Below are 54,757 nucleotides of genomic sequence, written 5' to 3' on the forward strand. Positions count from 1 at the left end.
CCCGTTGCTTCCACGAAAAGATTTTACAATTTCCTTCTTTTCCAGCTTTTTTAAGATTTTATAGACAAAGGCAGGTGTTAAATCCTCCTGCTCGCATATCTGATGCACACACATTTTATCTCCATTGGCCAGCGCTCGAATAATACGCACGCCATAGTCACATTCTCTTGTAATTAACATGGAATATTTCCCCTCTTTATCTTTGTATTTCTTTATTATAATTAGATAATTACTCTTATTCAGAGCATTATTATATCAATCTGTACTCCTTTAATCAAGTATTTTTCGTAAGAAACACTTGCAAATTCCCTGTTTTCAGGTACAATAAAAGAGATTACGCAGAAATCATAAAAATTGTTTTATAAAATAAGTGAGGGAAAATTAGAACATGATTGCAGCAAATAATGTTACTTTACGAATTGGAAAGAAAGCACTGTTTGAAGATGTTAATATTAAATTTACAGAAGGCAACTGTTATGGTTTGATAGGTGCTAACGGTGCAGGTAAATCTACCTTTTTGAAAATCCTTTCAGGACAGCTGGAAACCACAAATGGTAACATTACCATTACTCCCGGACAGCGTTTGTCCTTTTTACAGCAGGACCACTTTAAATATGACTCCTATCCTGTTCTGGATACTGTTATTATGGGAAATCAGCGTCTTTATGATATTATGAAGGAAAAAGAAGCGATTTATTCAAAAGAAGATTTCACAGACGAAGACGGTATCCGTGCCAGTGAATTAGAGGGTGAATTTGCAGAAATGAACGGCTGGGAAGCAGAGTCCGATGCGGCTATGCTTTTAAACGGTCTGGGTATTGATACAGATTTACACTATTCCCTGATGTCTGACTTAAAGGGAAGCGAGAAAGTTAAGGTTCTCCTTGCTCAGGCGCTTTTCGGTAATCCTGACATCCTGCTCCTTGACGAGCCTACCAACCACTTGGATTTAGATGCTATTGAATGGCTTGAGGAATTCTTAATTAACTTTGAAAACACCGTTATCGTAGTATCTCATGACCGTTACTTCTTAAACAAGGTTTGTACACATACTGCAGATATCGACTACGGTAAAATCCAGCTCTATGCCGGAAACTATGACTTCTGGTATGAGTCCAGCCAGCTTTTAATCAAACAGATGAAGGAAGCTAACCGTAAGAAGGAAGAAAAGATTAAAGAGCTTCAGGAATTTATTTCCCGATTTTCTGCTAACGCTTCCAAATCAAAACAGGCTACTTCCAGAAAACGTGCTTTGGAAAAAATTCAGTTAGATGATATGCGTCCGTCCAGCCGTAAATATCCTTACATTGACTTCCGTCCAAACCGTGAAATCGGAAATGAAGTCTTGATGGTAGAAGGACTTTCAAAAACCATCGATGGTGTAAAAGTTTTAGATAATATTACTTTCACCTTAGGGCATGATGATAAAGTAGCTTTTGTCGGCGGAAATGAACGTGCCAAAACTGTATTATTCCAAATTTTAATGGGTGAAATGGAGCCGGATGAAGGTACTTACAAATGGGGCGTTACTACTTCTCAGGCATATTTCCCAAAAGACAGTACAAAAGAATTTGATAACGATTTAACTATTGCAGACTGGCTCACCGGTTATTCTGAAATTAAGGATGCTACTTATGTACGTGGTTTCCTTGGACGTATGCTCTTCCCCGGTGAAGACGGGGTGAAAAAAGTCCGTGTACTTTCCGGTGGTGAAAAAGTAAGATGTCTCCTTTCCAAAATGATGATTTCCGGTGCGAATATCTTAATCTTAGATGAGCCTACCAACCATCTGGATATGGAGTCTATTACAGCTTTGAACAACGGTATGATTAAGTTCCCGGGCGTTCTGCTCTTTGCTTCTCATGACCACCAGATTGTTCAGACAACCGCAAACCGTATTATGGAAATTCTTCCAAACGGTGTTTTAATCGACAAGATTACCACTTATGACGAATATCTGGCAAGCGATGAAATGGCAAGAAAACGTCAGGTATACACTATGACAGAGGAAGATAACTAATCATTAAAAGCTAAATACAAAATAAAAGACCGCCACATTAAGAAGCATTACACAGCTTCCTAATGAGGCGGTTTCTTTTATACTTCTATCAGTACGATTTCACTGTTGCTTCCAATTCTCATGGGCATTTGAAAATACCCTGTTCCCGCAGATACAATACTCTGGGTTTCCTCTCTTTTCGCATATCCGTAAAAGTCTTTCTTTCCATAGGCAAGTCTTGTAAAAAAAGTTGCCGGAAAAAACTGGCCTTTATGGGTATGTCCGCACAAAACAAGCGTGACTTTATTTTCTATGGCTTCCTCTATACCACCGGGATTATGTTCTAACAAAATTTCCGGTTTCCTGCCTCTTTTCTTCGGAAGTATTTCTGCAAGACTTTTTCTGTCAGGACAGGAAGTCACATCCTCACGGCCTATAATATAAAAATCCTGTGTTTCTGCACATTTATCTGTCAGCAGACAAATACCTGACTTTTCAAAAAACTCTCTCACATTCTTTTCCGAAGAAAGTGGATCATGATTTCCAAGACTTGCATATACCCCTTCTTTAGAACGAAGCCTTCTGAATATTTCTTCCAGTTTTGGAAGGTTACAGCATTCAAAAGCCTTGACGTCAAAAGTGTCCCCTGCAATGAAAATCAAATCTGCATTTAACTCATTCACTTTTTCTATGATTTTCTCCAGATGCTTTTCATTGACGAAGGAGCCTGTGTGAATATCACTTAATAGAACCAACCTTTTGTTCAGCTTCTTTTCTCCCAACTGAATTTGGTATTTTTTCACGGTTAAATGTCTGGCATGAAAAAATCCGTATGCAGACAACAGCACTCCTGCCGCTGTGGGTATCAAACACCATCCTGCTTTTTCAAAGGGCACAAAAATATTTAAAAAATCAAACACCAGAAAACACATGGTAAGATTTAAAAGCACACATAGCACAACACCGCAGACTTCATACAAATTTTTTGCCCTTTTTTCTGCTTTTTTACTGCTGAAGTAGCAAAGCATATAAAACATCAAAACAGCTAAAACAACAAAAACAGCAGAATAGATATCCACGGAAAAAACATATTCCGCAACACTTCCGATTTTTACTGTCAGATAAAACATCAATAATACGGAAACCAAATAAAACAATATGGAAAATCCTTTTCCTCTGATAAATTTTCCAAATCCATGATACATTTTTCACACCTCTTACCCATAATATTCCTTTTTATATGAATTGATTGTAATACAGAAACAAAGCTTTTTCAACATCCACAATGCTTCCGTAATTTTGTATTTTTTTCAATATTTTTATCATACTAACTGTAAAGTACGCAAAAAGAGAGGAACACAGATTATGGAAATGACAATGCGATGGTATGGCAAAAAACACGATACCGTTACGTTAGAGCAAATTCATCAGATTTGTTATGTAAAAGGCATTATTACCACACTTTATGAAAAACTCCCCGGTGAAGTCTGGACCTTGGATGAAATTCTGACTATGAAAAATGAAATTGAGGATGCCGGTCTGCATCTGGCAGGTATTGAAAGCGTCAACGTCAGCGATGCCATTAAAACCGGCTCGCCTGACAGAGACAGAGATATTGAGAATTATATAAAAACACTGGAAAATCTGGGAAAAGCAGACATTCATACAGTCTGCTATAATTTCATGCCTGTATTTGACTGGACAAGAACAGAGCTTGACAGAAAACGAGAAGACGGTACTACGGTTCTGGCTTACAGCCAAAAACAAATCGATGAATTAGAGCCTGAGAAAATGTTTGAAACTATCAAAAATAATATGAATGGCTCTGTCATGCCCGGCTGGGAACCGGAGCGCATGGAAAAGGTAAAGGAGCTCTTTACCCTGTATAAAGGCTTTGACGAAGACCGTCTGTTCGCCAATTTAAAATATTTTCTGGAAGCCATTATGCCTGCTTGTGACAAATATGACATTAACATGGCAATTCATCCCGATGACCCCTCTTGGAGTGTCTTCGGACTTCCCCGTATTATTTCCACACAGGAAAATTTAAAACGTATGATGGATACGGTTCCTAATAAGCACAACGGAATTACCTTTTGTACCGGCTCTTACGGAACAAACCTGAATAATGATTTGATTGATACTATTCACATGCTGAAGGGCAGAATTCACTTTGCTCATGTGAGAAATCTCCGTTTTAATGACGGTATGCGTGATTTTGAGGAAAGCGCTCATTTAAGCTCTGACGGAGCTTTTGACATATACAAAATTCTGAAAGCCCTTCATGATGCAGGCTTTGACGGCCCAATCCGTCCGGATCACGGCAGAATGATGTGGGGTGAAAAAGCCATGCCCGGATACGGACTATACGACAGAGCGCTGGGTTCTGCCTATCTGTGCGGTCTGTGGGAAGCCATTGAAAAAGAGGAGAAATAAGCTATGCAATTAACATTAAACGGTATTCAGAAAAAAGAGGATTGGAAGGCTGCAAACATTGCGCTTCCTACCTACGATATAGAAAAAATCAGAAAAAACACAAAAGAAAATCCTGTATGGGTACACTTTGGTGCAGGCAATATCTTCCGAATTTTCATGGGCGGTCTGGCTGACACTCTGCTGTCTGCGGGGGAAATGCAGACAGGAATTGCCTGTGTGGAAACCTTTGATTTTGATGTTATTGATAAAATCTATAAGCCCTTTGACAATCTGGTACTGGCTGTCACTTTAAAATCAGATGGTTCTATGGATAAAAAGGTGCTGGGCTCTCTTACGGAGGCTTACAAGGCAAGCCCTGATTTTCCGGAAGATTGTAAGCGTTTAGAAGAAATTTTTATCAATCCTTCCTTGCAGATGGTTTCTTTTACCATTACAGAAAAAGGGTATGCCCTAAAAGATTCAAGCTCTGCCATATCCCTTGTATGCGCCTTGCTTTACAAACGTTACAAAGCCAATCAAGCGCCCCTCGCCCTTGTATCTATGGATAACTGTTCCCATAACGGTGAAAAACTGCAAAAAGCTGTTTTAGATACGGCAAAAGAATGGCAGGAAAAGGGTTCTGTAAAGGAAGGATTTCTGTCCTATCTTTCGGACGAGAAGCGAATTTCCTTCCCTTGGACCATGATTGATAAAATCACACCAAGACCTGCGGACTCCGTCTGCAAGACTTTGGAAAGAAGCGGTGTAGAAAATATGAAGCCTATGATTACTTCTAAAAAGACTTACATTGCTCCCTTTGTAAATGCAGAAGCTCCGCAATATCTGGTAATCGAAGACAATTTTCCAAACGGCCGACCTCCTCTGGAAAAAGCAGGTGTTTATCTCACAGACAGAGACACTGTAAATAAGGTGGAGCGAATGAAGGTAACCACCTGTCTGAACCCGCTCCATACAGCCTTAGCTGTATATGGCTGCCTTCTGGGTTATACCTCTATTGCAGATGAAATGAAGGACTGCGAGCTGAGCAAATTCGTGCATGAAATCGGATTAACCGAAGGCATGCCTGTGGTTACAGACCCCGGTATTTTATCTCCCTCTGCCTTTGCAGACGAAGTTATCAATGTCCGGTTTCCCAATCCTTTTATGCCGGATACCCCGCAGCGAATTGCAACCGATACCTCACAAAAAGTGGGAATTCGCTACGGTGAAACCATCAAGGCCTACATTAAAAAATACGGAACTGCAAGCAAACTAACAGCTATTCCTCTTGCCATCGCAGGATGGTGCAGATACCTTATAGGTGTAGATGATAAAGGAAATCCCTTTGAGCTTTCTCCCGACCCTATGCTTCCCATGCTGACTCAATCACTCAGAGGCATCGAAATAGAAAATCCAAAGTCTTATTGCGGTCAATTAAAAACCATTCTTTCAGATGCTTCCATTTTCGGAGTAGATTTATATAAAGCAGGAATTGGAGAAAAAATCGAAGAAATGTTTATAGAAGAAATCGCTTCCCCGGGAGGCGTCAGAAACACATTAAAGAAGTATCTAAACACTGAAAAATCACTGTAAACAGCTAAAAGACTGCCGCATCGGAAATGATATCCCATACGGCAGTCTCATCTAATTAATATGTATTTAATTCGGCATTTGTTTGTCTATAATTTTAAATTCTTTCCACATAAACCAAGCAGAAAATACTGCTGCAATTCCGTCCGCTACGGGAGCAGAATACATAACACCGTCAATTCCCATGAAAATCGGAAGGATAATCAACAAAGGCAGCAGAAAAATAATCTGTCTTGTAAGAGAAAGAAACACGCCTTTTCCCGATTTTCCGATGGATGTAAAGGTATTTGCAGTAATCGGCTGTATTCCGTTAATAAAGGTGAAAAACAAATAAATACGGAAAAATTTCTCTGCAAAAGTAAAATATTCTTCGCTTCCCGAACCGAAAATAGAGATAATTTCTCTCGGAAAAATTTGAAACAAAAGAAACGCTGCCGTAGAAATAAGAATGGCCGCCGTGAGCGCTTTTTTATAAGTTTCTTTTACTCGTTTTCCGTTTCCCGCACCATAATTAAAGCTGATAATCGGCTGTATTCCCTGAGAAATCCCAATAACAATCGCAAAGAAAATCATACCTACTTTTGATATAATTCCCGCACATGCCATGGGAATTTCGCTTCCATAAGAGGATTGTCCGCCATAATAAGTTAAGGTGTTATTCATGACAATCTGCACAATCATCATTGCCATCTGATTAAAAAACGGAGCAATTCCAAGAGTTAAAATCGGAAGCCATGACGCCTTAGAAGGCAGCAGCGCTTTCAGCGGAATGTGCACTGTTTTAAACTTTGCCAGATAGCCCAAAACCATAATTCCTGAAACTACCTGTCCGATAATGGTTGCCCATGCCGCACCTGCCATTCCCATATCAAAGGTGAAGATAAATAACGGGTCTAAAATTGTATTGATAATCGCTCCTGCCAATGTACAAATCATGGAATATTTTGGACTTCCGTCTGCCCTGATAAGGTTACTTCCACCTGTGGTTACAATAAGAAAAGGAAATCCCAAAGAGGTAATTCCTGTATAAGTCAGTGCATAATCCAACACATTATCGGTTGCTCCAAAAGCAAGCATCATAGGTTTTAAAAACAGCGTTACCACAATCGTAAGAACCACACCTGCCAGAAGCATCATGCCAATGGCTCCTCCTGCAAAAGAAACCGCTTTTTCCTTCTCCTTCCTTCCCATTGCAAGGTTAAAATTAGCTGCGCCTCCAATTCCGCACAGAAGCGCCAATGCAGTACAGGTAATGGTAAGAGGAAAGGCTACGTTTGTAGCTGCGTTTCCCAACATTCCCACGCTTCGTCCAATAAAAAACTGGTCTACAATATTGTAAAGGGAGCTGACCAGCATTGCAATAATACTGGGGATTGCAAACTTCATCAGTAAGCTTCTGATTTTCTCTGTTCCCAGAGGATTTGTATTTTTATTTTCCATACTCACACGCCTTTCTTTTCTTCTATGTCTTTTAAAACATCTTCTGACTGTACTGCCATTTTCTCAAGGCTTGACAGCAAAATGTCCTTTTCTTCTCCTGTTAAACACTGGGTTACCTGACTCCACCACTGAAACAAAAACGTTCTCAGCTTTGGAACGGTGTCTGCCCCCTTTTCTGTCAGATGGATTTCGTAACATCTTCCGTTTTTTTCCGATTTTTTGCGGATAATAAAACCTGTCTCTTCCAGCCGTTTCATTGTTCTGACTGCCAGAGCCTCATCCACTGCCAACGCTTCACACATTTCCTTCTGACTGCTTCCTGAATGAATTTCCAAGTAAAGCAGAAAATTATAACCGGAATAACCTATTCCCAGCTCTTTCATTTTTGAAATCATATATTTCTGTTCTCTGCGATGCAAAATCGCAATGCTCTTACCCAAAGCTCTGTTTTCCATAATCCGCTCCTTTCTTGATAAGTCAACTGATATTTTAATTTCTTATAATTGATTTGTCAAGTATTTAATTTCATAAGAAAAATTTTTCCGTGGAATTAAAAGAAGACTGCCAAATAACAGTCTTTCTTACTCCTTGCTTTATTTTTTTATACTATGTTTTTCTAACAGTTCTACAATTTTCTGCGCTGCATTTTTATCTACATAAATCTTTTGTGCTGCTTTCATCTTCTGAATTTTCTCCGGATTATTTAAAAGTTCTATTCCTTTTTCTACCTGTTTCTCTATTGTTCTCGGTGCAATGGACATTCCATATTTCACAAAAAATTTCTTATTTTCTGTTTCACATCCCGGTATCGGTGAGGTATGTACAATAGGAATACCGGAAACTGCTGCCTCAGTAGAAGTTAATCCTCCCGGCTTTGTATACAGAATATCACAGGCTTTCATATATAAGGACATTTGCTTTGTCTGCCCTACAATATGTATGTTTTCATGGTGTTGATAATCCTTCTTCATCTTCTGAAAAATCTTTTTATTATTTCCACAAATAACAATAATTTCATCGGAAGCTTCCAGTTTTTTTTCCAACTGTATTGTCATTTTTTCTAAATCACCTGCCCCCATACTTCCGCCCATAACAAGAAAAAATCTTTTGTTTTTTGGTAGTTTTAAATACTCTCTCACCTTATCTTTTTCCGCTGTTTTTGTAAATTTATCACTGACCGGAATACCTATGGAAAGCAGCTTTTCTTCCGGTATTCCACGCTTTTCACAAACCTTTGCAACATCCTCATGAGGTACTATATAGTAATCACACCTGGTTTCTTCCCAAAAAGGAATACAGGTATAATCTGTCATAATCGCTGCCATCAACGGCAATTCTATCCCCTGTCTTTTCATATAAGTAAGGGTTTCCGAAGGGTATAAATGAGGCATTAAAAGAGCGTCAAATTTTTCTTCTTCCAAATATTTCTGCAAATATTTTCCCATTTTGGCATTGACATAATAGACAGGAGATTTCTTCGTTATCCTGCTGATTACCATGCCCAGCTTATAAACTGCTCCAAAAACATGGGGCGCTGTTTTTACCGTATTTACATACACATCTCCCACTGTCTGAGACACTTTTTGTCCCGCTAAGGTAAGATAATCCAACAAAATTGCTTCATGTCCTTTTGCTTCCAGCGCCTCCTTCATTGCCAATCCTGCTGCATCATGTCCGCCTCCTGTTTTACAGGATAAAATTAAAACCTTCATCGATTTGCTCTCCTAATTCCAAAACATATTTGTCTTTCTTTTCTGTTCTTTAAATCTGCGCTATGCTTATCTACAATCACAAAGGAAATCAACATATTTCCTATACACAAAGCGGGCGCCACCTTACAAATCAAGGCACTGACTGTCCAACAAATATAGGTAATCAGTGTCCGATAGCTGTGCGGGTTAATCCGAATAACCACAGAAAACAGCAGATACCAGAAAATCAAAAGCCACAAATTTGTCAAGAACGGATATAAACCAATAAGCACTCCAAAGGAAACCGCAATTCCCTTTCCTCCGTTTTTCTTTCCTCCTGCTAAGGGAAAAGCATGGCCAAATACCGGCGCTGCCATAATAAGCGCAAAGCCCATAAACTCTGTTCCCAAATGTTTTCCTGCCATGTATACGGGCAATAATCCCTTCAAAATATCTCCTAGCAAAACTAAAATTCCGCACAAAGCTCCGCCACAGAGAAAGGCGTTGGCAGTTCCCGGATTTCCATCACTGCTTTCTTTTCTCACATCAATTCCCTTAATAAGTTTCGGCACTGCATATCCAAACATCAGGCTTCCTGACAAATAACCTAATGCAATATAAAATATGTATTCTATTAACATTGAGTTCCCCTTCTGTTTTTCACATTTGTATAATGGGGTATTCTACCACATTTTGAAGTTCTCTTCATCTGTTTTTTTGAAACGTTCTTTACATTACCATAAATAATGTTCCGATAGTAATCAGCCCACAGCCTATGAGGGACTTTATTGTAAGCTTTTCATGTAAAAATACTACTGCCAAAATAATTGTAATTACAACACTTAACTTATCAACAGGCACAACCTTCGATGCCTCTCCTATTTGCAATGCCCTGTAATAGCAGAGCCATGACGCCCCTGTGGAAAGCCCTGAAAGAATAAGAAAAATCCAGCTTTTTCTGCTTATTCCACTTATTCCGTTCTGTGCGTTCGTTAAATACACCATTCCCCACGCCATAATTACCACAACAACAGTTCGGATTGCTGTTGCCAGATTAGAATTTACTCCGTTAATTCCCACTTTTGCAAGGATTGAAGTAAGCGCTGCGAAAATTGCAGATAATAAAGCAAAAACAAACCACATACGTTCTCATCTCCTATTTTGTAAACATTATCACGTGTAAACATTATACCACATTTTACCCCAATCATTCATCTGCTTTTATTGACCTCCCTACACAAAAAGGTGAGAGTCTATATCTCCCACCTTTCGTAATGCCTATTTATCTACTTTACAGAAGCATCATCTTTTGAAATTCCTTTTTCACTGCCTGTATCAATTTGATTTGCAACTCCGTTTCTTACTTTTTCCAAAATGCTTTCCCTATCCAGCCTAGCTTCTTCACTTATTGTAGATAACTCTTTGTGATTATCACTTAATGGGATGGAAGAATTGGGACCGGAAACTAAATTTCTTCCGTCTTCCTGTGCATAAACATAAAATACATATTCATTTCCTTCTACTGGTAAAGTATCACTTTCATACAGGTCACAAAATTTTCCGTCCTTTGTTATTCCACCTTTTTTTGTTATGATTATTGGTTCTTCCTGAGAGAGTTCTCCTTTTAAATTCTCTATCACCTCAACGCTGTATTTTGTATATGGTTTGGTTAATTCTGTCTGTGTACCATCTTCATTTTCCTTCATGACAGGCCATTTATAATCAACCCCTAACTCATCCACCACTTTTCCTATCATAACATAATCTGCATTTCCTGCCAGTTCTTCATAGGAGTACACATCAATCGTATAACACCCCATCACTTCAGAAATTTCAATTTCTTTTTCTTTATTTCCACAGCCTGCCAAAGATAAAACAATACCCATACATACAAATAATATTTTTGATTTCATAACACAATTCTCCCTTCTCAATATTTCCTATACGCAGCATCATAAGACTTTTTATCATTTTCTGTCAGTTCTGTTACATTGCTGAATTTAGACATAACATCTTTTCGTTCATTATGCCCTAACCCAAGAGCATGTCCAAACTCATGCATTACTGTATTCAATCTACCCGCATCATCGTCTTTATCCATATTATAAATATTAAATCTTATTGTCCCATTCTTAGATGTTTCTCCCCATAAAGTATCCTTATCATCATAATAATCAGATATAGTTACATCCTTCATTGTAGATACTGTATCTTTACGGATTATCCCCTTTTTATAGGCATTCCATTTCTTTGTAGCAGTTGTAATATAACTCGAATATTTTGTTTTTCCACTCCAATCCAGATGCTTTCCACTGTCAACCAAGTCCCATGTAATCAATGACACTGTATATTCCCATCTACCGTCTGAAGAAAAATAATAGTCTTTAAATTTTTTAGTTTCTTGATCCCACATATTGTACTTTCCGGTTATCATAACTCCATTTTCGTTCAAATAATATCTCTCGCCCTTCATATAAAGCCAACCTGTATACATTTCACCCCATTGGTCCATATAGTACCAATATCCGTCTACTTTTACCCAGCCGGTACACATCGCTCCCCATTGATCCATATAATACCAATGTCCATCTACTTTTACCCAGCCTGTGCACATCGCTCCCCATTGATCCATATAATACCAATGTCCATCTACTTCTATCCAACCTGTACACATCGCTCCCCATTGGTCCATATAATACCAATGTCCGTCTACTTCTATCCAGCCTGTGCACATCGCTCCCCATTGGTCCGTATAATACCAATGTCCGTCTACTTCTATCCAGCCTGTCACCATCCAGCCTTCTGCATCAAAATAATACCACTTACTATTTATTTCCTCCCATCCATTGCAAGTATATGTACCATCGTCATGCCGATACCACCATTTTCCATTGTTTTCTTGTATCCATGTTCCGGAAATCGTAAAAAGTGTTATCCCGTTACTTTTATAAGGTTCATCAATTCCATCTATACCATTACAAAATTCTTTCTCATAGTTTATAGTAATATTTTTCTCAACTATTCCGTTATCTGAATTTTTATCACTTTCTTTTGCCTTTCTTATATCATTACTTCCCTGAACTGAAACCGAAATCACTAATAAACACATTACTGCTGCTATAAATATTTTTTTCTTTCCCATATTTCCACCTCTCACTATTATAAATTATACCTTAGTAATAAATCCAATCCATCGGCATCCCCTCCTGATATAAAATAGGCACTGAAATCTCTCTATAATACAATTCAGTGCCTATCTACTTATGTTTTATATTTAATTATTTTACTTTTATTAAATTATAACAATTTTTATGTGTTTCTGCAAATATTTTTTTGATTTTTTAATAATTTAAAATTATTTTTGTGTATATTTTTATAATTATTTTTATTTTACAGAAATATCATCTTTTGAGTTTCTTTTTTCTCTGTCTGTTTCAATTTGATTTGCAACACCGTTTCTTACTTTTTCCAAAATGCTTTCCCTATCCAGCATAGCTTCTTCACTTATTGTAGACAATTCTTTCCTATTATCGCTTAATGGAATGGAAGAATTGGGACCGGAAACTAAATTTCTTCCGTCTTCCTGTGCATAAACATAAAATACATATTCATTTCCTTCTACTGGTAAAGTATCACTTTCATACAGGTCACAAAATTTTCCGTCCTTTGTTATTCCTCCATCTTTTGATATGATTATTGGTTCTTCCTGAGAAAGCTCTCCTTTTAAGTTTTCTATCACCTCAACGCTGTATTTTGTATATGGTTTGGTTAATTCTGTCTGTGTGCCATCTTCATTTTCCTTCATGACTGGCCATTTATAATCAACTCCTAACTCATCCACCACTTTTCCTATCATAACATAGTCTGCATTTCCTGCAAGCGCTTCATAAGAATGCACATCAATCGTATAACAACCCATCACTTCAGAAATTTCAATTTCTTTATTTCCACAGCCCGCCAAAGACAAAGCTATGCCCATACATACGAACAATATTTTTGATTTCATAACACAATTCTCCCTTCTCAATATTTCTTATACGCAATATCCTAAAACTTTACCAGAATGTTCACTTTACAGAAGCATCATCTTTTGAAATTCCTTTTTCACTGCCTGTATCAATTTGATTTGCAACACCGTTTCTTACTTTTTCCAAAATGCTTTCCCTATCCAGCATAGCTTCTTCACTTATTGTAGATAACTCTTTGTGATTATCACTTAATGGTATGGAAGAATTGGGACCGGAAGCCAAATTGCTTCCGTCTTTCTGTGCATAGATATAAAATACATATTCATTTCCTTCTACGGGTAAAACATCACATTCGTGCAATTCACAAAATTTTCCATCCTTTGTTATTCCTCCATCTTTTGATATGATTATTGGTTCTTCCTGAGAAAGTTCTCCTTTTAAATTTTCTATCACTTCAACGCTGTATTCTGTATACGGCTTAGATAATTCTTTTGGTGTGCCATCCTCATTTTCTGTCATGATAGGAAATTCATACTTAACCCCTAACTCCTCCACTACTTTTCCTATCATAACATAATCCGCATCTCCTGCCAGTTCTTCATATGAGTACACATCAATCGTATAACACCCCATTGCTTCAGCAATTTCGATTTCTTTGCTTCCACAGCCTGCCAAAGATAAAACAATTCCCATACATACGAACAATATTTTTGATTTCATAACTCATTCCTCCCTTCTCTCTTACCTTTATACTACGGATTTCAGTCACAATATCTCACCTTATTTTAATAATCTCTAAAATCCAGTTTTTACAATAATAGCTGAAATTCAGTAATTCCTCTACGTCAAGTCCTGAATGATACTACTTCAACTATGATAAAAAAATGCAGACAGTTACCAAAAACCGTCTGCTGCAACCTGTAATTTTCGTATTTTAGAGAAGAAAATGAAATTCACTTTACACCGCTTTGCTTAACCTGCTAGTGATGCCAAATTCCATTCTCTAAATCAAAATTTATATATCTCCCTTTAATCTAACCAATGACTTTTCAGCATCAAAACCTTTAGGATATCGCTTTTTCAGTTTATCAATATTCGCCTGAAAAACCTCCTCAAGAGAAATATCTAACGCCGTAGCCGCCTCCGCTAAATACCACGCAATATCGCCAAGCTCGCTTTTCAAATGTTCTTTATCTAATTCATGTCCTTGCGCCATCCACTTTTTCACAATGTCAATGGCTTCTCCTGCTTCTCCGCACAATCCCATTACACTGTTAATTAAAACTTCCCTTTTATCAAGTTCCGGATTAAGTGTAGTCATTGCTAATGTTTGATATTCATTCACATTCATTTTCTTTCCTTCTCCAATAAATTCTTATTTTTTCTTATAGTTTCTTATAATTACGAAAACACCAATTACCAGTAAAACAATACCCAAAATAACACTAATTGTCACCGGAACATTGCTGATTTTGCCGGCAACATAAATAGAAGTCGGTCCATCTGCACCGCCAATAATAGATATGGCTGTATTTTCTTTTAGCCTTAACACAATACCAAATAATGCTGCTATAATTCCGATTATAGCTAAAACAATACCATGGATTTTTTTCATTTTCCTCTCCTCCTGTTTTATCATTATTCCGGTTTCTCACTATTACATCTATATTCACATATACTTCTCATTCACATTTTTTACCCATTATATACATGGGAAGAAAAATGCTGCAAAAAAATGTTACTAATAATATGGCTGCTCCACTACTATTCCATCCTTTTGGCATTATACTTCCCATAAAAAAATTGATAATAGGTAAGCTTATCATGGATAAACACATAGAAATACGGGTTGTCCTTACAATATATTTCCAATTACGATTATTAAATTTAACACCTACCATATTCATACGAAATGCACCATCATGTACAAAATTGACACTATTTTCGTCATAAAATCGAGGCAACTTAATTTTTACAAAACAACAAAAGTATCCTCCAAATATAGCATACAAAAGCAATGTTATTCCTAATATTTCTAAGCATGGTCGCTTTGTTATACCATTAAAAAAAGTTCCAACACTGCCTGCTAAAAAAGATAAAATATATAGAGCAATCCATTTTTGGTGACTTTTCTCTTGATATGCTCTTTTGGGATTTTCTTCTGAATAAGTAATTACCGTTTTAACAATCTTTTCCACCTTATCTGTTTCTAATGTATCACCTTGTTCCATTTTTTCGCACATTAGAAGTTCCGTAACAGAAACACCTAATAAATTTGCCAATGGAACTAATAAGGCTGTATCCGGTATACTCACTCCGCTTTCCCTTAGTTAAAGATATGAACCCTCTTTATCAATCTACTTTTCCAATAAATCGGTAGTATATCTCTATTTCCTGTATTCTTTCGTTCTCCTCATTCGTTGTTGCCTCATGAATAAGGATTTTTTCTATCATTGCATTTAATAATGGTGCTGTCAGTTCCTTTGGTACGGAATACTCCTTGATTAACTCAATCCACTTTTCAGCACCTATCATATCCTGTTCCATTTTACTTAATTCTTCTCTTAGGTTGGTTATCTGCTGTTCCAGTTCTATCTGCTCTTTTTGATATTTCCCCGACAGCATGATGAAGTTTCGTTCCGTTATCTTCTCACAGGCTCTATCTTCATACATTTTCGCAAATAAACGGTCAATCTCATTTTGTCGGTTCTCGGCTTTCCTCAAGGCACTTGCCTTTTTCTTCTTTTCCCGTATTCGCTCTGCATTGCCGACTTTCTGTATCTTATGCAATACCTTTTCTTCGTCCTGCTGTACTGCCTTAGCCCAATACTGCAATCGTTCCAATACAGCTTGATACAGCACGTCATAACGAATGTAGTGCATAGAACAATTACCTTTACCAAACTGCCCGTAGTAACTGCAAGCATAATAACTATACGGTGTTTTATTTGCCTTATTTGTCGCAAACCTCATAGACCAACCACAATCCGCACACTTGACAAGCCCTGCAAATATCGGCGTTGCCTTTTCCTTTGTCTGTCTACGCCTTGATTTTATCTGCTCCTGTACACGATAGAACACTTCCTTGTCAATAATCGGTTCATGCGTGTTTTCTACTCGAAACCATTCGCTTTCGGGTTTTCGTACTTTCTTCTTGCTTTTGAAAGAAATGGTTGACTGTCGATTATGAACGCTGTTCCCGATATAGACTTCACTTTTCAATATCGCCTTTACATGAGCAATCGTCCACTCATAACGCTTGCTTTCGGGCTTTCCCTCAAAGATATGAGCAAAAGTACCATACCTTGTAAAATTCAGCCAAGACGCTGTCGGGACTTTTTCTTCTCGCAGTATTTTTGTGATTTTTGCACTTCCGTAACCTTGATAAGCTAGGGAAAAGATTTTTTCAATAATCCATTTTGTTTCATCATCAATCAACAGTTTCCCTTTGATGTCGGGGTGTTTCTTATATCCTAACGGAGCATAAGCCCCATAATACGCACCCTCTACAAATTTTGTCTTAAACGCTGATTTCACTTTACGGCTCGTATCTCTTGCTACCCATTCATTGATGATGTTCTTAAATGGTGCAATCTCACTTTCGCCTTTTTCGCTGTCTACACCGTCGTCAATCGCTATGTAACGGACATTATGGCTGGGAAAATACAATTCAGTATATTGCCCTGTCATAATATAATTTCTGCCAAGTCGTGATAAGTCTTTTGTTACAACACAGTTGATTTTTCCTGCCTCTATATCCTCAATCATTCTTTGAAAGCTCGGTCTTTCAAAATTTGTTCCCGACCAGCCGTCATCAATATATTCATCAATCACATTCAAATGATGTTCTTTTGCATATAGACGCAACATACTTCTTTGTGTGGTAATGCTGGAACTTTCGCCCTGTAATTCATCATCTCGGCTTAACCTAAGATAAAGTGCAGTATTGTAAATCTGTTGTTTCATTGTCAGTTATCCTCCTTTATAACTAACCCGTGTTTACAATACCTGCTTGCAAGTAAAGTATAACACGGGTACTTTTTGTCATTCAATCTATTTCTTACAACTGCACCGATTTTATGCGATTGTCTGCTTTGCTTTTTCCAACATGACATCCGTTAGAAGTTCTTCCATTGTCTTTCCCTTTTCGGAAAAATGCTCTTTTACAACAATCTTTGTCTTTCCTCTGTTGCCAATGCCACACTTGCCATTTTTCTTTTGAATTGTTTTTACAGCATTATCAATAACACATACCCCCTTTCTGTAAAATCTTTCTAAGCAATTCAACGGCTTTTGTCATAGCCCACAGGAGTTCCACCTCTGCATAGTTCTTATGTAGCCGTACCCATTGCGTGCGACGCTCTGAACGCTCAAGCTGTGGCTGTACGGGAGTATCATTATCTGACAGCACAGGTCATAGCGATAAAAGAGGACAAGTCTTTTACAAGAACACAGATAGGTTATCGCTCGCTTTTGCAGGGGAAAGGTCATGGCGTATCTGTTTCAACGGCTCGCTGTCTGTCAAACGTATTGAATTGCTTTATTCAGTTGTCAAAGAACGATTGAAAGAAGAAAATCATCTTTCCTATATACCGCGTTGGAAAAGAGGAGAAATGTAACTAAAATTCAAAACTTTTTCCCTTTTTCACTACTATCTGTACAGCAAACGTCCATTTGCTAAGTTGAAATAGAAAAATTTTAACTTCTTTTCATGCACCATATAGGGATAGCAAGTATCGGTTTGCTAAGTTGATGATGAAAAAAGATTGTTTTTCTTTCCACGCCCTAACTCCCCATACACTACCGTTCCTGCCAAAAATGGAATGAAAGATTTTCTTTGCTCCATATAGGGAACGGAAACTACGGATTGTTAAGTTAAAAATGAAAATAGTTTCTTCTTTCACACCATATAAGGACAGCAACCACCGATTTGATGACCTGTTTTCAAAAAAAGTTTCGATTTTCTTTCCTCGCACCATATAAGGAATAGAAGTCTTATTTTGTTGCAGGTTTTTCAAAAAAATTTCAATTTCTTCTTACATTCCGTATCTGTACACCAAAGGAAGATTTTATGACCTTATTTAAAAAGTTAGATTTCCTTTCCTCGCACCATATCTGTACACAAGTAGCCGTTTTGTTGCAGATTTTTTGAAGAAATTAAAAAATACCGTCATTCCTTTGTGGAACAGCGGTATCTTTCTCAATCATATCTGCTATATCTGTTGTCATTTGTTTGATTTTTAATTCCTGCTTTTCTGTTAGTCTTGTATGCCTGTCGATTTCTTCCAGATACTTTGCTCCTGTTTTCTTTTCAATCTCTTTTATCATCAATAAAGAGGGCATGACCTGTCTTTCTAACCAGCGTTTTGTTTTATCCATATTGACAGCAACAGGTGTCATAATAAATGGAAGTGAAGTCGTTACATTATCTAAAAATATATCCCATAAAATATAATCGGGAAAATCTATTTGTGTGAGGATAAGATTTGCTATGGTCTGTTCGGGATTTCTTGAAAAAACAAGTTGTTCTATCGTTTGTTCTGCTTTTCCATTTTTCAAACGAATTTCAAAGCGGTTCTTAATGTCTGTTTTTATGCCCTTGCTTTTTTGTTCCTTTTCTTTTTCATACAAGCAAAAGTAAATAGAACTACTCTTTGAACCAATATAAAAAGTTTTTGCAGTATCTCCATTTGTACCCGATAATTTTCCGCTGTCTACTGCTTCATGGGTTCTTGAACGTTTCCATACCTTGTTGGCATAATAGCGTTCCCTTAGAATTTCTATATCCAGCAATCCGCCCATATCATTGATTGCTAAATCTATACGTTTAAAAACGCCTTGATAATCTATACAACAGCTTAAAAAGGAATACCAGTCTATCCCTCTTGCCTGTAAAACATATTCCAAGTTCCGACACCCCATACCTCTTAATTCTAATAAAACACCCATAGAACTATCTTTAGAAGCATTTACACTAATATCCCCATAGATATACTGTTCTTCATAACCAAACATTCCATAATCTTCATGTATAAAATATTCGCTTTTCATTGCCAGTACATTTTTTATAATCTCCAATGCGTCTGTGGTAGGAAAACGAACACGCAGATAGTCAATCGTTAAAGTGAAAGGCTGTGTACAATTACAATAATCAAGATAATGTAGAAGTATATGTTTCATTTCTTTACTGGCTTTTGTTTTTCCGTTTTCAATTTCATTTAAGTTCTGCCTGCTGATTTGTAGTTCCAGTGCCAGTCGTGATTGCGAATAATCACAGGCATTTCTCTTTTGTTTTAATGTTTCAATAAATTTTATATCATTCATGCTTTATTCCTCCAATCAAAAAAGGCATATACTCATAGGAGCATACACCTTGTATCTTATATTTATTTTCTATTGATATGCTGTTTTAGACCTGTCGGGTAAAAAGAATAGGGTGTGAAGTGAAATAAGTTCTTATAACTTTATAAATCGTTGCATATCAGCAGTTTTGTATTTGTTTTTGCTCTTGTCTTTTGTAATAGTACCCCCCTGTTAGATAACGGGGGCTTGATGTTCGCTCGCAAGCTCGCTCAACTGCCGAAGTGAACCAGCCACTAAAAACGGCGGAAAAATCTAAGAGATTTTCCCACCGCCGTGTCTGGATCACTCCGTCTATGCTCTTTTACCGGCTTTGAATATGCAAGTAATATTTCTTGCTTTAAAGTATAGTTCTATTTCTTTTTTTATGTCCTCAATCTCTGCTTGTGGAAAATTAAAATCATCTAGCCAAATCATCATGCTATCATTTTCATCAGGTACTGCTTCAATGATGGCTTTGTAGATATGCGTTTCATCTTTTATTGCAAGAAGATAATCGTACATATGAACATTTTTCATAGCTATCGTATATTTTTTATTATTGTTTTCATCTATCTCATTTAAGTTTTTTTCTTCAAACTTCATTTTGTTATAGGTATACCAAAGCTGCCATATTAAAATTACAACCATAATTATATCGTATATAATCCAAGAACTTCCTAAGCATAGTGGCAGTAAAATGCATAAGATAATGACAAAAGGTATCATCCATAATGTTCTTCTAAATTTACCTTTATAATTCATATTCCAGTAAATAATAGATTTATCTTTTTTATTTGATGTATTTGTTTTTTGCTCTGCTTTTTCAATAACTACTGGGCATATTTTATGTAGCAAATTTGATATTTCTGTTTGACGAAGTTCATCAGCAGTTTGTTTGTCACTAGGAGATAGATATTCTTCACCATTAAAATATATAAACCTAATTTGTTCATAATTCCAAACAGGGCTTTCGTGTAAATAATATATTTTTTCAACTCCGTGTCTTGGAAAAAGACGACCGTTCATAACTACCCAGTTTTCACTAATAAGGACAGGGAAATATTTTCGTAATATATTGTGCTCAAACAATACTTTTTCAAAACATTCACCTTGTAGAGATTCCTTTAATTCCTCTTTTGTTTTGATATGATTTAATACAGGTACGCAGTGATAAGATAATTTAATATATCGCCATATCTTGCGTGCTGTAAAAATAGTGATGAGCCAAAATAAAACTGTGAGGAATATAAATATACCACGAGGATCGTTAATAGTCATAAAGACTCCTCTTACAGCATAAAATAGGCAAAAAAGCCAAATTACTCCTAGTAAAATTTTTTTCAATGGAAAGAATCTAAGCCATTCTATCTTTGTTAAAAAATTTAATTGTGAAGTTTGTAAATTTTCTTTAGCTTTACTGCTTTCATCAGCGATTTTTTCTGTTAGCTGTTTTCTAATATATTGAGGTAAATTAGCAAGTATAAATATCAGTGCAACAGCGATAATACCATACATCATTTCTCATCCATCCTTTTTAAATTAATTTTAACTTCTTTTGATTTTGCTATTTTAACAATTACATTTCCCTTTATATGAAGATATAAATTATCTTTACCTCTGAAACTTCAAATTCTTGTATTACTAACATCAAACAAATTCACATTTTTAGTTCTACAAGCTGGAATTTGTTACTCTTTTGTATCGTAAATAATTTTGCCCGTAAAGTAAATTGAAATGTCCATTTGAACTAAATCTTCTGTTTCTAAGATAGATAAATAACCAGAATACAATACTTGATTATACCCATATAATTCATTTACAATTTCAAAGCTATAGTTTTTGTATCTCTTTATAAAGTGTTCCAGTTCTAATTTCTCACCGTTGAATTTTCCATAGTTTCCCCATTTGCTCTGCAACATCACGCAGGTACAATCAAAATCCACACCTTCGATTGTGATGTTTCCCTCGACCTGTTCAAAAGGTTCTGTAAGTTTTTCATATCCGTCCTCAAATTCAAGTGCTATTGTTTGATCTTGAATTATAATCTTTTTGACTCGCATATCATGCAGACTATATGGAATGGGCGGATTGTGTTTATATTCTGTCCTCATGAGACCTCCCCGTCAAATTCTAATTTATCGTTCTCTATAATATAAATTATATCACGCTAGAAATGAACAGTCATTCTTTTTCAGTTATCTAATGAAAATTTATTAGATATAGAAAAAGACACTATATTTCAAGTGCCATTCTCTTATACACCAGTATTCTGCAAGCAGGTAAACACAGGTTATTCCTTAATATCCTTTTGTTTGGGAAACTCCCGTTTCCCACTTGCTAATTGCTTTATCTGATATAAATAATTCTTTTGCAAGCTCTTTCTGAGTAACACCTTTCTCTTTCCGCAGCTCCGCCACAAATTTTCCAAACCTTTGCTTGTCAATTTCAAACATTTCTACCACCTCCGTATGCCAATTTTATCTTAGAACACACAAATTGACAATCGAACAGCTGGAGAATTGGCCATTTCCTCAGAAAATCCTCTTAATAATCAAACGTATGCTTATCCACCTTAATCGTAGTGCTGATTTTCTCATCTTTATAAGGCTTTCGGATTTCAATCAAGTTCAATACTGTATAGCCTTTTGAGCGTAAAAATTCTATCATTCTGTCATTATTGGGATGCACATAATTAAAAACGGTTTCCTGTCCCATTGACTCGGCAATTTCTTCTGCTTTTTGAAACAGCAAAGAAGCAATACCTTTTCTTCTATAATCATGGCTTACAAAAAGATGTTCTACCCATAAAACCTCATCTTCAATCCTGCATACAAGATATCCGACAGCTTTTCCATCCTCTTTTGCAACAAAAACAGGATATTGAGCTTTTAAAAAATAAAGCAAATCTTCTTTTCCTTCTTGAATATCCGGTCGAGCTTCTATGCCTTTATAAGAATTTAATTCCACTCGAAAGTCAGCAACTAACGTCGCTGTTTCATCTACATTATTTTCGTCAATCTGCAATATAACCAAAATATTTTTTCCCCTCAAATTATTCTGTAATCCACTTCTTAGACCACTCAAACAGAGTTTCTGACATCTTTTGAAAATTAGTCAGACCTCCGCTCTTTAATTCCAAGAATGTATGAACAATCACTTGCTCATCTGGCTCAACTATTTGAAGCAATTTTTTCTGTTGACAAACATATCTTCCTGTTTGTTTAAAACAGATTGCCTGTACAACAAAAGAAGCTGATTTATATAATCCTCTCAAAATTTCCTCACTTTTTTCGTACAGCATATTATGTACACAGCCATGATAGATATTGCATACCCCAATTTTAATTGCTCTGTTTACAGCAGCCGTATCAAGCAGTACCAATAATTCATCAAGACTTCCTTTGATTGGCTTTGTATCGTTATAAAATTGGAAAAGGTCAGATGGTTCCCAATGTAAAAGTTCTTGTTTTCCTGACAGGAAACCGCAAATCTGTTCTCGATTGGATAACGTATCTAACATAGCATTATATTTTTGAATATCCAAAACAGAGACTTCATCAAGTATTACAACCATATCAATATCACTTGTTTCTGTTGTTTCACCACGAGCGTAACTTCCCTGTAATCCGACAAACCATATCCGCTCTCCAAAGTTCTGGGTCAAGACTTGTAAAAACTTGTCTGTCCATGCAGAAATATCTATCATAATAATCACCTCACGAATTTAAAAATTTATTTATTTCTGTTATTCTAGCATATTTTCTAATTTCCAGCATCACTTTTCCAAAAGTTTAAGGGCGTATTGTACTTACACAATACACCCTCATAATCTTATTCCAAAAGACAGTTTATATCATATTGCTTGTACTCCCATAAAGACTTTTCTATACTCCCTTTGTACTCCCAATTTTCTAATGCTGCCCGATATTTCACATCATTTTACGATATTTTTGATTTTCCGCAACGCCTCTAAAACACCGCATTAAAACGGTGTTCCATCCAGATTATACGGTGTCACCTGATAAACATAATAATTCAGCCAGTTTGTATACAGATTATTGGCATGAGAACGCCACATAAGAAGCGGTTTGTTCTCTGCATTATCCTCCGGATAATAGCCTTTTGGCATTTCAATCGGAAGCCCTTTGCTCAAATCTCTCTTATATTCTCCGTCAAGCGTCACTCTGTCATATTCCGGATGTCCCATGACAAAAATCTGTCTGCCATCCTTTGCCATAGCCAGAAATACACCGGCTTCCTCAGACTCTGCCAGAACTGTAAGCTCTTTACAATTATGAATGTCCTCGGCAGATACCTCTGTATGTCTGGAATGTGGCGCAAAAAACACATCATCAAACCCTCTTACCAAAGGAATTTTTCGGTTTTCCACTTTATGAGCAAAAATCCCAAAAACTTTTTTATCCATTTTTCTTTTTTGTAAGCCGTAATGATAATACAAGCCCGCCTGTGCTGCCCAGCAAAGATAAATCGTAGAAGTTACATTCTTTTTAGACCATTCCATAATTTCTGTCATTTCCTGCCAATAGTCTACTTCTTCAAATTCCATTTGCTCTACCGGAGCACCTGTAATAATCATACCATCAAATTTATGCTCTTTTACTTCCTCAAAGGTCTGATAAAATTTGTTTAAATGGCTGGTAGCTGTATTTTTGGACACATGACTGCTTACCATCATAAAAGAAACGTCTACCTGCAAAGGCGTGTTAGACAGAGAGCGCAAAAGCTGCAATTCTGTTTCTTCCTTTAAAGGCATCAGATTTAAAATCAAAATCTGCACCGGACGGATGTCCTGATGAACCGCTCTTTTTTCATCCATGACAAATATATTTTCTTTTTCCAGTATTTCTTTTACCGGTAAATCACTTTGAATTTTAATGGGCATTTCTCTTTCTCCCTTTCTTTTTTCTACATAAGCGGGGCAAACATACGTAAAATCTTTCCTGTAATACGCATTGCCAGTTTCTGACGTTTATAATCAGACGGCTGCATCTTAATACACTTTTGCAGCGTTGTCTGAAAATCTTTTTCAATTTCTAAAATCTGTGAATTTTTATACATCATTACACCACATTCAAAATGGTGGAACAGACTTCGATAGTCCAGATTAACCGTTCCGACTACTGCTTTTTCATCATCTGCAACAAAAATCTTTGCATGTACAAAGCCCGGTTCATATTCATGAATTTCCACTCCCGCTTCCAAAAGCTCGTTATAATAGGTCTTTGCCACAGCAAATGCAGCCTTTTTGTCAGGAATATGCGGCATAATAATAGATACCTGCACACCTCTTTTAGCAGCGTAGGTAAGAGCCATCAGCATTTCATAATCCAAAATTAAATACGGTGTCATAATATGTACATAATCCTTTGCCGTATTCAGGATATCCAGATATACTTTTTTACCCACACGCTCTTTTCCAAAAGGACACACCTCATAAGGAATGAGATATCCGTCACTTGGCATGGTAAAGTTCGCCGGTGTCTTGTATTGCTCATAATTCTCTTCTTTTGTCTCAGAAACATTCCACATTTCTAAAAACATATATGTAAATCGTTCTGCTGCCTTTCCGGTAAGCTTCACGGCTGTATCTTTCCAGTGTCCGAAACGCAGCTTTTGATTAATATATTCATCTGCCAGATTTGTTCCTCCTGTAAAGGCAACCTTTCCGTCAATAACCATAATTTTCCTATGGTCTCGATTGTTATAATGTGTGGAGAATACAGGTTTAATAGGCGCAAACATCTTACAGCGAATACCCTCCGCCTCCAAAAGCTTTGGATAAAAGTAAGGCAAAAGTGCCAGTACGCACATACCATCGTACATAACACGTACCTCCACACCTTCCTTTACCTTTTTCTTTAAAATCTCCAAAATGCTGTTCCACATGTTTCCTTCTTCTACAATAAAGAATTCCAAAAAGATAAACTTTTCTGCCTTTTCCAATTCTTCCAGCATATCCGGAAATTGCTCGTCACCAAGAGGATAATAAGTCACCTGTGTGTGGTCATAAACAGGACAATTATCATATTCCTCCATATACTGAACAAAATGCCCCATCTGGGAATTTTCCTCTTTCAGGCGATTTTTCACTTCTGTATTTTGTGGTGCGTACTGTCTGGTAAATTTCGAGAGAAACTGCAAGCGCCTGAAAATCATTTTTGTTCCCAGCTGGGTTGCCACATATAAATAGAAAAACGCTCCAAAAACAGGGAAAATAACCAGCGGCAGCATCCACACCAATTTAAAATCAGGGCTTTCATTACTGTTAAAAAGATGTAAAACCACGCTGACGCTCAATATAACAAAGAATAAGTAAAAAACATAGCTATAATCTCTCAGCCAAATATAGGTTACCGCCAACAGAGCAAACTGAATTAAAAACGCAAATATTACAAACAGCGTTCTTCCGAATATAATCTTTTTAACTCCCTGAATTCCTTTTTCTTTTATTTCTTCTTTTTTCATACGTTTTACATACCTGCCATTTTCATAAAATCATCTTCTGATAAAATTGGAATACCAAGCTCTTTTGCTTTTTTGTTCTTTGAAGAATTTGACGTTGTATCATTGTTAATCAAATAATGTGTTTTTGAGGTCACACTTCCTGTTACTTTTCCGCCTCTTTTCTCAATTTCTTCCTTTAGCTGCGCTCGGTTTGCAAAATGTACCACACTTCCCGTAATAACAAATTGCTTCCCTTCCAAAGACAGATTTTCTTCTCTTGTTACCTCTTCTAGTTCTAAATGAGACAACAAATGACGGAACTTCTTTAAATTTTCTTCATTTGCAAAATATTCTGTATAAGCTTTTGCAATTACCGGACCAATTCCTTCTATGCTGCTGATTTCTTCCTCATTGGCTGCAATCATTTTCTCAATATCATATTGAAGCTCCTTACAGATAAGCTTTGCATTTGCCAGACCGATGTTGGCAATCCCCAGACTGTACAGCACTCTTGGTAAAGTTGTGTGCTTTGCCTTCTCCAGACTGGCAATCAGGTTTTCGTAGGATTTTTGTCCAAATCCCTCCATCTCTAAAATTTCATCTTTATATTTTTCAATTTCAAAAATATCGCCGAAATCACGAATAAAACCTTTTAAGATAAATTTTTCCAATGTAGCTTCTGATAAGCCGTCAATATTCATGGCATCTCTGCTTACAAACAAGGTAAAGGATTTAATCTTTTTCGCCTGACATTCTTCGTTCATACAGTACAGCGCTTCCACCTCATTTGTTTTTATCACTCTGGCTTCTTTTTTACATACCGGACATATTTTCGGAATTTCCAAATTTCCGCTTCTTGTGAGATTTTCAGCAATTTGAGGAATAATCATATTTGCCTTATACACCTGTATTTTATCCCCAATTCCCAACTGAAGCTCCTTCATAATACTGATATTATGCACACTGGCACGACTGACCGTAGTTCCCTCCAGCTCTATCGGCTCAAAAATAGCCACTGGATTAATCAATCCTGTTCTGGAAGCACTCCACTCAATTTCTTTTAAAACAGTTTCTCTGATTTCATCCTTCCATTTAAACGCATACGCATTTCTCGGAAATTTTGCGGTGCTTCCCAAAGACTCTCCATAGGCAATATCATCATATAAAACTACAAGTCCATCTGAAGGAAAATCATTTTTCGATACCTGATTCGAGAAATAATCCATGGCTTCATCCAGCGTTTCTCCTGTAACAACACGATATTCCACAACATCAAAGCCCTGCTCCTTCAGCCAGCAAAATTGCTGTTCCCGTGAATTTTGAAAATCAACGCCCTCTGCCTTTACCAAAGAAAACGCATAAAAATTCACATTTCTTTTTGCTGTGATTTCATTGTTCAGCTGTCTTACAGAACCGCTGCACAAGTTTCTGGGATTTTTGTACTTGGCATCTACATCTTCTATCTGTGCATTGATTTTTTCAAAATCAGAATAGGTGATAATTGCCTCTCCTCGCAAAACAAGTTCTCCCTGATATGCAATCTGAAGGGGAATATTTTTAAAAACCTTTGCATTTCCCGTAATAACTTCCCCTACGGTTCCGTTTCCTCTTGTTACCGCTTTTTGCAGTTTTCCCTCATGATATGTCAATACAATGGTAAGTCCGTCCAATTTCCATGAAAGTAATGATTTCTGCTCTCCGATAAACGCCCTTAATGCTTCTATATCTTTTGTTTTGTCAAGGGAAAGCATCGGGCTTTCATGAGCTTCCTTCGGCAGCTCATCCAATGCCTCATATCCTACGGAAGCTGTAGGACTTCCCGCTAAGGTAACACCTGTTTCTCTTTCCAGCTGTACCAGCTCATCATACAGCTTATCATACTCGAAATTGCTCATTATTTCTCGGTCTTCCTGATAATAGGCTTTTGAAGCCTCTGTCAAAAGTTTCAGCAATTCCTTCATTCTTTTCATTTTATCCATTTCTTGAAGCCTCCTGCCTTTTCTGTTTTCTTACCTTGGAAGGATTTCTATATTTCCCTGCATTCTTCACAGGTTTTTTCCCTTTATGAAAATCTGTTTCCTGCCTTTTCTCTGCTTTTTCTGAAATCTGCCTCTTCAACTCATCCAGTTCTTCCTTGGTTGCCTCACGATAACTTCCTATCGGAAGATTTCCCAACTCAATGTTCATAATCCGAATTCTCTTTAATTTTACAACCTCATATCCCAGATAATTGCACATGCGCCTGATTTGACGATTTAAGCCTTGCGTAAGAGTAATCCGAAAAACCTTTTCACTTTCCTTTTCCACCTTACACTTTCTGGTGATTGTTCCTAAAACAGGGACACCCTCTCGCATACTCTGTAAAAACTCCTCTGTTACAGGCTTATCCACTGTCACAAGATATTCTTTCTCATGATAGCTGCCTGCTTTCATAATCTGATTTACCAGCTCACCCTGATTGGTCAAAAGAAGTAATCCTTCCGAGTCTTTATCCAATCTTCCTGCATAATACACTCTAATTGGATAGTTAATATAAGAAATTACATTTTTTTTCACATTAGGATTTGCCGTACACTCAATTCCCTTCGGCTTATGAAAAACCAAAAGCACTTTTTTTTCTTCCCGCTTTATAGCTTTCCCATCTACTTTGATTTCCTGAAAGTCTTCTACCTGCATCCCCTGCACAGCAGGCTTTCCATCCACTAAAACACGTTTTTCTTCTATTAAACGGTCTGCTTCCCGTCTGGAGCATACACCGGCATCACTTAAATATTTATTTAAACGCATGAACCTCTCCTTCGTTTTCTGACAGGAATACCCCAATAACGCTTACAGATTTTCCATAAATCGCTATCAGGGTATCTCTTTTGTAATATCACTCCTGTACGTGTATATTCAGACTTCCGTCCTCATTCAAATAATAAGATTTTCCGTCAATGGTGATCCAGCCTGTGGCCATAACTCCGTCTTCGTGGAAATAATACTGCTTACCGTCAATCTTCCTCCAGCCTGTCATAAGCTTAGAATTTGCAAGATAATAATATTTTCCATTTGACAAAATCCAGCCCTCTTTCAATTCGCCCTGTTCTGTAAGATAATGCCATTTACCATTTTCTTCAAACAAACCTGTTCTGGCACTTCCGTCCTGATTGACAAAATACCACTTGCCATCCTGTTTTAACCAACCCGGTTGTCCTACAATGCCCTCTTCTGTAAGAAAATAATATTTTCCGCTTATAGAAACCCAGCCTTTTTCCTCTTTTCCGTCCGCCCCTACAAAATGCTTTTGTCCATCCTGATTAATCCAAGCATTTTTTACCATAGAACCGTCCGTGTTCAAATAATATCTTTCACCGCCGTCCGTAATCCAGCCCGTAGCCATTGTTCCGTCTTCACGGAAAAAATAATACTGTCCGTCTATATATTCCCAGCCATAAGAGATTGCTCCGTATTCATCTCGATAATAATACTTATCATCCTTTAAACCCCATCCAGCTGACACGGTTCCATCCTCGTTAAAAAGATACTGAACACCATCTACCTCTGTCATTCCCGTAGCTGCCGCACCGTTTTCTTTAAAATAGTAATGCTGTCCGTCTATATCTGTCCAGCCGATTGCCGGTGAACCATTTTCATTCAGATAATACGTACCGCTGTCATCTGTAAACCAGCCTATTACAGGAGAGCCATCCGGATTTCTATAAAAAATCTGTCCTTTATCCTGTACCCAACCTGTTTTTACATAGCCTTTCCCATCAAAATAGTACATAATTCCATCCAATACCTGACTGTCATTCTGAATAACAGAACCATCATGGTATACGAAACGGCGTCCGTTTTCATTGTAAATCCAGTGGTCTTCTTTCTTCGCCTCTTTCTCATTTTCATAACTGATCATGGAATGCTTCACCAGCATAAATCCATACTGAGGAGCTGCAATAAGAAAAGAACCTGTTAGAAAAACAGGAATTGTAATGAGAACTCCTTTTTTGGTAATTTTCATGTTTTTTCCTCTTTATTGTGCAAACACCCTGACAACCAACACCTTTTGTGCCTGCTGCCAGGGTATATTTTACTGAACTAAATCACCGAATACATAGGCCTCCTGCCCTTTATATTCTACCTTTATCCAATTATCTGACGCATTTTCCAGTTTCTTAACCTGCTCCCCTGCCTGTAATTTTCCTAAAATTTCAGCGTTTGTATTTGCATCAGAACGTACATTACAGCTTTCCTTTGCTGTGAGCATATCGCCATTATCAGCCATCTGTGCTGTATTGACTTTTTCGCCCAGCTCTTCTTCAAATTTCTTCAAGGTATCGTCAGAAGCCATTGCTACATTCAATTTTTCTTCTATTTCTGCAATAAGCCCTGTTACATCCTTTTCCTGTCTTGTCTTTTCAATACATTCCTGAACTTCAGCATTTGTATCATCATTCTGGATAACGTATTTTCCTGCTTCATTCTTATAAACATACAGCTCAGACAAGCCGGGAGCCGGTGTGGCAATATCTTTAAATTTCAAATCATAAGCTGCAAATACTACATAACTGTTTTCATCAAGTCCTTTCTTTGTATACACTGTTATATTTTCATAAGACTCAATATAAGTAGCATTTGTCACTTTTGTTTCATCAGTTGCATTAAAATTATCCGTCAACTCTTTCATCTGGGCAATGTCTTTCTTTCCCCAAGCAGAGTAAAACGACTCAATTAAGGCATTTACTTCAGGATACGCATTCTTTTCAAGAGCATTCTCATCTTCCTTTTCAGACTTGTCCTCATCTGTTTTTTCGGAATCTGTGGACTCTTTCTTTTGTTCTGTTTTCTTTGCCGGTTCATTTTCCTTTTTATCAGAAGAATTTCCCGTTATTGCTTTTATTCCAAAAAATAACAGCAACAGAACCGCCAGAATTGCCAGACCCAGAAGAATATACCTCAGATTATCCGAGAGCCATTCTCTGAAATTGTCTAACATATTTGTCCTCCTTATATTCCCTTATTTCCATGCTCTCCCCAAAGCACAAACACACCCGGAGGGAATCGAACCCCCGACACGTGGTACCGGAAACCACTGCTCTATCCCCTGAGCTACGAGTGCACATACTTATGATATCTCGGTTATCATAGCATATTTTTTTTTACTTGTAAAGTCTTTGACTATTTCCGCTCACGACAGCCTTAGAAACAAGAATTATACACAGGGAACTGTCGCTTTCAATATTATCCAAAAATTATAAATATTCGGTGCATATACTGAATGTGACAGTTTCCTGTGATAGACCGTCATTATTGTAATATAAGCTTCTCCTTCGTTACTCCAAAGTTTAAAACCAGACGCTGCGTTCCCCCTGCGTTTCCATGACAGGTAACAAGCGTAAAAATCTGAGTTACCTTCTTTTGGGTAAACTCCGTTTCTACGAAACTTCTCCTCTGCAAGTCACCTACAATTTCCTCTGCTTTGCTTTGTTCCCATGTTTTTTCTTCCAGCTCAAAGATTTCATCTGTATTTTCACATTGAAAAACAGATATCAGCTCCAATTCTTTTGTGCTCTCTTTTGTATATAAATAAGCTTTTCTGTGAGTCTTTGCATATTTTTCTTCTTTATACAATTTCAGCCCGCCAAACATCTGTCCTGAAATCATATTGTGTCCATACAGACAAACGTGAAAATCCTGATTTAATTCCACATTGGGGAAAGCAAAAATAGAACCTAAAACATTTTCTTTCCCCTCAAAATCCTGTTTCAAATATTCCTGCTCTGTGTCTCCGATTAACACAGGATAATCGACCTTTGTTTCCGGTATATAAATCCATCCGACAATTTCTTCATTTATTTTATTCAAGGCTTCAAAATTAATATCTCGGTGGAACGGATTTACTGCCTCCTCATTTTCCTGATTATCCGCTGCAACCTGCACGGTTTCTTCTTTTAACACTTGATACGTTTTTTCCGCATTTAAAAATAAAAATAACTCTTTCATCCCAAGTGCCAAAAAGTAAAAAAGACATCCTGCCAATACTACATTTATTAACTTCCTCATTATTTCTTCTTTGTATTTTTCATTTTAATATTCCAAACAACCAAAAACAGGGCAATGAAAAAAGCGCCTGCAAAATACTTTAAAATCGGACTGTCTAAACCTGTCTGCGGTGCTCCCGGCTTTTGTGGAGCATCCGTTGTGATTTTCTCCGGTTCATGCTTGGGCATGACAGTAATATCATAGTTCATTCTTCCTTCTTTTTCATCAAAGGTTGGAATAGATATTAAAAACGGCGCTACCGCTTCATATCCAGCAATATCCGTAGCTTCTAAAAAATATACTCCCTTTGTTAAACCCGAAAAGCAAAGCTTTCCATTTTTATCTGTCAATAATACTTTCTCACCTTGAATATCCATTTCTGCCAGCTTGTTAGCCGCCTTTTCCATATCATCGGCTGTCTTCAACGCATTAAGCTCTACTTTTGAAGAAAGAAATTCATCTTTTAAGATATATTCTCCGTTTTTCATTTCTCCTATTTTGGTACAGGAAAATTCCACATTTTCTCGTGAAGTTCCTTTTTTCCCTTCTGTCAGAGCAATGCTGATACTTCCATGCTGCTGTGTATCTGTCTCTGCATATACCTGTATGCAAAATACAAATATCAGAAGCACTGTAATCACTAATGAAAACTTATTGCTCATTCTTTTTTCCATGTCTTTTCCTCCTAAAAAAACTAATTAATCCAGCCATCATAAAAATAAAAGGTAATACCATAAAGAAAGCTTCCCGAAAAGAAGGCAATTTTCTCTCAATACTGTCATATTCCGCTTTTTCATAAGGAACTCGCTCCCCTGTTATCACCAATCTCTGTGTGTTAATTCCATAAGGGGTACAGGTTATTAAGGTGCATAAATCCTTTTCCGGTAAAATCTCCAGCAGCTCTGCTTCCTCTGGTTCTACTACTTCTATTTCGGTAATGCGGTATGCTAAAGTTTCCCCACACGTACTGATAAAAAAAAGATCTTCTTTTTCCAATTCATCCAGCCTTGTAAACAGCTTGGAATTTGGCAATCCCCTGTGTCCGGTAAGAATACATCTCGTATTGTTCCCGCCCACTGGAAGGCTGCTGTCCTGAAAATGTCCCACTCCACTTGCTAACACTTCCTCTGACGTTCCATGATAAATTGGAATATCTACGTTAATTTTCGGAATTTCAATGCTTCCCATTACTCCTGTTCCTGAAAGATTTAATAGATTTTCATAGTTTTCTTCACTTAAAATCCCATTCTGCAAGTCTCCAATGCTTGCCCCCTGTGTCTGGAACAGCATATTATTATACTCAGATGCTTTTGCTATTGCATCCTGTATCCGGCTTTTATCCTCCTCTTCAATGCTGCCCTGATAAGTAGCGACAGCATCTTTTTGATGCTGCCGCTCTATCATGCTGCTTACCAGAGGATACGACACGAGAAGCAGACCTATGATAAAAATAATCTTATTCCATATCTTTTTTTGCTTCTTCATTTTTCCTCTGATATCATCCTATTCTTCTTCTTTTTTGCTACGTTTTCTGTTAGATACGATTACACCGCCCATTAGCGCTGCTCCGGCACAAACAATTACCAGCATAGCAGAAGAACCGGTGATCGGAAGCTTCTTGCCAACCTCATTGATTACCTTAATATCCAAGTTACCCTGATTTACGTCTGTATGAAGGTTGATATCTTCGTCTTTAAATGCACCATTGTAGAAGGATTTAATATGTGCTGTACCTTCCAGCTTCTTCAATGTCTTTTCTGTTGCACCGTCTCCCTTGACATAGCTGTTTCTGTCTGTGGTATAAGTCGGTTTTACGTTAATCACAATCGGGTCAAGCAATGGTCTGTATCCATCCGGTGCATCGGTTTCCTTCAGGTAATATGTACCCTGGTCCAGACCGTAAATTTTAAAGATACCGTTTGCATCAGACACCATCTCTATGACGTCCTTCGGCGATGTTCCTCCTGTATGGTCTGTGCCTCCCACCAAGTCACGGTTCATTACCACATATCCGCCCTGTCCCTGATTTGGATTTTTCTTTACATAAACCTCATTCTTACATTCCTTATCACTGTAAAGACGGAATTTTGCATCCTGAAGCACTTTATCATGGTTATTGGTTTTTAATCCGTCCACTTCAAAGGTAAAGCATACAACTGTATCCCATGGTGTAAAGCCTGTTTCTCCCTTTCCGTTGGAGTCTGCATCATTGGAGAACTCTAAGCGGACATCATTTTCAAAGCCCGGTCTTCCGGTATCCAATGCAGCCAGCTCATTTAAGGTCGCTTCGCATTTTAAAGTAACGTTCAAGCCGGTATAATCATTTTCCTGATTGTTGTTCATTTTATTAAATTCCCGGTCTACAATTTTTTTGATATCCATGACTTCCACTTTGAAGGTATCGCCGGATCCATCCTGCGGCTTTTCTGTTAAAACATACTCATCGTCCTTCAGCTTATAGCTTTTGCCGTCTTTGCTGTTAATCACGATTTCCATTTTTGCTTTGTCTGCATGGAAGGTCAGCGCCTCATCCATTTTGTCGTGCCATGCGTAATAATAAGTATCATATCCGTTCATATTCGGGATGGTAGACTCAAATTTGTATGGTACAGTCTGTCCGATTTCGTAGTCACCGATATCATTCCAGCCATCATTTTTAACGGCATCCTTGTTATCGTCTTCCTGAATTTTCTTGGTAATCTTAGGATAATCGGATTTGATGTTTACCTGTGCATCCGGATTAGCGGTATTTACCATACAAAGAGAAGAGGCAAACCACTGTTCTCCGTTTTCATCTGCCTTTGACAATTCGTCCACTACATAATATCCGTATACCAGACCTGTAATAGATATGGAATTATCTGATTTTGTAGACTGTACAGTAATAATTTCTCCTGATTTGTTTTCTTTCTTAATCTGTGTTCTCACATCTTCCACAAAGTAACGGAAGTCACTGTATCTTCCTTCCAGCTCCTGCGGTGTATCTACCCCTTCTACCGGCTTGGAGTTTAAGGTCTGGATATAGTCAATCGCCATATATTCTGTCACATCTGCCGGCCTTAACTGTGTTCCGTTCTTTTTATTTAACGCATTGGCTACGACTGTCTGAATGGCATTGGCAAACTCCGGATGAAAAGTATAATTGATGGACTCTCCGTCTTTGGAATTTTCTGCATTGAACAGCTGGAAAATTTCAAATTTCTTTCCTACTAAGGACTGTCCTTCATTTCCGTTAATGTTAATGCTTGCCGAACCCTTTCCGAAATCTAAAACACCGTTTACTACCTGATTTCCCTGTGCAGCTTCCATTTCTGCTGCATAAATTGGTGTCAATGCACTTCCTGCCATAGAAGTTGTTGCTGTTGCTGCTACTAATCCTATCATCATCATTGCTTTAAAAATTTTATTTCTCATCATTTTTTCCTCTTTTCACTATTTTATTCTTTTTTCTTTGTTTTTTAAGGCAGCAAGTATTAAAATACTGCCCATTGCCAAAATCCAACTTGTGCTGTAAGCGCCTGTATTTGGCAGTTTTCCATTTACTGTATTCACAACAGTAAGATTGACTTCTCTGTCCTTTTTTGTACCGCCAATGGTAATCGCACCATCGGAATTGGTATCATAAGCTTTGTCATTTACATAAACGATAAAATTGTTTTTTATTGGGTCACTTTCCACTTTAATTTTATAAATCACCGGACTGCCGTCTGGATGAATTGGAAGCTTGTACCCTGCCGGTGCTTTTGTTTCTTTTAGGTAATATTCCCTGTCTATTTGTATGTTTTCAAATGCCAGATTTCCGTCTTTATCAGACACCTGTCTGTCAACCTCTACGCTGCAATCCTTATCCTCATATAAGGTAAATTCAGCACCTTCTAATACCTTATCTTTATTATTTACTTTATGAATGTTCAGTTTAAACGGAGCTAACTTATTTTTTACCGTTAAAGTACCGTCTCCGTTCTTTTCTTCTGCAAAGGCAATTCCCATATCCTCTATGGGTTTTGTAAGCGCATGCACTTTGTTATCTGCGGTAACTTCAAATTCAAACACACTGGTATTCGGCAAATATCCCTCTGCCGGAGACAGCTCCACTATCTGATGTTTTCCTATTCTTAGCCCTTGCAGCTGAACTTCTCCTTTGCTATCTGTGGCATAATCCTTTGTTGTTCCATTTGGCATGGTATGACGGAACACCGTACCGGGAATGTGGACATTTGTCCCATCCTGTACCTTTATAATTTTCACACTGATACTGTCTTCCGCAATTTCCGGAGTCACATAAGCCTCACTGTCTTCGAAACCTTCCGGTCTTATATTTTTGATAATCGTTATTGGATTAATATGATATCCTTCCGGCGCTTTCTTTTCTGTTATTACTAAAGTCCCCACAGGAAGCGCCGGCTCTCCCTTATCATCTATATAAAAGCTGTCTCCACGAATTAGAAAGCTTTCATCAAACTCTATTACTCCTTTTTCGTTGGTAGCAAATATCCATGTTTTATCTACTGTCTTTCCCAATGTTTCCGGATTTGTGTCCTTCGGATACTCTCCTTTATAAAATTTAAACACAAATTCTGCACCTTTTAAGCTTCCCTGTCCTGTGGGAATTGGCTCTCCCGTATCCTTATCTATTTTTTTCAGTAACATTTTAATTTGCTCCAGTTGGGGCTTTTCTGTTGATGTAACCTGATATTCCAGCTCTCCTGAGCTTGTGGGAAGACTTACTTTATAGACGGTTTCATCCAGATGATATCCTTGTGGTGCTTTGCTTTCCTTCACATAATAAGTCCCGAGCTGTAATCCGTCTTTTTCTGCATATCCGCTTTCATCCGTTATCATCTTGTCCACATAATTGGTACACTCCGGATTGCTGTAAATAGAATACTCTGCACCTTTTAAGGAATAGACAGGATTATCCTCTGTGCAATCCGGATTTGCAGACTGCTTTTTTAAAGTAATTTTTCCAAAATCCAAAGGCTCCTGTGAATACAAATCCACTCCTACGTTTGGATAAGTTCCCGCATCTGTGCAATTTGCTTCATATATAGTTTTATCTAATCCAAAGCCCTCCGGCGCTTCTATTTCCTGTATGTAGTAATACCACAGAGGAATATCATTGACCTCTCCGTATCCGTTCTCGTCCGTTGTAATAATATAATCCGGTTTTCCATTCCCTACCGTACTTCTCCAGTTCCAAACTCCGTATTTTGCTCCTGCCAAAGACTTATCTGTGGCAGTTTCTGAAGACTTATGTAAGCGAAGCTGTGCATATTTGACATTCTCATCGTGATAAAAAGTTGCATTGTTCTCGGTAATTGTAATATCATGCCATTGGTCATCTAAAATATAGCCTTTGGGATTATATACTTCCTTTATCATGAATTTTCCTGTATAAGGGACATAACACCAGCCATAGCCATTGGCATCCGTTATAATACATTCATGAAAATATTCTCCTGTTTCATAGCTCCATAAGGTATATTTTGCTCCGGACAAGTCATACGCCGGATTATCACTTATTGCCCACTGTGCCCACTCATAACCATTTTGAAATTTGTCACCGTCTATCCATGTTGTTTTATCTGTTGTAGGCTTTTTATAAACCTCTATCCACGGAGGAGAAAAGCTAGCTTTAAAAAATCCACCAATGGTCTGCGCCTTTTGTCCTTTTGGACCTTTACAGGCAGCATGTACAAAGAACGTAGCAGTGTTTCCTTCTTTAGCAATACATTCAATATACATTTTTGTAATCACAGGTACTCCCTGAAAAGTATTATTTACACTGGATAAGCATCCCATAAACATCCAGTTCTTCCCTTCCGGTCCTGCGCCGCCTATATTATTAAACATGGGATTTTCACAATCTTTAATACTGACAATCTGGCCCTGTGAAAAGCCTTTGTCATATTCCTTGCAGCCTGCTACATCCTCCCATATATAAGAGTCTGCATTATATTTGTCTGCAACATACCATGTGTCCGCATTACAATTCCAAATATCCCCTACCTTCACTGTATTGATATCTCCGTGAAGTGTAACAATATTGCAGCCTTTTGGCTCAAATAAAACAGGTATTGTACCGCTGGGAAAATTATCCTGAAATGTATAAAAGCTGATATTTCCCCTTCTATCCTTCTGAGGCTTTAATTCATCCGGCACAAGATTTGTATAAAAAGCAGAGTCTCTGGACTGCCACACCGTGACTGTCAAATCCTTTCCTAAATATTTGCCGGGAATATCTATATATCCCTCTTTTTCGTTATAAATGCACTCCTCTGTAATCGGAACTTGTCCATACCAATGCTTTCCACGATTGATGTCTACATCCAAAGTAATTCCATTTGCATTGTAGTCATAAACCTCCGGATTAGAATTGATTACAGAACGAATTGTGCCATCCTCCAAAATTTTACAGGGAGATTTCACCATAAAATTGGAAAAAACGTTTTCTTCCTGTCCGTCATAAAGCAAATAATATACTTTGATGTAATTTTCTGTTTTTTCCTCTTTATTTTCTGCTTGCGTCATAACGCTGTTTTCGAAAAAAATGCCGGTAAAAGTCAGCATTGCCAGAGCAAAAGCCAGCACCTTTTTCCTCCATTTTTTCTTATCCTTCATGCAGCATCTCCTTTCTTTTCCTTGCTACATCATCAGTGCTTCCTTTTTGCAGTCATAATAATAGATTTCATAAGACAGAATTTCCTCGTCCTCTACCTGACTGTCGTTTACTTCTTTTACCATTCTCTTTAATTCGATGCGGGAATACTGCCCCTGATCCGGGACTAAGATACATTCGTGAACGCTGCTGGGAAGTATATAGAAATTTTTCTTTAGAACTTTTGCGATGTGATTTAAAACATGAGGGTATAAGATTACTGCCGCTCCATAATATTTTTCTTCATTGGTCAAAATATACATAAGCTCCTCACCGGTTATCCTCGGCTGGCTTCCGCTTAACTCGGCAATTAAAGCTTCCATTCCCTGAATGGTATAAGGCAATTTTCTGCTGGTATTTAAAAGCGCATCCTTTACCAACTGCTCCTTTTCAATTCCCCACGCATGAAGATTGCAGTCGTGAATAATAATGGATGCCCCATTTAGCTTTCCGCCCTCCAGCCGATAATAAAAGACGACTGCCAAATCCAAATATTTTATATGGGGCATGTATTGAAGCTTTCGTTTATTCATATCATAATTTACCAGCTTGTAATATACTTTTGTCCTTGCCTTTCTGTAATCTTCAAATTCTGTCAAAGAAAATTCCTCCTGTTTCTCAGTTACTGACAACTGTAAAATCTGCACTGCAATTTCTTCCATAGAAAGCCCGCCCTGAAAATCTACGTAAAAGGGTTTTAGATAAATCATAGGCGCTATCTTGTCTCTTTTCCCACGAACTACCAGTGCATCCAGTTCAATTCCATTATTTTTCTCCACTCGATGCAGGGAAATACTTTTTTCACCTCCTGTCTTTTCCCTTAAAAAGTCCATAAGTGTTTCTTTGAATGCTTCATACTCCATATACATTCTCCTTTTCTTAATTATTTTTATACTAAGCAGCACAGAGAATGCAAAAAAAGACAGAATTTCCCCATACCGCATAATATCCTTTTAAATGATATTGATTTTGGAATAAACTCACGAATGTGAATTGAATTTTAATCTTGAAATAGAATTTTAGAATTTAACTTTTTTATCGAAGTATATCGAAACAGTCAAACTGCTTCGATATACTTTATGTGTCTTATACTCTGGACAGATATTCACCTGTTCTTGTATCGATTTTAATAACGTCTCCCTGATTTACAAATAAAGGAACGTATACAGTAGCACCTGTTTCAACAACTGCCGGTTTTGTAGCACCCTGTGCTGTATTTCCTGCAAATCCAGGTTCTGTTTCTGTGATTTCCAGTTCTACAAATAATGGCGGCTCAATAGCAAATACACTTCCGTTGTAAGAACATACTTTTACTGTTTCGTTTTCTTTTACGAATTTTAAAGCGTCTCCAACTGTATCCTGAGCGATTGCAATCTGGTCATAAGTTTCATTGTTCATGAAGTTATACAGATCACCATCATTGTATAAATACTGCATATCCACACGCTCAATACGTGCCTGTGGGAATTTTTCAGTTGGTCTGAATGTTTTTTCAATAATTCCGCCACTGATAACATTTTTTAATTTTGTTCTAACGAATGCAGCACCCTTACCCGGTTTAACGTGCTGGAATTCCATAATCTGTACTACATTACCATCAATTTCCAGTGTGAGACCGTTTTTAAAATCTCCTGCTGATATCATAATGATATTCCTCCTTATTTCGTCCATTGGGAAAGCCATTGGGCTTTTCCACTATATTTCATTCTATAATACATCCGCACAATTTTCAACCATTTTTTATCTTTCTTTTTTCTTTTGCTCTTTCTCATAGAAATAAAGTACAATTTTTTCTAATTTTCGTTTAAAAACAATCTGAATTTCTTCTTTTGGATGAATTGGTTTTACCAAAATATTATAAATTCCGGTTCTCTTTGCGCCATAAACATCAGTAAAAAGCTGGTCTCCTACAAAAACCGTATTTTTTACAGATGTTCCCATAAGCTCCATTGCCTTCTGGTAATTCTTTCTGGAGGGTTTATGAGCATTCTCAATAAACTGCACCTGTACTTGTTCATTAAAAGAGTTGACTCTTTCATACTGATTATTGGATAAAAGGCAACACTGAAAACCGATTTTCTTTAAATTCTCAAACAGCTCAACAGCTCTTTTATCAGCCGGCTCACCGTGAGGTACCAATGTATTGTCTATGTCAAAGATAACACCCCTGTATCCCTTCTCATAAAGCTTTTGAAAATCAATTTTATAGGTTGACTCCATATATACGTCCGGAAAAAATTTTCTAAACATCTTCTTTGTCCCTTCTTCCTGTTTCTTCAATAGTAACAGGTGAAGCTATATTTTGTCAAACCCGTTCCTCCAAAGGCGAATATTTTTGTGTTTCCAGTATATTTTTATATGCCGGACGAATAATTTTATCGGTGTTAATCAGCTCCTCCATTCTATGTGCGCTCCAGCCTACAATACGGGCAATGGCAAACATCGGTGTATAAAGCTCAATCGGAAGCCCTAACATACTGTACACAAAGCCACTGTAAAAGTCTACATTTGCACTGACCCCTTTGTAAATCCTTCTCTCTCTGGCAATTATCTGCGGCGCTAAACGTTCTACCCTTGCATAAAGGTCATAATCTGCACTTCTTCCCTTTTCTTTTGCCAGCTTTTCCACAAATCTTTTGAAAATCTGCGCCCTCGGATCTGAAATAGAGTATACGGCATGCCCCATTCCATAAATCAAGCCTCTCTTATCGAAAGCTTCTTTATGCAGAAGTTTTGTCAGATAATTCTCTATCTCTTCCTCATCTGTCCAGTCCTTTAAATTCTCTTTCATATCCTGAAACATACTGACTACCTTAATGTTGGCGCCTCCATGCTTTGGTCCTTTTAAAGAACCTAACGCCGCCGCTATGGTAGAGTAAGTATCTGTTCCCGAAGAAGATACCACGTGCGTTGTAAACGTAGAGTTATTACCGCCTCCATGCTCCATGTGAAGCACCAGCGCCAAATCTAAAATCTGTGCTTCCAATGGCGTATACTGCTTGTCTGCACGCAGCATCAAAAGAATATTTTCCGCTGTAGACAAATCTTTTCTTGGGTTATGTATGTAAAGACTTCCGTCTCTATTGTAATGTTCATGTGCCTGATATCCGTATACAGACAGCATTGGGAAAACGCTGATTAAATTGATACATTGACGTAATACATTTGGTAAAGAAATGTCTTCCGGATTTTCATCATAAGAATATAAAGTCAATACACTTCTTGAAAGTGTATTCATCATATCCTGACTGGGTGCTTTCATAATAACGTCTCTTACAAAATTTGTAGGCAGGTCTCTCTGATTTGCCAGAATTTCACTGAATTCCTTCCACTGCTCTTTATTTGGCAGTTTTCCAAAAAGCAATAAATAAGCAGCTTCCTCAAAGCCAAATCTCTGCTCCTTTAAAAATCCATTTGTCAAATCTACAATGTTAATTCCTCTATAATATAATTCACCATCACAGGGAACTTCTTTGCCATCTACTACCTTTTTCTGCACAATGTTGGAAATTTGAGTCAGCCCCGCCAGCACACCTTTTCCGTTTAAATCTCTTAAACCCCTCTTTACATCATATTTTTGATATAAATCTGTATCTATGGTGCTGTTTTCTTTACAAAGCTTGGTAAGCTGTTCAATTTCCGGTGTAACTTTCATATTAAATCCTGACATATCACATTCCCCTTTCCGCCTCACTTTAGTGTGGTATCATATTAGCACATAAAATATGCAATGACAAGAAAAATTTTTATAAATTTTCTTATAAAAAAATCGGGCAGCAGCACAATCTCCGCGCACGAGCGGTTCACAAAGTGATACTTTCATTTCATAGGACGCAATTTCCTATGAAATAAAAAAACGACCGCATATTTCATACGATCGTTCATCATTTCTTTATTTTAAATTTAATTTTGCAAAGGCATCGGCAAAAGCATTATTGATTGGCTCTTGTGCTTCTTTTTTCTGTTTATTTAAGTACCTCTGTACGTCCTTTTTGCTGACTCCTACACCCTCCTTTTCCCTGCGCTGCTTAAAGCTGGACAGTTTTTCCTTATATCCGCAAGTGGCACAGATAAAGGTATCTTCCTTTCCTTTTACATACATCTCCATCTTTCTGTGACAATTTGGACATCTGGCATTTGTCAGTCTGGAAATAGTCTCTCTGTGTCCACATTCTCTGTCCTGACAAACCAGCATCTTACTGTTTTTCCCATTCACAGCCAGCATACGTTTTCCACATACCGGACATTTGGTATTCGTCAGATTATCATGGCGGAACGTGCCCTTTGCCCCTTTGATTTCTGCCGTAATATCTTTTGTATATGCAGAAATTTCTTTTAAAAATACCATCTTATCTAATTTTCCTTCTGCAATTTTAGACAGCTTCATTTCCCAATCTGCCGTAAGCTCCGGCTTTTTTAAATCTTCAGGAACTAATTCCAAAAGCTGCCTTGCTTTTGAGGTAATATGAATTTCATTTCCTTTCTTTTCCATCAGAAATGTGTGGAAAAGCTTCTCTATAATATCTGCTCTTGTGGCAACTGTTCCCAGTCCACCTGTTTCACCCAGTGTTTTTGCGGCTTTCTTATCCTGCGTTTCCATGTACTTTACAGGGTTTTCCATAGCAGAAAGCAAAGTAGCCTCTGTAAAAGCCGCTGGTGGCTTTGTTTTTCCCACAGTCAGTTCTGCCTGCTCTATTTTCAGTGTTTCTCCTTCTTTTCTCTCCGAAAGCTTTTGAAATTCTTCTTCATCCTCGTCTGACCACGTTCCTTCGTAAGCTTCTTTCCAACCCATATTTTTTACAATTTTTCCCTGTGCTGTAAACACTTCTCCTGCTGCTTCTGCTTTCATGGTAGTCTGCTCATACTCAAATGAAGGATATAATACACTGAAAAATCTTCGTACCACTAAATCATAAATTTTGCGCTCCTCATTGCTCATATGGTCTAATTGTACAAACTGTTCCGTAGGAATAATTGCATGATGGTCACTGACCTTCTTATTATCCACAAAAGAAGCATTTCCTTTTACAGGTTTCATAGAAAGCATTCCTGCTATTTTTTTATACGGCCCTACTGCACATGCCTTTAATCTCTCCTTAATTGTAGGAACAATGTCTGTTCCGATATATCTGGAGTCTGTTCTGGGATAGGTAAGCACCTTATGGTTCTCATAAAGTCTCTGCATAATATTCAGCGTCTCTTTTGCAGAAAATCCAAATTTTTTATTGGCATCTCTTTGCAATTCTGTTAAATCGTAAAGTCCGGGAGCAGGTATTTTCTTACTCTTTTTCTCCACAGAAATAACTTTTAATAAAGCACTGTTGACTGCATTTTTTATACTTTCCATTCTCTCTTTATGAAAAGAACGTGTACTGCCGCTTTTTTTATCCTGCCATTTCCAACGCATATTTCCTGCTTTTAAAGTAATTCCGTAAAATTCTTCCGGCTGAAACTTCCTGATTTCCTCTTCTCTTTTGGCTATCATGGCTAAAGTAGGTGTCTGTACACGCCCGCAGGAAAGCTGCGCATTATACTTACAGGTCAGCGCTCTAGTGGCATTGATGCCTACCAGCCAATCGGCTTCTGCTCTTGATACAGCTGCCGCATAGAGATTTTCATAATCCTTTCCCGGTCTTAAATGTGCAAATCCTTCTTTAATTGCCTTATCCGTAACAGATGAAATCCAAAGACGCTTCACAGGCTTTTTACATCCGGCTTTTTCTAAAATCCATCTGGCAACCAGCTCTCCCTCACGCCCTGCATCTGTTGCAATAATAATTTCATTTACATCTTTTCGATATAACTGAGTTTTCACTGCCTGATACTGCTTTGCAGTCTGCTTGATAACAACTAAATCCATTTTCTTAGGCAGCATAGGAAGATATTCTAAATTCCACTCTTTATATTTCTTATCGTATTCCTCCGGATCTGCTAAAGTTACTAAATGTCCCAGAGCCCATGTAACAATATATTTTTCTCCCTCCAGCGCTCCGTTTTGCTTTTTACTACATTTTAAAACTCTTGCAATATCTCTGGCAACAGAAGGCTTTTCTGCCAATACCAGTGCTTTCATTCTCAATCCTCCTGCATTACATCTCTTTTTGGAAAAATTCTGTTGTCTTTCTGACTTTTTTCATCAGTTCTGCGAAGCTCTCCGGTGTCAAAGACTGTTTTCCGTCGCAAAGTGCTTTTTCCGGATTATTATGCACCTCAATCATCACACCGTCTGCTCCTGCTGCAATGGCTGCCATAGTAAGGGGCTCTACCATAAAACGAATACCTGCTGCATGGCTTGGATCTACAATTACAGGAAGGTGTGTCTTTGATTTCAGCATAGGGATGGCTGAAATATCTAAGGTATTTCTCATGGAAGTTTCAAATGTACGAATACCTCTCTCACAGAGAATGACCTTTTCGTTTCCTCCTGCCATAATATATTCTGCACTCATCAAAAGTTCTTCTAGTGTATTCGCCATACCTCTTTTTAACAAAATCGGTTTATCTACTTTTCCCAGCTCTTTTAACAGCTGAAAATTCTGCATATTTCTTGTTCCTACCTGAATAACGTCTACGTCTTCAAATAACGGAAGATGTTCTGCACTCATAATCTCGGTTACAATAGGAAGCCCTGTTGCTTTCTTTGCTTCCAAAAGCATTTGCATCCCTTCGTTTTCAAGTCCCTGAAAAGAATATGGGGACGTTCTTGGCTTAAATGCACCGCCTCTTAATAATCCTGCTCCCGCCATTTTTACATCCTCGGCAACTTCTGTCATCTGCTCTCTGCTTTCAATAGAACATGGTCCTGCAATTACCTGAAAATGTCCGCCTCCGATTTTTCTTCCTGCCACATCAATGACAGTATCATTGGGGTGCATATCTTTATTTGCTTTTTTGTATGGTTCTTTAATTCTCTTTACAGACTCTACAACATCCAAAGCGCCTAACCATTCTGCGTCAACTTCTGTTGTATCTCCAATCAATCCGATTAAAGAAGCATTTGCTCCGTCTGATAAATGGAGTCCTAAGCCCATATCCTTCAGCTGCTGTTTCAAGCTTTCCACCTTATTTTCATCTGCTCCTTTTTTTAATACTAAAATCATAGTCTTTTCCTCCTCCGAAATAAAAAGCCGATGTCTGCTGTATGCAAACACCGGCGCTTCATCACTTACTAAAATGATTGCAACTCTAAATGTTTATTACAGCAGAAAGCACCCACACCATAAAAATAGCCTGGGTAAGAAAAATAATACTTTTTATTTATATTCATTTCTTTCTGCCTCATTGTCACAATTCCTTTTCTTTCTAAAAATTATATTTATCATATAACTGTTTTTTTTATTTGTCAATAAATTTTATCAATTTAAAGTGTAATAGTACCTGAAAGCATATAAAACTTTTGTGTATCAATCAAAATATCCATATTAAAACACTTTTTCCAATATTCACATTCTTCCTGTGCAGACAACAACTGTGAAGTAATCTCTTTCGGCACATTGGAATGATGCAAATTAATAACTTCTTTCCCTGCTCCGTGTGCTACAACAAATCTCCCATCTGGTGTTAATAGCTGTGATACCTTTGCAGCCAGTTTTTCTTTGTCTGTAAAATGAGGATACGCATTGTAAATCATAATACAATCATACTTTTCATCTTCTATTTCAAAAAAATCACCGCATCTTACATCAAATAAAGGATTATCCTTTACCTTGTTTTTTGCAATTTCTGCCATCTTTTCCGATACATCAATTGCAGTTATATGTTCCGGATTTTTTTCCTGTAAAGCAACAAACATAGCGCCTGTACCACAAGCCACATCCAAAACGCGAGTATGCTCTTTTACACCGCTTAAAAATACAATACACCTTCTGACTTCATCTATGGGAAGAATATCTTCATCCCAAGTATCTGCCATTTTATCAAAATAAGTCTTTACATCCATAAAAATTATATCCTTTCTCTACCTATCACACCCGACTTTTGCAATGCAAAAACAAGAACCGGAACAAAAATAAACTGAATAATAATTCCCGGAAGGCAGGTTACAAAACTAGATGTTATAAAAATCTTAAAGCTATACTGTCCCACATTAAAAATAAGCGCTTTTAAAATTCCACTGACAATTCTTCCTGCTACCATTGCAACAGTCAAAGAAATATAAATATTTATAAGCTGTTTTCCTGTGTGAATAAATTTAATACAGATACCTGTTAACACTCCGTAAACTGCCAGCTCACAGGCCATTGCCGGTAAAATTGCTGCCGGTGGCATTCCTGTAAAAAAACTTGACAAAACAGGTGTTAAAAATCCACAAATCAACCCATATTGCCATCCACACAAAAGCCCGCAAATTAACACCGGAATGTGCATGGGCAGAAAAATACTGCCTGCATTTTGAATAGTATGAAAAGCCATTGGAAGAATAATTCCAAGAGCTACGCACATCGCTGCCATCACTAATTTTTTTACTTGATTTTCTTTCATCTTTTTCTTTCCTCATCTTTCTTTTCATGTTGTTTTCAATTATATAGATATCCATTACCGTCCACAAGCCGGAGTAGGGGTTGTGTTTTCCTGCTTTTTACAGAACTCTTTCTATCCTTATTTTTTTCCATTTTTCCCTGCTCTGTAACCCCATCCCCCGGATATACATCTGCTTCTCTTATTTTATTTATAAATAAACTGACTATTTCACATGATTATGGTATAATTTAATATATTTTATACGGGAGGATTTTTTATGGACACCAATACTACTCTTGCATATAAAGTCATTCAGGAAGTGCAAAAAGCCGTAATCGGAAAAGATAAATGTATTGAAAAAATCATGATGGCAATTTTAAGCAACGGGCATATTTTGCTTGAAGATGTTCCCGGTGTAGGAAAAACTACCATGGCTCTTGCTTTTGCAAAAGCGCTAAATTTAAAAGAAAACCGTTTAACCTTTACACCGGATGTTCTTCCTGCTGATTTAACAGGCTTTACCATGTATCGAAAGGAAACAAATGAATTTTATTATCAGCCCGGAGCAGTCATGTGCAACTTATTTTTGGGAGACGAAATCAACCGTACCTCTCCCAAAACACAGTCTGCCCTTTTAGAGGTTATGGAAGAGGGGCAGGTCAGCGTTGACGGAGCTACACATCCTGTTCCCAAACCATTTATTGTAATGGCTACACAAAACCCTGCCGGCTCTGCCGGAACTCAGCTTCTTCCCCAATCTCAGATGGACCGCTTCAGCATTTGTCTGCAAATCGGTTATCCGGAACAAAACGAAGAAATTTCTATTTTAAAAGGCAGATTGGCAGAAAATACCATTGAGACCGTACAGCCTGTTTTAAATGCCAGACAACTGATACAGTTACAAAAAGAATGTCAAAATATTTTTATTCACGATATTATCTATGAATATATCGTGGCTCTTATTCATGCCACACGAAATCATCACTTAATTGAACTGGGTGTAAGCCCAAGAGGTACTCTGGCTCTGACACGAATGGCTCAGGCAAGAGCCTTTTTACATGGATTTCATTATGTACGTCCGGAGGATGTGCACAGCGTTTTCTGTGATGTTTGTACACACCGTATTCTTATCAGCTCAAAAGCCCGCATAAGCAAAGTGTCTGCCTACTCTATTTTAAAGGAAATTTTAGCTGCCACTCCTTCTCCGTCTGTGCGAAGCAGACATTAAAATCTACAAGAAAGGATGTTTTATGGTTTTTAATCTCATAACTTTTTTACTGCTTCTTCTATGTCTTTATCTTGCAATTTTATATCAAAGTACAGCTGCCTGTGCTCTGTTTCTCTTTCTTTTTATAGACTGGATACTGGAGCTTATGATTTTACTGTATAGCCGCAGACATTTAAAAATAGAATTGCCTGACATTATTATTAACGACAACGAAGCAAACAAGCTTTTAGAATTTCATTTACAGGCACAAAATACCGGAATTTTTCCCATGCCTTATCTTCGGCTGAAATGGCATTTTACAGATGCTTTTCAAAATAAGATTTCCCTGCCTGACTACTATTTTTCCCTAAATGCGAAAAAAACCAGTGTTTTATCAGGCACTATTTCCAATGATTACTATGGAAAATTTCATTTACAGGCGAATAAGGTCCGAATATACAGTTTTACACATCTGCTGAGCTTGCCCGTGGCATGTAAAGCAAAGGCTGATATTCTTTTTTATCCTTCTCCTTTTGTAATTCCTATACAGCTAAGCGAAGGAATACGATTTTTTTCAGCAGAATGTGATGGATTTGAGGAAATTATTTCCGGTACAGGCTCTTACCACACAAGCGATATACGGGAATTTCTTCCGGGCGACAAGCTAAGACAAATTCACTGGAAACTCAGTGCACGTACAGACCAGTTATTAGTAAAAGAAACAGGCAGACCAAAAGGCTTCCCTGTACTTCTTTTCTTAGAGAAAGGAAAGTCCGATAAAAAGGCCTCTCCTTCGCAATACAGTACTTTTTTGCAATATGCGGCCTCTCTTTCTTACTCTTTCCTGTATTATGGCTGCAATCATTTTGTTGTATGGTACAACGAAAAAGAACATGCCCTTCTTCGTATCCCTATTCAAAATGAGGAAGATTACCTTTCTTTTTTGCATCAATTACTGTATGAAACCCTTACAGCTTCAAAAGAAAACCTGTATTCTCTGTATTCCCACACCTATCCTTGTGATACTTATTTTACAGCGTTTCTTTTAAATACAGATTTACAGATTTATCAAAATCAACAGCTTCTTTTGGATTGTTCCGGCAACACTTCAGAATCTTTGAAAAACAACACACTTATTTTATAAAGGAGATGCTCATGAAAAAGAAAGATAAGCCTTCTATTTCCATAATGATACCAAAAGAAAAACACGCGGTCGGTGCACCTTCTTCTTTTTATTCCTTTTTTACCCTTTTTGCTTTTGCTTTGGGTCTTTATTCCAGTCTTTTACTCATGATTTCTTCTGCTGTTTTGGATTACAAAATTGTACTAATACTTGGATTATTTTCCTTCTTTTTAACGATTTTACAAAAAATCAAAAAACTTCCTGTCCGTTTTCTTGTTACTGTACTTCCTTATGTCTTTACTCTTTATTTATACAGAAAACGCTTTTTTACACAGGGAAATTCCTTTTTGCACAGGCTTCAGATACTTTTTCAGGAGGAATATTTAAATGCCTCTGCAACAGCAGTAAAAAAAATAGATTTGAATTTTCTTTTTCTTGCAGTCACTTATCTTTTTTTACTCCTGCTTTCGCTGTTGCTACAATATAAAAAATCTTTTCTGTTTTTTGTATTATTAAGCCTTCCTGTTTTTTTGAATTTTTTCTTGGGTGTTTCCCCATCCTATTTATCCATAGGATGTATAATCGGTGCCTGCCTTTTCTGGTTCTCGACAAAACCCATAGCTCTTGTTCTTGCCTTGGGACTTTATTTTATGTGTATCCGATTTCTTGTTCCGCACTTTGCTCCTGAAGTTTTTAAATACAACCATGCGGTTCACAAGACAGTCAACGAGTTCACTGACAATTTTAGTAAAACTTTTTTACCACAATCTCAAAATACAAAAAGTTCCTGTTCAAAACCGTTTTTTTCTTTTGAACAGGAGAGTTCTAATAAACAGCTGGCTTTAAGTAACCGAGCACCTGTATACAGCAAACAGACTATGTTTGAAATTACCTGTAAGGACAAGCCTTCTTCTCCCTTGTATTTGCGAGGATTTGTCGGACAGAATTATGATGATGCTGTATGGAGAGCACCAGCTTCAGACTCATGGGAGAGCTTTTATAAAAAGAACCGACTTTCAGATGATGAACTCCAAAATTTCTTTTCTCTGCCTTACACAATGGGAAAAGAAAACGCACCTGATAAAATTACAGACCTTTCTGTGGTACCTAAATTCACACAGAAATTTACCTATTTTCCTTACGGTGTGAAGTTATCAAAAAATACTGTTTTTGATGATACCTATGCAATAGAAAGTAAATTTTCTATGCCTCATAAGTTGTCCTATTATCCGCTTTCTCTTACATCAGCATCCTCGCTTTTTACTTCCGAAAGTGGTGTACCAAAGAAATACCAATCTTTGAATAAAAATTATGGGAATTATGTACGACAAAAATATTTAAACGATAATTCAGAAATTTTCTCCCAATTAAAAACAGACCTTTCAGGACTTCCGATTTATATGGATATAACTGATAATCCTGATTTTGATACTATCCAAGAGGCAGCAAAAGAAATACAAAATTTTCTAAAGTCTAAGGCATCATACAGCCTTTCTCTTGCACCGGTATCTTCAGACAGCAACTTTTTATACGAATTTTTGTATGAACAGCACCGAGGATTTTGCGTACATTTTGCTACCGCAGGTACTTTATTATTTCGGATGTATGGAATTCCGGCCAGATATGTCACCGGTTATGTAGTACAACCTGGAGACTTTACCAAGAAGAATAGTACAACCTTTACTTGTAGTGTGAAAGATACTTCTGCCCATGCGTGGACAGAAATTTATATTGGAAATGGTATATGGGTTCCGGTGGAGGTCACCCCTCCCAGCTCTGTTAATGAAAACACAAATGTTTCTGCAACTACGCCGGAAAACAACATTCCGAATACAGAAGTTCCACCGTCTTCGGAAAATTCGGAAACTGTAAAACCTAACTCCCAGGAAAAAAATACAAATTCAGAAACTGTAAAAACTACCGAAAGAACTTCTGAAACCAAAACACAAAAACCAACGAAACCTGAAAAAAATAATTATTTGTTTATTTTCAAATTTTTACCGGGACTTTGTATTATCCTACTGCTATTTATTTTACGCTACCAAATGTTATACAGAAAAAGAATAGGATACTTTGTCCATAATCGCACAAAAGGTTATTTTCTGCTTTATCAAAATCTTTTAAAGCTATGGCAAACAGAATTTAAAATTCCTGAAAAAGATTTAGCAGCTTATGACTGGAAACAAAAGTTTATAAAACAGCTTCCTGATGAAAAACAAAATTTCTTTGAAAAATTATGCAATGAGGCAGAAGAAATCTATTTTGGAAATAAAAAGCCTACAAAACAGGAAATTCGCACACTGCGTTTCGCCTACCGTAAATCTCGAAAAGCTTTTCTCCGGAAACAGCCCAAGGCAAAATATTTTTATTATAAATTTGTAAAAGTTGTATAAGAATTTCATTTCCATGAAAAAGCAGTCACAGGAAATATATTTCAAACCGTTCCCTGTGACTGTCTTTTTACTTTAAACTAGCGCACCTCTGGCATTTGTTCTTACCATACGCCCACTATCCAAAAAAGCAAATTTTTCATTTCCGATTTTCAGCAATTCATTACGTGCCATATAGCCACCTGCTTTCAAATAATACCACTGCTCTTCTTCTTTATACCATGTATTCTCATACATCTGTCCTGAACCATTCAAATAAAACCAATTTTCTCCTACATATATCCATCCTGTCTGCATAGCGCCGGAAATATCCATATAATACCAGTATTCTTCTACCTTTTTCCAACCTGTAACCATATATCCATTCTTGTCGAAATAATACCATTTTTTGTTTATATATTCCCAATTATTTTTAGTATACGTTCCGTCACCATGGCGATACCACCATCCTTTTTCATCTTTTATCCATTGCTCCTTCATTCTGTTTATTTCCAACGGAAAATTTCTATAACAGACATTTAAGTCCACAGTCTCTGAAATCCCCTGCATCTTTCCCACAGAAGAATACTGCCAAATATCTTCTCCCAAATTAGGCTTGTAATTGTCCTGCATTTGCCCATTGTTGCTTCCGTATTCTGCTATCCAAAGAGTAAATCGCTTGAGTTGCCCCTTTACAACCGTCTTATACCAGTCTTTGCTGCAATAAATACCGCACCAATATCCCGCTTTTTCAATAATATCCCCAAAAATCTTCGCATTCTCAACAGATACATTTTCTGTCCCCGGTTCTTCCATATCGAAATAAACAGGGTAAGAAAGCGTATGCCCATTTATCAATCTTAATACATGCTGAGCCTCACTCTTTGCCTTTTCTTTGCTTGTCGCATAAGAATAAAGGTATACGCCAAAGGGAATTCCCAATCGCTCACATTCTGCCACATTCCGTTTCCATTGCTTATCATCCTGATTGGTTTCATCCATTCCATATCCACAGCGAATAATTGCCCCGTCTATATAATTTTTAACTGTTTCCCAATCAATCTTTCCGTTATGTTCACTTACATCTATTAATAATTTTTCCATAGAATTCCTTTCTTCTCTTATTTATTATGCTATAAATTCTTTGAAATAAAAAAGAGAACCTGTTATTTCCAAGTCCTCCACGTTATTTATCTTACAATATTTAATTTATTCATAAACATAATAATTGAGAAAGAAAAAACTCCAGCAAATACTGGAGTTTTAAAACAGGGGATGAGGGATTCGAACCCCCATCGACGGTTTTGGAGACCGGTGCTCTACCATTGAACTAATCCCCTATATGAAATGATATATACCTTCAAAACCACATATATAAAACGAAACTTTCCAACTGCCGTTCGTGTATCTCTACACTCAGGTCAAGCCCTCGACCGATTAGTAACAGTCAGCTCCATACATTACTGCACTTCCACCTCTGTCCTATCTACCTCGTCGTCTTCAAGGGGTCTTACTTCTTTCGAATGGGATATCTCATCTTGAGGGGGGCTTCACGCTTAGATGCCTTCAGCGTTTATCCCTTCCAGACTTGGCTACCCGGCCATGCTCTTGGCAGAACAACCGGTACACCAGCGGTCCGTCCACCCCGGTCCTCTCGTACTAAGGGCAGCTCCTCTCAAATATCCTACGCCCACGCCGGATAGGGACCGAACTGTCTCACGACGTTCTGAACCCAGCTCGCGTACCGCTTTAATGGGCGAACAGCCCAACCCTTGGGACCTACTACAGCCCCAGGATGCGATGAGCCGACATCGAGGTGCCAAACCACTCCGTCGATGTGAACTCTTGGGAGTGATAAGCCTGTTATCCCCAGGGTAGCTTTTATCCGTTGAGCGATGGCATTCCCACTTAATACCACCGGATCACTAAGCCCTACTTTCGTACCTGCTCCACCCGTCGGTGTCGCAGTCAAGCTCCCTTCTGCCTTTGCACTCTGCGAATGGTTTCCGACCATTCTGAGGGAACCTTTGGGCGCCTCCGATACCCTTTCGGAGGCGACCGCCCCAGTCAAACTCCCCGCCTGGCATTGTCCCACCGCCGGATTACGGCGGCTGGTTAGAAACCCAATATCACAAGGGTGGTATCCCAACAGCGACTCCGCATAGACTGGCGTCCATGCCTCTTCGTCTCCCACCTATCCTGTACATGCAATACCGAGTCCCAGTACCAAACTGGAGTAAAGCTCCATGGGGTCTTTCCGTCCTGGCGCAGGTAACCAGCATCTTCACTGGTATTTCAATTTCACCGGATGCATTGTTGAGACAGCGCTCAAATCATTACGCCTTTCGTGCGGGTCGGAACTTACCCGACAAGGAATTTCGCTACCTTAGGACCGTTATAGTTACGGCCGCCGTTTACTGGGGCTTAAATTCAAAGCTTCGCTTGCGCTAACCTCTCCTCTTAACCTTCCAGCACCGGGCAGGCGTCAGCCCATATACCTCACCTTTCGGTTTTGCATAGACCTGTGTTTTTGCTAAACAGTTGCTTGAGCCTATTCTCTGCGGCCACATCTCTGTGGCACCCCTTCTCCCGAAGTTACGGGGTCATTTTGCCGAGTTCCTTAACAATGCTTCTTCCGTCGGCCTTAGGATTCTCTCCTCATCCACCTGTGTCGGTTTACGGTACGGGTACGATATAAACAATAGCGGCTTTTCTCGACGCATGGCTCACACACTTCCCTACTTCTTTTCGGTCCGCATCACGTCTTCAGATTGCCTGGCGGATTTGCCTACCAGACTCCTACCTCGCTTGCCCCGGGATTCCATTCCCGGGATGTGCTTTCCACACGTGTCCCCACAGTTCTGTTATATCGCAGTACAGGAATTTCAACCTGTTGTCCATCGACTACGTCTTTCGACCTCGCCTTAGGTCCCGACTTACCCAGGGCAGATCAGCTTTACCCTGGAAACCTTAGATATTCGGCCGTAAGGATTCTCACCTTACTCT

The 54,757-nt window shown here is 37.8% G+C and carries 48 protein-coding genes, 2 tRNA genes, 1 rRNA gene and 1 pseudogene (2 of these 52 running past the window's edge); 7 read left to right on the forward strand and 45 right to left on the reverse strand.

The genetic code is table 11. The features are described from left to right. Window positions 1–180, reverse strand: the 5' portion of a protein-coding gene (locus CGC63_RS11445; RefSeq protein ID WP_003019546.1) for an RrF2 family transcriptional regulator. The gene continues 231 nt to the left of window position 1, outside the view; the window shows 180 of its 411 coding nt (coding positions 1–180); the start codon lies at window positions 178–180; the stop codon falls past the left edge of the window. Window positions 181–388: 208 nt separating this feature from the next. Here CGC63_RS11445 and CGC63_RS11450 point away from each other — a divergent pair, with 208 nt between their 5' ends. After that, complete coding sequence (locus CGC63_RS11450) at window positions 389–2,020, forward strand: ABC-F family ATP-binding cassette domain-containing protein (RefSeq protein WP_003019544.1); 1,632 nt, start codon at window positions 389–391, stop codon at window positions 2,018–2,020. A 77-nt stretch (window positions 2,021–2,097) separates the two neighbouring features. Here CGC63_RS11450 and CGC63_RS11455 read toward each other — a convergent pair whose 3' ends face one another. Beyond that, window positions 2,098–3,204 carry a metallophosphoesterase gene (locus CGC63_RS11455; protein WP_003019542.1) on the reverse strand — a complete coding sequence of 369 codons (1,107 nt, stop codon included), beginning with the start codon at window positions 3,202–3,204 and terminating at the stop codon, window positions 2,098–2,100. A 160-nt stretch (window positions 3,205–3,364) separates the two neighbouring features. On the opposite strand from CGC63_RS11455, the gene uxuA reads away from it, so the two are divergent. Then, a complete protein-coding gene (uxuA, locus tag CGC63_RS11460; RefSeq protein WP_003019540.1) occupies window positions 3,365–4,435 on the forward strand; it encodes a mannonate dehydratase in 1,071 nt (356 codons plus the stop codon). 3 nt (window positions 4,436–4,438) lie between these two features. Continuing rightward, the gene (locus CGC63_RS11465) at window positions 4,439–6,007 is read left to right on the forward strand and encodes a mannitol dehydrogenase family protein (protein ID WP_003019538.1); all 1,569 of its coding nucleotides are present in this window, start codon (window positions 4,439–4,441) and stop codon (window positions 6,005–6,007) included. 66 nt (window positions 6,008–6,073) lie between these two features. Here the strand turns inward: CGC63_RS11465 and CGC63_RS11470 are convergent, their stop codons facing one another. The 14 genes from CGC63_RS11470 to CGC63_RS11535 form a co-directional block, all read right to left on the reverse strand. Continuing rightward, window positions 6,074–7,444, reverse strand: coding sequence for an MATE family efflux transporter (locus CGC63_RS11470; protein WP_003019537.1), 1,371 nt, complete (start codon window positions 7,442–7,444; stop codon window positions 6,074–6,076). A gap of 2 nt (window positions 7,445–7,446) precedes the next feature. Then, a complete protein-coding gene (locus CGC63_RS11475; RefSeq protein WP_003019535.1) occupies window positions 7,447–7,899 on the reverse strand; it encodes a MarR family winged helix-turn-helix transcriptional regulator in 453 nt (150 codons plus the stop codon). Between the two features lie 138 nt (window positions 7,900–8,037). After that, window positions 8,038–9,156, reverse strand: coding sequence for an MGDG synthase family glycosyltransferase (locus tag CGC63_RS11480; protein ID WP_003019533.1), 1,119 nt, complete (start codon window positions 9,154–9,156; stop codon window positions 8,038–8,040). Beyond that, window positions 9,153–9,776 (reverse strand): glycerol-3-phosphate acyltransferase, encoded by a 624-nt coding sequence (locus tag CGC63_RS11485; protein ID WP_003019531.1) that lies wholly within the window; start codon window positions 9,774–9,776, stop codon window positions 9,153–9,155. Before CGC63_RS11485 ends, CGC63_RS11480 begins: the two co-directional genes overlap by 4 nt. Window positions 9,777–9,864: 88 nt before the next feature. Next, window positions 9,865–10,278 (reverse strand): EamA family transporter, encoded by a 414-nt coding sequence (locus CGC63_RS11490; RefSeq protein ID WP_003019529.1) that lies wholly within the window; start codon window positions 10,276–10,278, stop codon window positions 9,865–9,867. Window positions 10,279–10,421: 143 nt separating this feature from the next. Continuing rightward, window positions 10,422–11,048 carry a hypothetical protein gene (locus tag CGC63_RS11495; RefSeq protein ID WP_009246419.1) on the reverse strand — a complete coding sequence of 209 codons (627 nt, stop codon included), beginning with the start codon at window positions 11,046–11,048 and terminating at the stop codon, window positions 10,422–10,424. Window positions 11,049–11,065: 17 nt separating this feature from the next. Next, the gene (locus tag CGC63_RS11500) at window positions 11,066–12,277 is read right to left on the reverse strand and encodes a matrixin family metalloprotease (protein WP_003019525.1); all 1,212 of its coding nucleotides are present in this window, start codon (window positions 12,275–12,277) and stop codon (window positions 11,066–11,068) included. Between the two features lie 243 nt (window positions 12,278–12,520). After that, window positions 12,521–13,141, reverse strand: a complete 621-nt coding sequence (locus CGC63_RS11505; RefSeq protein WP_009246420.1) for a hypothetical protein — start codon at window positions 13,139–13,141, stop codon at window positions 12,521–12,523. 61 nt (window positions 13,142–13,202) lie between these two features. Beyond that, complete coding sequence (locus tag CGC63_RS11510) at window positions 13,203–13,823, reverse strand: hypothetical protein (RefSeq protein ID WP_009246421.1); 621 nt, start codon at window positions 13,821–13,823, stop codon at window positions 13,203–13,205. A gap of 295 nt (window positions 13,824–14,118) precedes the next feature. Next, window positions 14,119–14,454, reverse strand: coding sequence for a nucleoside triphosphate pyrophosphohydrolase family protein (locus tag CGC63_RS11515; protein WP_003019519.1), 336 nt, complete (start codon window positions 14,452–14,454; stop codon window positions 14,119–14,121). 24 nt (window positions 14,455–14,478) lie between these two features. Then, window positions 14,479–14,718, reverse strand: a complete 240-nt coding sequence (locus tag CGC63_RS11520) for a sodium ion-translocating decarboxylase subunit beta (RefSeq protein ID WP_009246422.1) — start codon at window positions 14,716–14,718, stop codon at window positions 14,479–14,481. A gap of 67 nt (window positions 14,719–14,785) precedes the next feature. Next, window positions 14,786–15,418 carry a hypothetical protein gene (locus CGC63_RS11525; RefSeq protein ID WP_003019517.1) on the reverse strand — a complete coding sequence of 211 codons (633 nt, stop codon included), beginning with the start codon at window positions 15,416–15,418 and terminating at the stop codon, window positions 14,786–14,788. A gap of 37 nt (window positions 15,419–15,455) precedes the next feature. Further along, window positions 15,456–17,069, reverse strand: a complete 1,614-nt coding sequence (locus CGC63_RS11530) for a recombinase family protein (protein WP_003019515.1) — start codon at window positions 17,067–17,069, stop codon at window positions 15,456–15,458. A gap of 111 nt (window positions 17,070–17,180) precedes the next feature. Continuing rightward, window positions 17,181–17,390 carry a hypothetical protein gene (locus CGC63_RS11535; protein WP_002303258.1) on the reverse strand — a complete coding sequence of 70 codons (210 nt, stop codon included), beginning with the start codon at window positions 17,388–17,390 and terminating at the stop codon, window positions 17,181–17,183. Window positions 17,391–17,480: 90 nt separating this feature from the next. Between CGC63_RS11535 and CGC63_RS11540 the strand changes: the two genes are divergently transcribed. Beyond that, window positions 17,481–17,669 carry a hypothetical protein gene (locus CGC63_RS11540; RefSeq protein ID WP_003019506.1) on the forward strand — a complete coding sequence of 63 codons (189 nt, stop codon included), beginning with the start codon at window positions 17,481–17,483 and terminating at the stop codon, window positions 17,667–17,669. A 591-nt stretch (window positions 17,670–18,260) separates the two neighbouring features. On the opposite strand, the gene CGC63_RS11545 is transcribed toward CGC63_RS11540, so the two are convergent. From CGC63_RS11545 to CGC63_RS11670, 26 genes and pseudogenes are all read right to left on the reverse strand, one after another. Then, window positions 18,261–19,427, reverse strand: a complete 1,167-nt coding sequence (locus CGC63_RS11545) for an XRE family transcriptional regulator (RefSeq protein WP_003019503.1) — start codon at window positions 19,425–19,427, stop codon at window positions 18,261–18,263. A 330-nt stretch (window positions 19,428–19,757) separates the two neighbouring features. Next, a complete protein-coding gene (locus tag CGC63_RS11550; protein ID WP_003019501.1) occupies window positions 19,758–20,963 on the reverse strand; it encodes a hypothetical protein in 1,206 nt (401 codons plus the stop codon). A gap of 170 nt (window positions 20,964–21,133) precedes the next feature. Then, a complete protein-coding gene (locus CGC63_RS11555) occupies window positions 21,134–21,556 on the reverse strand; it encodes a hypothetical protein (protein ID WP_003019499.1) in 423 nt (140 codons plus the stop codon). A gap of 204 nt (window positions 21,557–21,760) precedes the next feature. Then, window positions 21,761–21,898, reverse strand: a pseudogene (locus CGC63_RS11560) (helix-turn-helix domain-containing protein); the annotation flags it as partial. 91 nt (window positions 21,899–21,989) lie between these two features. Further along, window positions 21,990–22,478 (reverse strand): GNAT family N-acetyltransferase, encoded by a 489-nt coding sequence (locus CGC63_RS11565; protein WP_009247730.1) that lies wholly within the window; start codon window positions 22,476–22,478, stop codon window positions 21,990–21,992. 19 nt (window positions 22,479–22,497) lie between these two features. Continuing rightward, the gene (locus tag CGC63_RS11570; protein ID WP_003019493.1) at window positions 22,498–23,151 is read right to left on the reverse strand and encodes a nucleotidyltransferase family protein; all 654 of its coding nucleotides are present in this window, start codon (window positions 23,149–23,151) and stop codon (window positions 22,498–22,500) included. Between the two features lie 276 nt (window positions 23,152–23,427). Next, the gene (gene metA / locus CGC63_RS11575; RefSeq protein WP_003019491.1) at window positions 23,428–24,348 is read right to left on the reverse strand and encodes a homoserine O-acetyltransferase MetA; all 921 of its coding nucleotides are present in this window, start codon (window positions 24,346–24,348) and stop codon (window positions 23,428–23,430) included. Window positions 24,349–24,371: 23 nt separating this feature from the next. Next, window positions 24,372–25,931, reverse strand: a complete 1,560-nt coding sequence (gene cls, locus CGC63_RS11580; RefSeq protein ID WP_089438709.1) for a cardiolipin synthase — start codon at window positions 25,929–25,931, stop codon at window positions 24,372–24,374. A gap of 5 nt (window positions 25,932–25,936) precedes the next feature. Then, complete coding sequence (ligA, locus tag CGC63_RS11585; protein WP_003019486.1) at window positions 25,937–27,889, reverse strand: NAD-dependent DNA ligase LigA; 1,953 nt, start codon at window positions 27,887–27,889, stop codon at window positions 25,937–25,939. Further along, a complete protein-coding gene (locus CGC63_RS11590) occupies window positions 27,882–28,697 on the reverse strand; it encodes a pseudouridine synthase (protein WP_003019484.1) in 816 nt (271 codons plus the stop codon). The genes ligA and CGC63_RS11590 overlap by 8 nt, the downstream gene beginning before the upstream one ends. 88 nt (window positions 28,698–28,785) lie before the next feature. Then, window positions 28,786–29,913, reverse strand: coding sequence for an N-acetylmuramoyl-L-alanine amidase family protein (locus CGC63_RS11595; RefSeq protein ID WP_003019482.1), 1,128 nt, complete (start codon window positions 29,911–29,913; stop codon window positions 28,786–28,788). 69 nt (window positions 29,914–29,982) lie between these two features. Further along, window positions 29,983–30,888: an SH3 domain-containing protein gene (locus CGC63_RS11600; RefSeq protein WP_003019480.1), complete on the reverse strand. Its 906-nt coding sequence runs from the start codon at window positions 30,886–30,888 to the stop codon at window positions 29,983–29,985. Window positions 30,889–30,938: 50 nt separating this feature from the next. Beyond that, window positions 30,939–31,011 (reverse strand) — tRNA-Arg (locus CGC63_RS11605). 188 nt (window positions 31,012–31,199) lie between these two features. After that, window positions 31,200–31,955, reverse strand: a complete 756-nt coding sequence (locus CGC63_RS11610) for a class B sortase (protein WP_003019479.1) — start codon at window positions 31,953–31,955, stop codon at window positions 31,200–31,202. After that, complete coding sequence (locus tag CGC63_RS11615; protein ID WP_003019476.1) at window positions 31,955–32,608, reverse strand: hypothetical protein; 654 nt, start codon at window positions 32,606–32,608, stop codon at window positions 31,955–31,957. Before CGC63_RS11615 ends, CGC63_RS11610 begins: the two co-directional genes overlap by 1 nt. Continuing rightward, the gene (locus tag CGC63_RS11620) at window positions 32,586–33,419 is read right to left on the reverse strand and encodes a class C sortase (RefSeq protein ID WP_003019474.1); all 834 of its coding nucleotides are present in this window, start codon (window positions 33,417–33,419) and stop codon (window positions 32,586–32,588) included. Before CGC63_RS11620 ends, CGC63_RS11615 begins: the two co-directional genes overlap by 23 nt. Before the next feature lie 18 nt (window positions 33,420–33,437). Continuing rightward, window positions 33,438–35,351 carry an isopeptide-forming domain-containing fimbrial protein gene (locus CGC63_RS11625; protein ID WP_003019472.1) on the reverse strand — a complete coding sequence of 638 codons (1,914 nt, stop codon included), beginning with the start codon at window positions 35,349–35,351 and terminating at the stop codon, window positions 33,438–33,440. Window positions 35,352–35,366: 15 nt separating this feature from the next. Then, a complete protein-coding gene (locus CGC63_RS11630; protein WP_003019470.1) occupies window positions 35,367–38,555 on the reverse strand; it encodes a SpaA isopeptide-forming pilin-related protein in 3,189 nt (1,062 codons plus the stop codon). A 24-nt stretch (window positions 38,556–38,579) separates the two neighbouring features. After that, complete coding sequence (locus CGC63_RS11635) at window positions 38,580–39,455, reverse strand: DUF5688 family protein (RefSeq protein WP_022238891.1); 876 nt, start codon at window positions 39,453–39,455, stop codon at window positions 38,580–38,582. Window positions 39,456–39,678: 223 nt separating this feature from the next. Next, complete coding sequence (gene efp, locus CGC63_RS11640; RefSeq protein ID WP_040351083.1) at window positions 39,679–40,236, reverse strand: elongation factor P; 558 nt, start codon at window positions 40,234–40,236, stop codon at window positions 39,679–39,681. Between the two features lie 96 nt (window positions 40,237–40,332). Next, window positions 40,333–40,842, reverse strand: a complete 510-nt coding sequence (locus CGC63_RS11645) for a YqeG family HAD IIIA-type phosphatase (RefSeq protein ID WP_040351082.1) — start codon at window positions 40,840–40,842, stop codon at window positions 40,333–40,335. A gap of 55 nt (window positions 40,843–40,897) precedes the next feature. After that, window positions 40,898–42,262 (reverse strand): citrate/2-methylcitrate synthase, encoded by a 1,365-nt coding sequence (locus CGC63_RS11650; protein WP_003019461.1) that lies wholly within the window; start codon window positions 42,260–42,262, stop codon window positions 40,898–40,900. 222 nt (window positions 42,263–42,484) lie between these two features. Beyond that, window positions 42,485–44,665 (reverse strand): DNA topoisomerase III, encoded by a 2,181-nt coding sequence (locus CGC63_RS11655; RefSeq protein WP_003019459.1) that lies wholly within the window; start codon window positions 44,663–44,665, stop codon window positions 42,485–42,487. Between the two features lie 16 nt (window positions 44,666–44,681). Continuing rightward, window positions 44,682–45,692 carry a 3-deoxy-7-phosphoheptulonate synthase gene (gene aroF / locus CGC63_RS11660; RefSeq protein WP_003019458.1) on the reverse strand — a complete coding sequence of 337 codons (1,011 nt, stop codon included), beginning with the start codon at window positions 45,690–45,692 and terminating at the stop codon, window positions 44,682–44,684. 260 nt (window positions 45,693–45,952) lie between these two features. Next, the gene (locus CGC63_RS11665) at window positions 45,953–46,531 is read right to left on the reverse strand and encodes a class I SAM-dependent DNA methyltransferase (RefSeq protein ID WP_003019456.1); all 579 of its coding nucleotides are present in this window, start codon (window positions 46,529–46,531) and stop codon (window positions 45,953–45,955) included. A 5-nt stretch (window positions 46,532–46,536) separates the two neighbouring features. Beyond that, window positions 46,537–47,073 (reverse strand): ECF transporter S component, encoded by a 537-nt coding sequence (locus CGC63_RS11670; RefSeq protein WP_003019453.1) that lies wholly within the window; start codon window positions 47,071–47,073, stop codon window positions 46,537–46,539. 256 nt (window positions 47,074–47,329) lie between these two features. Between CGC63_RS11670 and CGC63_RS11675 the strand changes: the two genes are divergently transcribed. The 3 genes from CGC63_RS11675 (at window position 47,330) to CGC63_RS15705 (ending at window position 51,775) form a co-directional block, all read left to right on the forward strand. Further along, a complete protein-coding gene (locus CGC63_RS11675) occupies window positions 47,330–48,280 on the forward strand; it encodes an AAA family ATPase (protein WP_003019452.1) in 951 nt (316 codons plus the stop codon). A 145-nt stretch (window positions 48,281–48,425) separates the two neighbouring features. Beyond that, window positions 48,426–49,403 carry a DUF58 domain-containing protein gene (locus tag CGC63_RS11680; protein ID WP_242648448.1) on the forward strand — a complete coding sequence of 326 codons (978 nt, stop codon included), beginning with the start codon at window positions 48,426–48,428 and terminating at the stop codon, window positions 49,401–49,403. 857 nt (window positions 49,404–50,260) lie between these two features. Next, entirely contained in the window at window positions 50,261–51,775 is a 1,515-nt protein-coding gene (locus tag CGC63_RS15705; protein WP_242648447.1) for a transglutaminase-like domain-containing protein, read from the forward strand. 72 nt (window positions 51,776–51,847) lie between these two features. Here CGC63_RS15705 and CGC63_RS11690 read toward each other — a convergent pair whose 3' ends face one another. The 3 genes from CGC63_RS11690 to CGC63_RS11700 form a co-directional block, all read right to left on the reverse strand. Next, window positions 51,848–52,855, reverse strand: a complete 1,008-nt coding sequence (locus tag CGC63_RS11690) for a glycoside hydrolase family 25 protein (RefSeq protein ID WP_003019445.1) — start codon at window positions 52,853–52,855, stop codon at window positions 51,848–51,850. Between the two features lie 165 nt (window positions 52,856–53,020). Next, window positions 53,021–53,091: transfer RNA gene (locus tag CGC63_RS11695), tRNA-Trp, on the reverse strand. A 77-nt stretch (window positions 53,092–53,168) separates the two neighbouring features. Continuing rightward, a 23S ribosomal RNA gene (locus CGC63_RS11700) occupies window positions 53,169–54,757 on the reverse strand (it continues 1,295 nt past the right edge of the window).

Origin of the sequence: Blautia hansenii DSM 20583 (assembly GCF_002222595.2) — a bacterium.
GTDB lineage: Bacteria > Bacillota > Clostridia > Lachnospirales > Lachnospiraceae > Blautia > Blautia hansenii.

What these genes read in the sequence shown, in the direction of transcription:
- CGC63_RS11555 (WP_003019499.1), bottom strand. Translation starts at nt 21,556, where the DNA reads ATGAGGACAGAATATAAACACAATCCGCCCATTCCATATAGTCTGCAT.
- CGC63_RS11530 (WP_003019515.1), bottom strand. Translation starts at nt 17,069, where the DNA reads ATGAAACAACAGATTTACAATACTGCACTTTATCTTAGGTTAAGCCGA.
- CGC63_RS11480 (WP_003019533.1), bottom strand. Translation starts at nt 9,156, where the DNA reads ATGAAGGTTTTAATTTTATCCTGTAAAACAGGAGGCGGACATGATGCA.
- CGC63_RS11570 (WP_003019493.1), bottom strand. Translation starts at nt 23,151, where the DNA reads ATGATAGATATTTCTGCATGGACAGACAAGTTTTTACAAGTCTTGACC.
- CGC63_RS11625 (WP_003019472.1), bottom strand. Translation starts at nt 35,351, where the DNA reads ATGATGAGAAATAAAATTTTTAAAGCAATGATGATGATAGGATTAGTA.
- CGC63_RS11495 (WP_009246419.1), bottom strand. Translation starts at nt 11,048, where the DNA reads ATGAAATCAAAAATATTATTTGTATGTATGGGTATTGTTTTATCTTTG.
- CGC63_RS11610 (WP_003019479.1), bottom strand. Translation starts at nt 31,955, where the DNA reads ATGAGGAAGTTAATAAATGTAGTATTGGCAGGATGTCTTTTTTACTTT.
- CGC63_RS11670 (WP_003019453.1), bottom strand. Translation starts at nt 47,073, where the DNA reads ATGAAAGAAAATCAAGTAAAAAAATTAGTGATGGCAGCGATGTGCGTA.
- CGC63_RS11650 (WP_003019461.1), bottom strand. Translation starts at nt 42,262, where the DNA reads ATGTCAGGATTTAATATGAAAGTTACACCGGAAATTGAACAGCTTACC.
- CGC63_RS11665 (WP_003019456.1), bottom strand. Translation starts at nt 46,531, where the DNA reads ATGGATGTAAAGACTTATTTTGATAAAATGGCAGATACTTGGGATGAA.
- CGC63_RS11600 (WP_003019480.1), bottom strand. Translation starts at nt 30,888, where the DNA reads ATGTTAGACAATTTCAGAGAATGGCTCTCGGATAATCTGAGGTATATT.
- CGC63_RS11680 (WP_242648448.1), top strand. Translation starts at nt 48,426, where the DNA reads ATGATTTTACTGTATAGCCGCAGACATTTAAAAATAGAATTGCCTGAC.
- CGC63_RS11465 (WP_003019538.1), top strand. Translation starts at nt 4,439, where the DNA reads ATGCAATTAACATTAAACGGTATTCAGAAAAAAGAGGATTGGAAGGCT.
- ligA (WP_003019486.1), bottom strand. Translation starts at nt 27,889, where the DNA reads ATGGATAAAATGAAAAGAATGAAGGAATTGCTGAAACTTTTGACAGAG.
- CGC63_RS11545 (WP_003019503.1), bottom strand. Translation starts at nt 19,427, where the DNA reads ATGAATGATATAAAATTTATTGAAACATTAAAACAAAAGAGAAATGCC.
- CGC63_RS11515 (WP_003019519.1), bottom strand. Translation starts at nt 14,454, where the DNA reads ATGAATGTGAATGAATATCAAACATTAGCAATGACTACACTTAATCCG.
- CGC63_RS11630 (WP_003019470.1), bottom strand. Translation starts at nt 38,555, where the DNA reads ATGAAGGATAAGAAAAAATGGAGGAAAAAGGTGCTGGCTTTTGCTCTG.
- CGC63_RS11485 (WP_003019531.1), bottom strand. Translation starts at nt 9,776, where the DNA reads ATGTTAATAGAATACATATTTTATATTGCATTAGGTTATTTGTCAGGA.
- CGC63_RS11475 (WP_003019535.1), bottom strand. Translation starts at nt 7,899, where the DNA reads ATGGAAAACAGAGCTTTGGGTAAGAGCATTGCGATTTTGCATCGCAGA.
- CGC63_RS11655 (WP_003019459.1), bottom strand. Translation starts at nt 44,665, where the DNA reads ATGAAAGCACTGGTATTGGCAGAAAAGCCTTCTGTTGCCAGAGATATT.
- CGC63_RS11615 (WP_003019476.1), bottom strand. Translation starts at nt 32,608, where the DNA reads ATGGAAAAAAGAATGAGCAATAAGTTTTCATTAGTGATTACAGTGCTT.
- CGC63_RS11505 (WP_009246420.1), bottom strand. Translation starts at nt 13,141, where the DNA reads ATGAAATCAAAAATATTGTTCGTATGTATGGGCATAGCTTTGTCTTTG.
- uxuA (WP_003019540.1), top strand. Translation starts at nt 3,365, where the DNA reads ATGGAAATGACAATGCGATGGTATGGCAAAAAACACGATACCGTTACG.
- CGC63_RS11510 (WP_009246421.1), bottom strand. Translation starts at nt 13,823, where the DNA reads ATGAAATCAAAAATATTGTTCGTATGTATGGGAATTGTTTTATCTTTG.
- CGC63_RS11470 (WP_003019537.1), bottom strand. Translation starts at nt 7,444, where the DNA reads ATGGAAAATAAAAATACAAATCCTCTGGGAACAGAGAAAATCAGAAGC.
- CGC63_RS11455 (WP_003019542.1), bottom strand. Translation starts at nt 3,204, where the DNA reads ATGTATCATGGATTTGGAAAATTTATCAGAGGAAAAGGATTTTCCATA.
- CGC63_RS11620 (WP_003019474.1), bottom strand. Translation starts at nt 33,419, where the DNA reads ATGAAGAAGCAAAAAAAGATATGGAATAAGATTATTTTTATCATAGGT.
- CGC63_RS11675 (WP_003019452.1), top strand. Translation starts at nt 47,330, where the DNA reads ATGGACACCAATACTACTCTTGCATATAAAGTCATTCAGGAAGTGCAA.
- efp (WP_040351083.1), bottom strand. Translation starts at nt 40,236, where the DNA reads ATGATATCAGCAGGAGATTTTAAAAACGGTCTCACACTGGAAATTGAT.
- CGC63_RS11550 (WP_003019501.1), bottom strand. Translation starts at nt 20,963, where the DNA reads ATGATGTATGGTATTATCGCTGTTGCACTGATATTTATACTTGCTAAT.
- CGC63_RS15705 (WP_242648447.1), top strand. Translation starts at nt 50,261, where the DNA reads ATGTTTGAAATTACCTGTAAGGACAAGCCTTCTTCTCCCTTGTATTTG.
- CGC63_RS11595 (WP_003019482.1), bottom strand. Translation starts at nt 29,913, where the DNA reads ATGAAAATTACCAAAAAAGGAGTTCTCATTACAATTCCTGTTTTTCTA.
- CGC63_RS11520 (WP_009246422.1), bottom strand. Translation starts at nt 14,718, where the DNA reads ATGAAAAAAATCCATGGTATTGTTTTAGCTATAATCGGAATTATAGCA.
- CGC63_RS11450 (WP_003019544.1), top strand. Translation starts at nt 389, where the DNA reads ATGATTGCAGCAAATAATGTTACTTTACGAATTGGAAAGAAAGCACTG.
- metA (WP_003019491.1), bottom strand. Translation starts at nt 24,348, where the DNA reads ATGCCCATTAAAATTCAAAGTGATTTACCGGTAAAAGAAATACTGGAA.
- CGC63_RS11635 (WP_022238891.1), bottom strand. Translation starts at nt 39,455, where the DNA reads ATGGAGTATGAAGCATTCAAAGAAACACTTATGGACTTTTTAAGGGAA.
- CGC63_RS11645 (WP_040351082.1), bottom strand. Translation starts at nt 40,842, where the DNA reads ATGTTTAGAAAATTTTTTCCGGACGTATATATGGAGTCAACCTATAAA.
- CGC63_RS11590 (WP_003019484.1), bottom strand. Translation starts at nt 28,697, where the DNA reads ATGCGTTTAAATAAATATTTAAGTGATGCCGGTGTATGCTCCAGACGG.
- CGC63_RS11490 (WP_003019529.1), bottom strand. Translation starts at nt 10,278, where the DNA reads ATGTGGTTTGTTTTTGCTTTATTATCTGCAATTTTCGCAGCGCTTACT.
- CGC63_RS11690 (WP_003019445.1), bottom strand. Translation starts at nt 52,855, where the DNA reads ATGGAAAAATTATTAATAGATGTAAGTGAACATAACGGAAAGATTGAT.
- aroF (WP_003019458.1), bottom strand. Translation starts at nt 45,692, where the DNA reads ATGATTTTAGTATTAAAAAAAGGAGCAGATGAAAATAAGGTGGAAAGC.
- CGC63_RS11500 (WP_003019525.1), bottom strand. Translation starts at nt 12,277, where the DNA reads ATGGGAAAGAAAAAAATATTTATAGCAGCAGTAATGTGTTTATTAGTG.
- cls (WP_089438709.1), bottom strand. Translation starts at nt 25,931, where the DNA reads ATGAAAAAAGAAGAAATAAAAGAAAAAGGAATTCAGGGAGTTAAAAAG.